At 71.9% G+C, this 57,671-nt stretch carries 46 protein-coding genes (1 of these 46 running past the window's edge); 28 read left to right on the forward strand and 18 right to left on the reverse strand.

Translation table 11 applies throughout. The features are described 5' to 3' along the window. Window positions 1–645: 645 nt before the first annotated feature. The gene (locus ACPXBU_RS24850; RefSeq protein ID WP_425760048.1) at window positions 646–834 is read right to left on the reverse strand and encodes a hypothetical protein; all 189 of its coding nucleotides are present in this window, start codon (window positions 832–834) and stop codon (window positions 646–648) included. Between the two features lie 19 nt (window positions 835–853). Between ACPXBU_RS24850 and ACPXBU_RS24855 the strand changes: the two genes are divergently transcribed. From ACPXBU_RS24855 to ACPXBU_RS24865, 3 genes are all read left to right on the forward strand, one after another. Continuing rightward, window positions 854–1,735 (forward strand): hypothetical protein, encoded by an 882-nt coding sequence (locus ACPXBU_RS24855; protein WP_425759868.1) that lies wholly within the window; start codon window positions 854–856, stop codon window positions 1,733–1,735. A gap of 37 nt (window positions 1,736–1,772) precedes the next feature. Continuing rightward, the gene (locus tag ACPXBU_RS24860) at window positions 1,773–2,162 is read left to right on the forward strand and encodes a hypothetical protein (protein WP_425759869.1); all 390 of its coding nucleotides are present in this window, start codon (window positions 1,773–1,775) and stop codon (window positions 2,160–2,162) included. 153 nt (window positions 2,163–2,315) lie between these two features. Beyond that, the gene (locus ACPXBU_RS24865) at window positions 2,316–2,957 is read left to right on the forward strand and encodes a hypothetical protein (protein ID WP_425759870.1); all 642 of its coding nucleotides are present in this window, start codon (window positions 2,316–2,318) and stop codon (window positions 2,955–2,957) included. Between the two features lie 27 nt (window positions 2,958–2,984). On the opposite strand, the gene ACPXBU_RS24870 is transcribed toward ACPXBU_RS24865, so the two are convergent. Then, window positions 2,985–3,374 (reverse strand): hypothetical protein, encoded by a 390-nt coding sequence (locus ACPXBU_RS24870; protein ID WP_425759871.1) that lies wholly within the window; start codon window positions 3,372–3,374, stop codon window positions 2,985–2,987. 37 nt (window positions 3,375–3,411) lie between these two features. On the opposite strand from ACPXBU_RS24870, the gene ACPXBU_RS24875 reads away from it, so the two are divergent. Beyond that, complete coding sequence (locus tag ACPXBU_RS24875; RefSeq protein WP_425759872.1) at window positions 3,412–3,720, forward strand: cellulose binding domain-containing protein; 309 nt, start codon at window positions 3,412–3,414, stop codon at window positions 3,718–3,720. Between the two features lie 110 nt (window positions 3,721–3,830). Then, the gene (gene pulA, locus ACPXBU_RS24880) at window positions 3,831–9,398 is read left to right on the forward strand and encodes a pullulanase-type alpha-1,6-glucosidase (RefSeq protein WP_425759873.1); all 5,568 of its coding nucleotides are present in this window, start codon (window positions 3,831–3,833) and stop codon (window positions 9,396–9,398) included. A gap of 82 nt (window positions 9,399–9,480) precedes the next feature. On the opposite strand, the gene ACPXBU_RS24885 is transcribed toward pulA, so the two are convergent. The 3 genes from ACPXBU_RS24885 to ACPXBU_RS24895 form a co-directional block, all read right to left on the reverse strand. Beyond that, on the reverse strand, window positions 9,481–11,133 hold the full coding sequence (locus ACPXBU_RS24885) for a hypothetical protein (protein ID WP_425759874.1): 1,653 nt from the start codon (window positions 11,131–11,133) through the stop codon (window positions 9,481–9,483). A gap of 301 nt (window positions 11,134–11,434) precedes the next feature. Next, the gene (locus ACPXBU_RS24890) at window positions 11,435–13,738 is read right to left on the reverse strand and encodes a right-handed parallel beta-helix repeat-containing protein (protein ID WP_425759875.1); all 2,304 of its coding nucleotides are present in this window, start codon (window positions 13,736–13,738) and stop codon (window positions 11,435–11,437) included. A 164-nt stretch (window positions 13,739–13,902) separates the two neighbouring features. Next, window positions 13,903–15,384 (reverse strand): aminopeptidase P family protein, encoded by a 1,482-nt coding sequence (locus tag ACPXBU_RS24895; protein ID WP_425759877.1) that lies wholly within the window; start codon window positions 15,382–15,384, stop codon window positions 13,903–13,905. A gap of 128 nt (window positions 15,385–15,512) precedes the next feature. Here ACPXBU_RS24895 and asnB point away from each other — a divergent pair, with 128 nt between their 5' ends. Then, complete coding sequence (gene asnB, locus ACPXBU_RS24900; RefSeq protein WP_387202573.1) at window positions 15,513–17,474, forward strand: asparagine synthase (glutamine-hydrolyzing); 1,962 nt, start codon at window positions 15,513–15,515, stop codon at window positions 17,472–17,474. Window positions 17,475–17,556: 82 nt separating this feature from the next. On the opposite strand, the gene ACPXBU_RS24905 is transcribed toward asnB, so the two are convergent. Next, the gene (locus ACPXBU_RS24905) at window positions 17,557–18,654 is read right to left on the reverse strand and encodes a lytic polysaccharide monooxygenase (protein ID WP_425760035.1); all 1,098 of its coding nucleotides are present in this window, start codon (window positions 18,652–18,654) and stop codon (window positions 17,557–17,559) included. Window positions 18,655–19,048: 394 nt separating this feature from the next. Between ACPXBU_RS24905 and ACPXBU_RS24910 the strand changes: the two genes are divergently transcribed. Together ACPXBU_RS24910 and ACPXBU_RS24915 are read left to right on the forward strand one after the other, a co-directional pair. Then, a complete protein-coding gene (locus ACPXBU_RS24910; protein WP_425759878.1) occupies window positions 19,049–20,200 on the forward strand; it encodes an XdhC family protein in 1,152 nt (383 codons plus the stop codon). Window positions 20,201–20,313: 113 nt separating this feature from the next. Continuing rightward, on the forward strand, window positions 20,314–21,249 hold the full coding sequence (locus ACPXBU_RS24915) for a carbohydrate kinase family protein (RefSeq protein ID WP_425759879.1): 936 nt from the start codon (window positions 20,314–20,316) through the stop codon (window positions 21,247–21,249). Here the strand turns inward: ACPXBU_RS24915 and ACPXBU_RS24920 are convergent. Both ACPXBU_RS24920 and ACPXBU_RS24925 read right to left on the reverse strand, forming a co-directional pair. Next, on the reverse strand, window positions 21,246–22,076 hold the full coding sequence (locus ACPXBU_RS24920) for an MBL fold metallo-hydrolase (protein WP_425759880.1): 831 nt from the start codon (window positions 22,074–22,076) through the stop codon (window positions 21,246–21,248). The genes ACPXBU_RS24915 and ACPXBU_RS24920 overlap by 4 nt on opposite strands. Continuing rightward, window positions 22,073–22,477 carry a thioesterase family protein gene (locus ACPXBU_RS24925; RefSeq protein ID WP_357803715.1) on the reverse strand — a complete coding sequence of 135 codons (405 nt, stop codon included), beginning with the start codon at window positions 22,475–22,477 and terminating at the stop codon, window positions 22,073–22,075. Before ACPXBU_RS24925 ends, ACPXBU_RS24920 begins: the two co-directional genes overlap by 4 nt. A gap of 128 nt (window positions 22,478–22,605) precedes the next feature. On the opposite strand from ACPXBU_RS24925, the gene ACPXBU_RS24930 reads away from it, so the two are divergent. After that, window positions 22,606–23,682 (forward strand): phosphatase PAP2 family protein, encoded by a 1,077-nt coding sequence (locus tag ACPXBU_RS24930; protein WP_393362819.1) that lies wholly within the window; start codon window positions 22,606–22,608, stop codon window positions 23,680–23,682. A 168-nt stretch (window positions 23,683–23,850) separates the two neighbouring features. Here the strand turns inward: ACPXBU_RS24930 and ACPXBU_RS24935 are convergent, their stop codons facing one another. From ACPXBU_RS24935 to ACPXBU_RS24945, 3 genes are all read right to left on the reverse strand, one after another. After that, window positions 23,851–25,047, reverse strand: coding sequence for a PH domain-containing protein (locus ACPXBU_RS24935; protein ID WP_425760036.1), 1,197 nt, complete (start codon window positions 25,045–25,047; stop codon window positions 23,851–23,853). Window positions 25,048–25,498: 451 nt separating this feature from the next. Further along, window positions 25,499–26,050, reverse strand: coding sequence for a PH domain-containing protein (locus ACPXBU_RS24940; protein ID WP_393362814.1), 552 nt, complete (start codon window positions 26,048–26,050; stop codon window positions 25,499–25,501). Next, window positions 26,047–26,277 (reverse strand): hypothetical protein, encoded by a 231-nt coding sequence (locus tag ACPXBU_RS24945; RefSeq protein ID WP_357248680.1) that lies wholly within the window; start codon window positions 26,275–26,277, stop codon window positions 26,047–26,049. Before ACPXBU_RS24945 ends, ACPXBU_RS24940 begins: the two co-directional genes overlap by 4 nt. Before the next feature lie 241 nt (window positions 26,278–26,518). On the opposite strand from ACPXBU_RS24945, the gene ACPXBU_RS24950 reads away from it, so the two are divergent. Genes ACPXBU_RS24950 through ACPXBU_RS24960 form a run of 3 tightly spaced genes read left to right on the forward strand, consistent with a single transcriptional unit; the run spans window position 26,519 to window position 29,549 of the window. Continuing rightward, window positions 26,519–27,625: an AAA family ATPase gene (locus ACPXBU_RS24950; RefSeq protein WP_393362811.1), complete on the forward strand. Its 1,107-nt coding sequence runs from the start codon at window positions 26,519–26,521 to the stop codon at window positions 27,623–27,625. After that, entirely contained in the window at window positions 27,604–28,602 is a 999-nt protein-coding gene (locus ACPXBU_RS24955; protein ID WP_425760037.1) for a DUF58 domain-containing protein, read from the forward strand. The genes ACPXBU_RS24950 and ACPXBU_RS24955 overlap by 22 nt, the downstream gene beginning before the upstream one ends. Next, window positions 28,599–29,549: a VWA domain-containing protein gene (locus ACPXBU_RS24960; RefSeq protein WP_393362808.1), complete on the forward strand. Its 951-nt coding sequence runs from the start codon at window positions 28,599–28,601 to the stop codon at window positions 29,547–29,549. Before ACPXBU_RS24955 ends, ACPXBU_RS24960 begins: the two co-directional genes overlap by 4 nt. Before the next feature lie 372 nt (window positions 29,550–29,921). On the opposite strand, the gene ACPXBU_RS24965 is transcribed toward ACPXBU_RS24960, so the two are convergent. The 4 genes from ACPXBU_RS24965 to ACPXBU_RS24980 all read right to left on the reverse strand — a co-directional run bounded on the left by ACPXBU_RS24965 (window position 29,922) and on the right by ACPXBU_RS24980 (window position 34,044). After that, complete coding sequence (locus ACPXBU_RS24965; RefSeq protein ID WP_425759881.1) at window positions 29,922–31,154, reverse strand: acyltransferase family protein; 1,233 nt, start codon at window positions 31,152–31,154, stop codon at window positions 29,922–29,924. Beyond that, entirely contained in the window at window positions 31,151–32,056 is a 906-nt protein-coding gene (locus tag ACPXBU_RS24970; protein ID WP_425759882.1) for an alpha/beta hydrolase, read from the reverse strand. Before ACPXBU_RS24970 ends, ACPXBU_RS24965 begins: the two co-directional genes overlap by 4 nt. Window positions 32,057–32,155: 99 nt before the next feature. Continuing rightward, the gene (locus ACPXBU_RS24975; RefSeq protein WP_357248668.1) at window positions 32,156–32,818 is read right to left on the reverse strand and encodes a response regulator transcription factor; all 663 of its coding nucleotides are present in this window, start codon (window positions 32,816–32,818) and stop codon (window positions 32,156–32,158) included. Continuing rightward, complete coding sequence (locus tag ACPXBU_RS24980) at window positions 32,815–34,044, reverse strand: sensor histidine kinase (RefSeq protein WP_393362799.1); 1,230 nt, start codon at window positions 34,042–34,044, stop codon at window positions 32,815–32,817. The genes ACPXBU_RS24975 and ACPXBU_RS24980 overlap by 4 nt, the downstream gene beginning before the upstream one ends. A gap of 155 nt (window positions 34,045–34,199) precedes the next feature. Between ACPXBU_RS24980 and fabG the strand changes: the two genes are divergently transcribed. The 4 genes from fabG (at window position 34,200) to ACPXBU_RS25000 (ending at window position 37,625) form a co-directional block, all read left to right on the forward strand. After that, window positions 34,200–34,904, forward strand: coding sequence for a 3-oxoacyl-ACP reductase FabG (gene fabG, locus ACPXBU_RS24985; RefSeq protein ID WP_393362796.1), 705 nt, complete (start codon window positions 34,200–34,202; stop codon window positions 34,902–34,904). A gap of 28 nt (window positions 34,905–34,932) precedes the next feature. Next, entirely contained in the window at window positions 34,933–35,700 is a 768-nt protein-coding gene (fabI, locus tag ACPXBU_RS24990; RefSeq protein WP_357377064.1) for an enoyl-ACP reductase FabI, read from the forward strand. 100 nt (window positions 35,701–35,800) lie between these two features. After that, complete coding sequence (locus ACPXBU_RS24995; protein WP_393362793.1) at window positions 35,801–36,853, forward strand: ferrochelatase; 1,053 nt, start codon at window positions 35,801–35,803, stop codon at window positions 36,851–36,853. Beyond that, the gene (locus ACPXBU_RS25000; protein ID WP_357558003.1) at window positions 36,846–37,625 is read left to right on the forward strand and encodes an HAD-IIA family hydrolase; all 780 of its coding nucleotides are present in this window, start codon (window positions 36,846–36,848) and stop codon (window positions 37,623–37,625) included. The genes ACPXBU_RS24995 and ACPXBU_RS25000 overlap by 8 nt, the downstream gene beginning before the upstream one ends. 871 nt (window positions 37,626–38,496) lie before the next feature. On the opposite strand, the gene ACPXBU_RS25005 is transcribed toward ACPXBU_RS25000, so the two are convergent. Further along, window positions 38,497–39,291 (reverse strand): hypothetical protein, encoded by a 795-nt coding sequence (locus ACPXBU_RS25005; RefSeq protein ID WP_393362790.1) that lies wholly within the window; start codon window positions 39,289–39,291, stop codon window positions 38,497–38,499. Window positions 39,292–39,596: 305 nt separating this feature from the next. On the opposite strand from ACPXBU_RS25005, the gene ACPXBU_RS25010 reads away from it, so the two are divergent. Continuing rightward, on the forward strand, window positions 39,597–40,409 hold the full coding sequence (locus tag ACPXBU_RS25010; RefSeq protein ID WP_393362787.1) for a DUF3097 domain-containing protein: 813 nt from the start codon (window positions 39,597–39,599) through the stop codon (window positions 40,407–40,409). A 93-nt stretch (window positions 40,410–40,502) separates the two neighbouring features. Here ACPXBU_RS25010 and ACPXBU_RS25015 read toward each other — a convergent pair whose 3' ends face one another. Then, window positions 40,503–41,804: a serine hydrolase domain-containing protein gene (locus tag ACPXBU_RS25015; protein ID WP_425759883.1), complete on the reverse strand. Its 1,302-nt coding sequence runs from the start codon at window positions 41,802–41,804 to the stop codon at window positions 40,503–40,505. 106 nt (window positions 41,805–41,910) lie between these two features. Here ACPXBU_RS25015 and ACPXBU_RS25020 point away from each other — a divergent pair, with 106 nt between their 5' ends. The 9 genes from ACPXBU_RS25020 to ACPXBU_RS25060 all read left to right on the forward strand — a co-directional run bounded on the left by ACPXBU_RS25020 (window position 41,911) and on the right by ACPXBU_RS25060 (window position 54,201). Then, window positions 41,911–42,384: an NfeD family protein gene (locus ACPXBU_RS25020; protein ID WP_393362781.1), complete on the forward strand. Its 474-nt coding sequence runs from the start codon at window positions 41,911–41,913 to the stop codon at window positions 42,382–42,384. Between the two features lie 5 nt (window positions 42,385–42,389). Next, the gene (locus ACPXBU_RS25025) at window positions 42,390–43,496 is read left to right on the forward strand and encodes an SPFH domain-containing protein (RefSeq protein WP_425759885.1); all 1,107 of its coding nucleotides are present in this window, start codon (window positions 42,390–42,392) and stop codon (window positions 43,494–43,496) included. A 184-nt stretch (window positions 43,497–43,680) separates the two neighbouring features. After that, on the forward strand, window positions 43,681–44,484 hold the full coding sequence (locus ACPXBU_RS25030; RefSeq protein WP_425759886.1) for a hypothetical protein: 804 nt from the start codon (window positions 43,681–43,683) through the stop codon (window positions 44,482–44,484). A 522-nt stretch (window positions 44,485–45,006) separates the two neighbouring features. Then, window positions 45,007–46,002, forward strand: coding sequence for a hypothetical protein (locus tag ACPXBU_RS25035; protein WP_425759887.1), 996 nt, complete (start codon window positions 45,007–45,009; stop codon window positions 46,000–46,002). A 221-nt stretch (window positions 46,003–46,223) separates the two neighbouring features. Further along, window positions 46,224–47,222, forward strand: a complete 999-nt coding sequence (locus ACPXBU_RS25040) for an L-histidine N(alpha)-methyltransferase (RefSeq protein ID WP_425759889.1) — start codon at window positions 46,224–46,226, stop codon at window positions 47,220–47,222. A 13-nt stretch (window positions 47,223–47,235) separates the two neighbouring features. Next, a complete protein-coding gene (locus ACPXBU_RS25045; RefSeq protein WP_425759890.1) occupies window positions 47,236–48,738 on the forward strand; it encodes a class I SAM-dependent methyltransferase in 1,503 nt (500 codons plus the stop codon). Between the two features lie 56 nt (window positions 48,739–48,794). Then, window positions 48,795–51,521 carry a prenyltransferase/squalene oxidase repeat-containing protein gene (locus ACPXBU_RS25050; protein ID WP_425759891.1) on the forward strand — a complete coding sequence of 909 codons (2,727 nt, stop codon included), beginning with the start codon at window positions 48,795–48,797 and terminating at the stop codon, window positions 51,519–51,521. Continuing rightward, window positions 51,518–51,907, forward strand: coding sequence for a hypothetical protein (locus ACPXBU_RS25055; protein WP_393362760.1), 390 nt, complete (start codon window positions 51,518–51,520; stop codon window positions 51,905–51,907). Before ACPXBU_RS25050 ends, ACPXBU_RS25055 begins: the two co-directional genes overlap by 4 nt. 26 nt (window positions 51,908–51,933) lie before the next feature. Further along, entirely contained in the window at window positions 51,934–54,201 is a 2,268-nt protein-coding gene (locus ACPXBU_RS25060; RefSeq protein WP_425760039.1) for a transglycosylase domain-containing protein, read from the forward strand. A 169-nt stretch (window positions 54,202–54,370) separates the two neighbouring features. Here the strand turns inward: ACPXBU_RS25060 and ACPXBU_RS25065 are convergent, their stop codons facing one another. Continuing rightward, window positions 54,371–56,218, reverse strand: a complete 1,848-nt coding sequence (locus tag ACPXBU_RS25065) for a thiamine pyrophosphate-requiring protein (RefSeq protein ID WP_425759892.1) — start codon at window positions 56,216–56,218, stop codon at window positions 54,371–54,373. 118 nt (window positions 56,219–56,336) lie between these two features. Here ACPXBU_RS25065 and ACPXBU_RS25070 point away from each other — a divergent pair, with 118 nt between their 5' ends. Both ACPXBU_RS25070 and argG read left to right on the forward strand, forming a co-directional pair. Continuing rightward, entirely contained in the window at window positions 56,337–57,146 is an 810-nt protein-coding gene (locus tag ACPXBU_RS25070) for a TrmH family RNA methyltransferase (protein WP_425759893.1), read from the forward strand. Window positions 57,147–57,195: 49 nt separating this feature from the next. Continuing rightward, on the forward strand, window positions 57,196–57,671 hold the beginning of the coding sequence (gene argG, locus ACPXBU_RS25075; RefSeq protein WP_425759894.1) for an argininosuccinate synthase. 976 nt of this gene lie beyond the right edge of the window; the window shows 476 of its 1,452 coding nt (coding positions 1–476); the start codon lies at window positions 57,196–57,198; the stop codon falls past the right edge of the window.

A 57,671-nucleotide genomic window follows, 5' to 3' on the forward strand; every position in this document is an offset into this window, starting at 1 on the left:
GCGGGGAAGTTCGTGCCCGGCAGCCCTGGAGGGGCCGGCGTCGGGCGGGGGTGTAACGGTGCGGGCTGGCGGGTCATGCCGCCTAGCCGGCGGCTCGGCTGTCAGGGGCCCTCGGCCGTCAGGGGTGCTCGGCTGTCAGGGGCCCTCGGCTGTCAGGGGTGCTCGGCCGTGTGGTGGTGTAACCGTCCGGACCGGCTGCGCATTCCGCCTTACCGGGGCCCGGCCGTTGTGGCACTTGGCGGTGCGGGGGATGTAACCGGGGCGGCCTGCCGGGTGTTCCCGGCCGAGGTCGCGCACTCGGGACTCGTCAGCGGTGGAGGCCGGGCACCAGGACTTGATGGTCGCCGTGGCGTGCCAGGTATAACGACCCCGCCCGGCCGACGATTCCGCCCCGGAGACGGCCCGACCGCCCGACACCCGCTGGTAAACCAGACAAACCAGACAGGGCACCACTTCGCCCGCTGAGCACCCTCCGATTCGGCAGCCTCTCCAGCTTGATCGACTCGGGTTTGGTGAAAGCGCGGTGTCCCGGCGCCGGAGACACCCCGACATCATGAAACGCGAGTGGATCATGCCCGAATGCGTGGTTTGCGCCGGGGATCCGCCGCTGGGGGCAGGTGGACCGTCCAGAGAGGGCGGAGGTGGTCAGGCGGGGTCGCGGCGCTCTGCCGCGTCGCCGGCCTGGGCGTGCCGTTCCCGCAGGCGCTGCCGGATCTCCTCCGGGGTGTACGCGCGCCGACGTCGTTCGGCCCGCGCGATGACCACGCCGGAGGCCGCCACGCCAGCGAGGCCGGCCAGCCCGAGGACCTTCCACCACCGCAATCCTTGCCGCATCGGCCTAGGCTAGTCCCTCATGAGCATCAGCCTGGATGAGGCCGTCGAGTTGACCCGTACCGGAGACGTGTGGGTGTTCCGGGGTCGCAGCGTGCCGGACCGGGCGATCCAGTCCCTTACCAACAGTCCGGTCAACCACGTCGGGATGGCGGTCGTGCTGGACGACATGCCCCCGTTGATGTGGCACGCGGAGCTGGGCAGGTCGTTGCCGGACCTGTGGTCGGGCACCCACCAGCGCGGCGTCCAACTGCACGACCTGCGGGACGCCGTCTGCGTCTGGGCGAACAGGTACGGCCAACGGGCCTGGCTGCGGCAGCTCGACCCGCCGGCCGACGCTGAGATGGAGCGGGCGGTGCTGCGGACGATCGCGCGGTTGGACGGCACGCCGTTCCCGTCGACGGCGCAGTTGGCGTGGCGCTGGGTACGTGGTCGGGTGCCGACGCTGCCGCTTCCCGGCCGCCTGTCCGCGCTGCCGCTTCCCGGCCGCCTGTCCGCGCTGCCGCTTCCCGGCCGCCTGTCCGCGCTGCCGCTCGCCGGTCGCCTGTCCGCGCTGGCGCGCCCCGCTCGGCCAACACCTGCGCCAACCCCGGGACCAACCCCGGCCACCCCCGGCAGCCCGGCCACCCCCGGCAGCCCGGCCGCCCCCGGGAGCCCGACCGCCCCCGGTAGCCCGGCCACCCCCGGGAGCACGGCCACCTCGGCGGGGGAGCGGGACCGGGCGTTGGAGACGGCGTACTGCGCCGAGGTGGTGGCGGTGACCTATGAAGCCATGGGGTTGCTGCCGGCGGGGCGGCGTCCGAACTGGTATGACCCGGGGCGGTTCTGGAGTGGGGACGACCTTGGCCTGGCCGCCGACGCCCGGTTGGGTTCGGAGATCGAGGTACGGGTGCCGCCGCGCTGAGGTTTGACCTGGGCGGTGACTGGCAACTGCTGTGACCGTGACCGCCTCCACGGATCTTGACACGTTGGCCGACTTCTTCGACAGGTACGGCGTGGCGTTGACCTCCGGCGACCTGCCGGCCATCGCTGGCTGTTACGCCCTGCCGGGGTTGGTGGTGGCCGACACCTACAGCTTCTCGTTCACGTCCGCGGCGGCGGTGGCGCTGTCCTTCGTGGGTGCCGCGCCCGACTACCAGGACCGGGAGTTGGTCGCGGCCCACGCCCGGATCGAGGACGTGCAGCCGCTGTCCGCGTCGTTGACGATGGTGGCCGTGGAGTGGGAGTTCCTGGACAGTCGCGGGCAGGCGGTGCCGGGGGAGCGGTACCGGTACCTGCTGCGGCTCGCGGATGGTGGACCACTGATCTGCACGGTTGTCCGGACGGGCTGACCGACCCGGGCCGGTTGGCCCGATCCGTACCCGCCGGGTTTCCGCTGGGTACGGTGCTGGCTACGCTGTCGCCTCGGTGGGACGAGGGGAGACCTGATGGCGGTGCGGCCGGACGGTGCGGCAGGGTCACGAGCTGCGCGATTGTTGGCGTCGATGCCGTGGGTCGTGGTGTTGCTCGGTGTGTGTGCGCTCGTGGTGCTCCTGGTGATCGCGCTGCTGTCGTTCCGGACCAGGGAGCGGGACGCCGCGCCGCGGGCCGCGCCTTCGGTGTTCCTGCCGACCGTGCCGGCCGCCGCGTCGGCCACCGGCGGGCCGACTCCGGCCGCCGTGGAGCGGCGCTCTGTGTCGCCGCGGCCGTCGCGCAGTAGTCGGGCGCCGTCGCCGCGGGCCACCGTGACCGGCGCACCGACTCCGGGACGGACGAGCGCGTCGGCGGTGCCGGTCGTGCCGACGGCGTCGGTCGTGCCGGCGGACGGCGCGGTGGGTGCCCGCTACCAGGTCGGTACGAACGGCTGGGACGGTGACGCCGCGGTGCTGTCGATCGTGAACGAGTCGAGTCGGTCGGTGGACTGGCTCGTGGAGCTGGCGTTCGACGACGACCTGTGGGCTCTGCGGATCACCGACGACTCGGGCATCTCGGTGCGGGGTCGGGGGGACGGCAGGTTCGTGGTGCGTGGCACGCGTTCGTTGGAGGCGGGTGACTCCCGGACGCTGCGGCTGCGCGTCGGCTGGGGTGAGTCGGCGCAACGGCCGCTCCGGTGCACGATCAACGGGGTCGACTGTCGACTCGGCTGAGCCGCTTCCGGCTCCGGCCGCCGATCGCTAGGCTGCCCGGACGGTGCGCTGAGGGAGGTACATGTCCGGCATGCGTCGTGCCCCGCGACTGTCGCACGGTCCGGCTGCGATCGTGTCGTCGCCCTGGATCGTGGTGGGCGCTGGTGTCCTCGTGATGGTGGTCCTGCTCTTCATGGCTCTGGGCGCGTACCGGGGGCGTAGTCCCGCGCCGGACGGCGCGCCGGTGCCGCCGGTGGTGCCGCTGCCCACGGGCGTGGGTGCGTCGAGCGCTCCCGGCCCGGCGTCGTCGTCGCCCCCGCCGGTGCGGCCGGGGTTGTCCGGGCGGGCGAGTGGATTGCCGCCGAGCACCCCGTCCGGGTCGCGGTCACCGTCGGTCGGCGCGTCTGCCGGCGCGACGGGGGGTGCGCCGGTGGTCACGCGGTCACCGAGTGGGGCGCCGCAGGGGCAGCCGGCGATGAGCGGGCGGTACCGGGTGGTGCAGAGCTTCGACGGCGGTTTCATCGGCGAGGTGGCGATGGTCAACGGGTCCGCCGTGAGTCGTGGTTGGACGGTCCGGTTGGAGTTCTCCGGTGGGCGGTTGGTGACCACCTGGGTGGAGGGTGTGCCGCAGGGGACGCTTCGTCAGTCCGGCGACGGTTTCACCTACGTCAGTGGGGTGGACGTGCGGCCCGGCGGTGCGGTGTCGTTGCGGTTCCACCTGGAGCGGACGTCCAGCACCCCGCGGGTCTGCACGGTCGACGGCGTGCGCTGTAGCGGATTCTGAGCGGCCCTTCCGCAAGGATGCTGCTGTGTTGCGACCGTGTTTGCAAGTGATTGCAGAATGTTTCGGCAAGGGTTAGCGTGCGGCGCATCAGCGACCAGAGGAAGGCGTCGATGAAACCCTCGCCGATACCGCGTTCCGCCCTGCTGGCTCTCGTCCCTCTGCTCACCCTCACGCTCGTCGGCACTCCGGTCGCCGCGCACCGGCCCGGCGCCGCCACGGACCCCCGGCCGTCCGGCACCGACACGTTGGCCGGCACCGACACGAAGGCCGGCACCGGAGCGGTGCAGTGGCGTACCGAACCCTCCACCGAGGCGCTGCTGAAGGCGGGCGGGAACTCGGCGCGGGCCGAGCAGTTCTACTTCGTGCTGCCGGACCGGTTCGCCAACGGCGACCCCCGCAACGACCGGGGCGGCCTGACCGGTGACCGGTTGCGGACCGGGCTCGACCCGACCGACAAGGGCTTCTACCACGGCGGTGACCTCAAGGGCGTCATCGACAAGCTGGACTACATCCAGGGGATGGGCACCACTGCCATCTGGCTCGCCCCGGTCTTCAAGAACCGGCCGGTGCAGGGCGCCGGCAACGACATCTCGGCCGGCTACCACGGCTACTGGATCACCGACTTCACCCAGGTGGACCCGCACTTCGGCACCAACGAGGACATGAAGCGGCTGGTCACACTCGCCCACCGGCGTGGCATCAAGATCTACCTCGATGTGATCGTCAACCACACCGCCGACGTGATCAAGTACGCCGAGAACTCCTACGCGTACGTGGACAAGGCGACCTCGCCGTACACCGACGCGCAGGGGCGGGCGTTCGAGGACCGCAACTACGCCGACGGCAGCCGCGCGTTCCCGCCGGTCGACAAGGAGTCCTTCCCGTACACCCCGGTTCTTCCCGAGCCGGGTGACGCGAGCGTCAAGGTACCGGCGTGGCTGAACGACGCGACCATGTACCACAACCGGGGGGACTCGACCTTCGCGGGCGAGAACAGCGAGTACGGCGACTTCTTCGGCCTCGACGACCTGTGGACCGAGCGCCCCGAGGTGGTGCGGGGGCTGACCAAGGCGTACGGGGACTGGATCGGCGCGATCGGCGTCGACGGGTTCCGGCTGGACACCGTGAAGCACGTCAACATGGAGTTCTGGCCGCAGTTCAGCCAGGGCATCCAGCGGGCCGCCGAGAAGGCCGGCAAGAAGGACTTCTTCATGTTCGGTGAGGTGTACAGCGCCGACCCGGAGATCAGCTCCCGCTACGTCCGTCAGGGTGGGTTGCCGGCCACCCTCGACTTCGCCTTCCAGGAGGCCGCGCGCGGTTACACCACAGGCGCCGGCTCGGCGCGGGCGCTCGCCGACGTGTACGCCCGCGACGACCTCTACGCCGCCCGGGACACCGACGCCGGCCGGCTGACCACCTTCCTCGGCAACCACGACATGGGCCGGATCGGCTCGTTCGTCGCCGGCGGTGGCACCGACCCGGCCAGTCACCTGCGCCGCGACCAGCTCGCGCACCAACTGATGTTCCTGACCCGCGGCCAACCGGTGATCTACTCCGGCGACGAGCAGGGCTTCACCGGGCCCGGCGGGGACAAGGACGCCCGGCAGGACATGTTCGCATCGTTGGTGCCCGACTACCTCGACGACGACCTGCTCGGCACCGACCGCACCCACGGCAGCGACCAGTTCGACACCGACCACCCGCTGTACCGGACCATCGCCGAGCTGGGCCGGCTGCGCCAGGAGCACCCTGCCCTGCGCGACGGCGTGCAGGTCACCCGGTACGCCGCCGACGGCCCGGGGGTGTTCGCCGCCTCCCGGATCGCCCCCGCCGACCGCACCGAGTACGTGGTGGCGGTCAACAACGCCGACACCGCGCAGACTGTCACCGTGGACACCTGGTCGGCCGGCGCCACCTTCACCGGCATCTACGGCAGCGCGAGCGGCGAACAGACTGGCAGCGCGAGCCGCGAACAGGCCGGCAGCGCGAGCGGCGAACAGACTGGCGCCGACGGCAGGCTGACCCTTACCGTGCCGCCGCTGTCGGCGGTGGTCTACCGGGCCGGCACCCCCGTCGCGCAGGCGGCCGGCAAGCCGACCGTCACCATCACCTCTCCCGCCCCGGACGCGCCGGTCGCCACCCGGGCGGCGGTCACCGCCCAGGTCACCGGTGACCCCCTCGCCACCGTCACCGTCGCCGCCCGGGTCGCGGGTGGGCGGTGGACGGTGCTGGGCAGCGCCGACCACGCGCCGTACACCGTGCAGCACGACCTGACCGGCCTGGCCGGCGGCACCCGGGTCGAGTACAAGGCGGTGGTCCGTGACGGCCGGGGTCGTACCGCGACCGCCCGGTCCACCGCCACCGTGGGTACGCCTCCGCAGGGCGCTTCCCGGGAGTGGGCGGTGGTGCACTACCAGCGCCCCGCGGGTGGGTACGACGACTGGGGGCTGTACGCCTGGGGGGACATCGACCCGGCGTACGTCACCGAGTGGCCGAAGGGGCAGCCGTTCGCCGGGGAGGACTCCTACGGCCGGTTCGCCTGGGTGAAACTGAAGCCGGGCGCGACGTCGGTGAACTTCCTCGTTGTCGACAAGGCCGGCACGAAGGACGTCGCCCAGGACCGCAGCATCGACGTCACCCGGACCGGCGAGGTCTGGCTGAAACAGGGCGACCCGGCCGTCTACCCGAGCCGGCAGGCGGCCACCGGTGAGCCGGACCCGCCGGTCGAGGAGGGCACCGCGGTCATCCACTACCGGCGGGCCGACAACACCTACGACGGCTGGGGTCTGCACGTGTGGGACGGCGCGGCCAACCCGACCGAGTGGTCGACGCCACTGAAGCCCACCGGGACCGACGCGTTCGGGGCGGTGTTCCGGGTGCCGCTGGCCGCCGGCGCGACCGGGCTGAACTACATCATCCACAACGGCGACACCAAGGACCTGCCCGACGATCAGCGACTCGACCTGGGCGGCGCCGGCCGGGAGGTGTGGCTGCTCGCCGCCACGCCGGGGCGGTTGCTGCCGAAGACGGCGACCACCGCGGGCGGGGACACCGACATCGGCAAGCAGAAGGCGCACTGGATCGACAGGTCCACGGTGGCGTGGCAGACACCGCCGACCGACGGCAGGACGTACGCGCTCGTCGCCGCGCCCACCGGCGGGGTCAGCGTGGTCGACGGGGAGCTGAGCGGGGCGTACACCACGTTGCCGTTGCGGGCGCAGCGCAACGGGCTCACCGAGGCGCAACGCGACAGATTCCCGCACCTGTGGTCGTACCGTAGCTTCGCCCTTGATCGACGCGACCTGGCGAAGGTCCCGGCGGCGCTGCGGGGGCAGGTGCTCGTCACCGAGCGCGACGCGAAGGGTGCCCTGCTCGCGGCGACGGGTGTGCAGATCCCCGGGGTGCTCGACGACGTGTACTCCCGGGCCACCGACGCCACCCTCGGCCCGACGTTCGACGGCCGGACGCCGAGCCTGGCGCTGTGGGCGCCGACCGCGCGGACCGTGCGGCTGCACCTGTTCGACTCGCCGAGCGCGTCGCCCAGGATCGTGCCGATGCGCCGCGACGACCGCACCGGTGTCTGGTCGGCGCGCGGCACCGCCGCCTGGGTGGGCAGGTACTACAGGTACGAGGTGCAGGCGTGGCAGCCCGCCGCGCAGAAGATGGTCACCGCCGTGGTGACCGACCCGTACTCGGTGGCCCTGGCGGCGGACTCCACGCACAGCCAGCTCGTCGACCTGAACGACCCGGCGCTGGCCCCGGCGGGCTGGGGGACGCTGCGCAAACCGGCCTCGGTGCCGGCGGCGAAGGCGCAGATCACCGAGCTGTCGGTGCGGGACTTCTCCATCGCCGACGAGACCGTGCCGGCCGAGCGGCGGGGCACGTTCCTCGCCTTCACCGACCCGAAGACCGCCGGCATGACCCACCTGAGGGCCCTCGGCGACGCCGGTGTCACCCACCTGCACCTGCTGCCGGCGTTCGACTTCGCGACGATCCCGGAGCGGCGGGCCGACCAGCGTCAGCCGGCCTGCGACCTGGCCGCGCTCCCGCCGGACTCCGCCGAACAGCAGACGTGCGTGGCGGCGGTCGCCGACACCGACGGCTACAACTGGGGGTACGACCCGCTGCACTACACCGTGCCGGAGGGCGGCTACGCCGTCGACCCGGCCGGCGCGGCGCGGACCACCGAGTTCCGGCGGATGGTCGCCGGGGCGAACGACGCCGGGCTGCGGGTGGTGATGGACGTGGTCTACAACCACACGGCCGCGGCCGGCACCGACCCGAAGTCGGTGCTCGACCAGGTGGTGCCCGGCTACTACCACCGGTTGGTGGAGGACGGCACGGTCGCCAACTCCACCTGCTGTGCCAACACCGCCCCCGAGCACGCCATGATGGGCAAGCTGGTCGTCGACTCGCTCGTCACCTGGGCGCGGCAGTACAGGGTGGACGGGTTCCGGTTCGACCTGATGGGTCACCACCCGAAGGCGAACATCCTGGCCGTACGCCGGGCGTTGGACCGGTTGACAGTCGCCCGCGACGGCGTGGACGGCCGGTCGATCCTGCTCTACGGCGAGGGCTGGAACTTCGGCGAGGTAGCCAACGACGCCCGGTTCGTGCAGGCCACCCAGGCCAACATGGCCGGCACCGGCATCGGCACCTTCAACGACCGGCTGCGGGATGCCGTGCGCGGCGGTGGGCCGTTCGACGCCAACCCGCGGGCGCAGGGCTTCGCGTCGGGGCTCTACACCGACCCGAACGGCGACGACGTCAACGGGTCACCGGCCGAGCAGAAGGCCCGCCTGCTGCACGCCCACGACCTGATCAAGGTGGGTCTGACCGGCAACCTGCGCGGCTACCGGTTCACCGACACCGCCGGGCGGCAGGTCACCGGGGCGCAGGTGGACTACAACGGCTCCCCGGCCGGGTACACCGCCGCGCCGGGGGAGGCCGTCACCTACGTCGACGCGCACGACAACGAGATCCTGTACGACGCGCTGGCGTACAAGCTGCCGCAGGCCACCTCGGCGGCCGACCGCTCCCGGATGCAGGTGCTGGCGCTGGGCACGGTGGTGCTGGGACAGGGCACCGGGTTCGTCACCGCCGGCACCGAACGGCTGCGGTCGAAGTCGCTGGACCGCAACTCGTACAACTCCGGCGACTGGTTCAACCAGATCCGCTGGGGATGCGAGCGGGGCAACGGGTTCGGCGCCGGCCTGCCGCCCGCGCCCGACAACGAGGACAAGTGGCCGTACGCGGTGCCCCTGCTGGCGGACCCGGCGCTGGTGCCGGACTGCGCGGCGATCGACACCACGAACGCCCGGTACGCCGAGCTGCTGCGCATTCGGGCGTCGTCGCCGGTGTTCGGGTTGGCCACCGCCGAGCAGGTGCAGCGGCGGGTGGCGTTCCCGCTGTCCGGTGAGCAGGAGACGCCGGCCGTGCTGACCATGACGCTTGACGCCCGCGGGCTGGGCGGGGCGTGGACGTCGGTGACTGTCGTCTTCAACGGCACCCCGTCGGCGGCCACCCAGACCGTCACCGGACTTCGCGGTGCGGACGTGGCACTGCACCCGGTGCTCGTCGAGTCGGCCGACGAGGTGCTGCGTACCGCCTCGTTCGACCGGGCGGCCGGCACGTTCACCGTACCGGCGCGCAGCGTGGCGGTGTTCGTGCAGAGGTGACGACGTGAACCGGCCCCCTTCCGCGTGGTGCGGAAGGGGGCCGGTCCGTTGTGCTTGTCACCCTTGGTGCTGTGCCGGTTGATCAGGCGAAGCAGTTCTCGATGGTGCCGCCCGGAATGGCCAGGCAGTTGGTCGGACGGTTCGCGGTGATGGCGGACTTGTCGTCCACGTTCACCTCTCCGAAGAAGCTGAAGACACCGCCCGGCTCGAAGGTGGAGAAGTTGTGGGCGACCTTCGTCTTCGACAGGTTGACCTCGCCGAAGATGTTGAAGATGCCGCCGCCGACCCCGATCGGGCCCACGGCCCGGTTGCCGACAACCTCGCTGTCGCGCAGCGTGGTGACGCTGTCGGCGTTGAAGAGCCCGCCGCCGAAGAAGCCGGCGGTGTTGTCCTTGATGTTGCTCTTCTCGAACGTGACCACGCTGTCGAAGGCGATGGCCACACCGCCACCGACGCCGGCGGTGCTGTTCTTCTCCACAGTGACGTTGTGCAGGTTCAGCTGGCTGTCCGCCGCGGCGATACCGCCACCAGCGAGCACCGCGGTGTTCGAGGCGAACTTGGTCTCGTACGCCGTGGTGTTGCCCTCGATGTCGAGGTAGCCACCACCGAAGCCGAGCGTCTCGTTGTCGGTGATCTCGGCCTTCTTGAGCTCGACCGTTCCGCCGTCCACGTCGTCGGTGAAGATCTCCGCGGCGCCGTTGGAGATACCGCCACCACCGATGACTGCGGTGTTGTCGGTGATCTTCGACTCCTCGACCTTGAGCAGGCCGGCGTTGAAGACGCCGCCACCGAAGAAGAAGGCGGTGTTACGGGTGACGGTGCTGTGCCAGATCTTCGTGGTGCCGAAGTTGGCCACACCACCGCCGTTGCCGCCCGACTGGTTCAGGACGACCTCGGACTCCAGGATCTCGGCGGTGCCGCCCGGCTGGACCAGGATTCCGGCGCCGTCGTTCTCCTCGGGCTCCTCGACGAGCGGCGTGACGACGCCCGGCGTGACCTTCTTGGTGACCTTCGGCGCGGCCTTCAGGCCCGCCTTCGGGTTGGCCTGCCGGACGGTGAGCGCCTGGGTCAACGGGGTGCCCGCCTTCACCTGCGCGGCGAGCGCCTCGGAGTCCGAGTAGGCGGCCCAGACGGCGTTCGGCTCGACACCGTTGAACAGTTCGAGGGTCTGGCCGCCCTTGATGGTCAGGCCCTTGATGGTGAGGTGACCACCGGCGCCGACGTTGAGGATGCGGAAGTAGTCGGCAGTTGCTTCCCGGGAGATCGTGGTGTGCTCACCCTTGAGGGTGATGTTCTCCGTGATCACCGGGAGGCCGTTGCCCTCGTAGTCGTTGCGGGTCAGGTTGTAGGTGCAGCCCTTGGCCAGCTCCAGCACACCGCCGTGCTTGTTGTTGGCGAACACGATGGCCTGAATCAGCTTGTCGGTGTCGCAGGGCACCTCCTTCCCGCGCTCGTGGTCCTTGTCCCGGTCCTTGTCCTTGTCCCGGTCCTTGTCCTTGTCCCGGTCCTTGTCCTTGTCCCAGTCGCGCCCCTCGTCACCCCGCTGGTCGCCGTCCTTGCTGACCTGCGCGGTGTTCCAGTTCAGGCCGACCGCTCCGGCGCTGCCCGCGACGCCCACCGCCGCGAGACTGATCACGCCCGTCAAACCGGCCACGCCACTGGCGAGCCAGAGCTTGCGACGGCGTTTGGCCGTCGCCCGCCCGGAGGCTTCGTTGTTCGTTAGGTAGTTGGACATCGGAGCTCTCTGCCCTCTCCTCGTACCAGACAGGGTCGCCGCCGTCAGACGGGTGTCCCCTGCTACAAATCGGTTGTAGCTCCCAAAACCACCGTATGAGAAGGTTCCTCGCCTCGCGGGCTTATCCGAGAGAACCCCACATTCGGTTCATATGCCGTCCACGGCGTCGTGGACGCCTCGGCCCGGCACACGAGCCCCAAGACCGACCGCAGGCCCCCTGAGCTGCCTAAACAGGCACGCCCCTCCGGACCGCAACCGGCCGGAGGGGCGTGCCCTCTCTATGTGGTTCAGCCCCACCCGATCAGGCGAAGCAGTCCGAAACGTTGAAGCAGTTGGTCGGGCGGTTGGCAGTGACCGCGGACTCGTCGTCGAGCGTCACGGTGCCGCCGATGCTGTTGAAGATGCCCCCCGGCTCCAGGGTGGAGAAGTTGTGCGCGACCGTCGTCCGGTGGAGCCTGACCTCGCTCCCCTCGTCGTTGACGATCCCGCCGCCGCGGGCGAACGGACCGACGGCCCGGTTGCCCACCACCTCGCTGTCGCGCAGCGTGGTGACGCCGTCTTCGTTGAAGAGGCCGCCGCCGCCGGAGCCCGCGGTGTTGTCCTTGATCCTGCTGTTCTCGATCGTCGCGACGCTGTCGGAGGTCACGAACACGCCGCCACCGTCGCGAGCCGCGCTGTTCTTGGCCACCGTGGCGTCCTTGAGGGTGAGCTGGCTGTCCGCCACCGCGACGCCACCACCCTCGATCACCGCGTTGTTGTCACTGACAGTCGTCTGGTGCAACGTCGTGGTGCCCTCGACATCCAGCACGCCGCCGCCGAAGCCGAGCGTCTCGTTGTCGGTGACCTCGCTCTTGTAGACCCAGACCGAACCGCCCACAACGCCCTCGCTGCGAATCGCCGGCGCGCCGTTGGAGATGCCACCGCCACCGATGATTGCGGTGTTGTCCTTGATCTTCGACTCGTCGACCTGGAGTACGCCGGCGTTGAAGATGCCGCCGCCGACGAAGAAGGCGGTGTTGTGCGCGACAGTCGTCTTGCTGAGCCTGGTGCTGCCGAAGTTGGCCAGCCCACCGCCGTTGCCGCCGGACTGGTTGTAGAGCAACTCGCTCTCCAGGATCTCCGCCCGTCCACCGGGCTGCACCAGCACCCCGGCCCCGTCGTTGAACCCGGGCTCCTCCACCAGCGGCACCACCGCAGCCCCGGCCGGCGCCGGCGTCGCCACCGCGGCTACCGGCGTGGCGGCCGTTACCGCGGCGTTGGCCTTGGCTGCTGCGGCCTCGGCTCCAGCGCCCTTGACCGCTGCGGCCTCGACCGCTGCGGCCTCGACCGCTGCGGCCTCGACCGCTGTGGCCTCGACCGCTGTGGCCTTGACCGCTGCGGCCTTGGCTTCTGTGGCCTTGGCTTCGGCTTCAGCGGCCTTGACCGCTGTGGCCTTGGCCTCAGTGGCCTTGACCGCTGCGGCTTCACTGGCCTTGACCGCTGCCGTCGAGGTCTTGGCACCCGTCGTGGGTGTGGCCGCGGTGGGCTTGGCGGCCGTTGTCCCCGCGGCCGTTGTCCCCGTGGGCTTTGCAGCCGTGGGCTTGGCGGCCGTTGTTGCCGCGCTGGGCTTGGCGGCCGTAGCCGCCGCCGGCTTGGCTGCCGCTGCCGCCTTTGCGGTGGACGCCGAGGCCGGCGTGCCGGCGGGCGCGGTGGTGACCGCAGGCTTGGGCGCCGTGCCGGCCGCGACGGACCGGGCCGAGTAGGGTGCCCAGACCGTGGCCGGGTCGGCGGTCACCGATTCCTGAAGGGTCTGGCCGCCCCTGATGCTCAGGCCCTTGAGGGTGAGGTGCCCGCCGGGGCCGACGTTGAGGATGCGGAAGTAGTCGGCGGTGGCCTCACGGCCGAGGGTGGTGTGCTCGCCCTTGAGGGTGATGTTCTCGGTGATCACCGGGAGGCCGTTGCCGTCCTGGTTGCGGGTCAGCGTGTAGGTGCAGCCCTTGGCCAGTTCCAGCACCCCGCCGTCCTCGTTGTTGGCGAAGGTGATCGCCTGGATCAGTCTGTCGCTGTCGCACGGGACCTGCCTGCCGCGGTCCTTCTCCTCGTGCGTGGCGTCCCGGCCCGACCGGTCGCCGTCGCCGCTCCAATCGTCGCCGCTCCAGTCGTCGTCCCGACCGCCGTCCTCGTGGGCGCCGTCTTTCTTGGCACCGTCGTCCTTCGTGCCAGCGGAGTCGCTGACGGTCTGCCGATTTGTCGACGGCTGCGTGTCGGACGCCCGGTTGGAGGCGGGCTTGTCGTCCCGAGCGGCCACGCCGCCGAGAGCCGCCAGGCCCACCACGCCGGTCAGCCCAGCCACGCCGGCGACCCAGAGCGCCCGCCGTCGTCGTGTCGGCGGAGCCGCCGAGGCCCCGCCGTCGGTACTCGTTACGTCGTTGGACATCAGAGCCTTCCGCCCTTTCCTGCTACCAGACGGGATCGCACCGCCCGAGGCGCCACGACCAGCTACAAATGGGTTGCAGCCTCTGATCCCCACCGTATGAGAACCATCTTCGCGATGCGGACTTATCCGAGATAACCCCGCATTCGGCGCAGGTTGGATGAGGTCGGGCAGGCAGGAGGGTTGATCCACTCGGGTTCAGGGATGACGCGGCGTCCGCGTGGTCGGGGCAGCGCGACGTCCGTGAAGCCGAGTGGATCTTGCCGAGAACGGCAGCGGCGTCGCCGGCGGCCGGTGGTCGGCCGGCGGCGACGCCGGTGCGGTGCGGGTTGGAGCCGGGTCAGGGCTCGTGCGGGTCAGCCGGGCAGGCGGGGGCCTGCCTCGCGCTGCTCGGCCAGCCAGGTCTCCACCTCGTCGGAGGTGCGCGGCAGCGCGGCCGACATGTTCACCGCGCCGGTCGAGGTGACAAGTACGTCGTCCTCGATCCGGATGCCGACGCCGCGCAGCTCGGCGGGGACCAGCTCGTCCTCCGGCTGGAAGTACAGACCGGGCTCGACGGTGAGCACGTAGCCCTCGCCCAGCGCGCCGTCGCGGTAGGTCTCCTTGCGCGCGTTGGAGCAGTCGTGCACGTCGAGGCCGAGCATGTGGCCGAAGCCGTGCAGCGTCCACCGCCGGTAGACGGTCGACTTCTCGTCCATCGCCTCGTCCACGCTCACCGGCAGCAGGCCCAGCTCGGACAGGCCCTCGGCGAGCACCCGCATGCAGGTCAGGTGGACGTCCTTGAACGCCACCCCGGGGCGGATGGCGTCGATTCCGGCCTGCTGCGAGGCGTACACGATGTCGTAGACCTGGCGTTGCAGGGCGGTGAACCGCCCGTTGACCGGCAGCACCCGGGTCACGTCGGCGGTGTAGAGGTTGCGGCCCTCGACGCCCATGTCCATCAGCAGCAGGTCACCCGGCCGGGTGGCGCCGTGGTTGTGTACCCAGTGCAGGATCGTGGCGTGCTCGCCGGCGCCGACGATCGAGCTGTATCCGACGTCGTTGCCGTCGTGGCGGGCCCGCAACGCGAAGACGCCCTCCAACAGCCGCTCGGAGACGGCGCGGTCGGCCGGCAGGATCCGGGCCACGTCCTCGAAGCCGCGTACGGTGGCGTCGATCGCATCCTGGAGTTGGCCGATCTCCCACTCGTCCTTGACCAGCTTCATCTCCGACAGGGCGATGGCCAGCTCCCGGTCGCGGGGCGGTTGGCCCTCGGCGCGCGGTCCGTCGTAGGCGCGGACGGCCGCGTCCACCTGGGCGTCGAACCCGCGCAACACCCGGGTACGCCCCGGCGCCAGGTCGGCGAGCGTCGCCTCCAGCCCGGTCAGGTCGGCGGTGGGCAGGCCCAGCTCGGTCGACTTCTCGCTGAGCGTGTGTCGCCGGCCCACCCACAGCTCGCCGTTGCGGCTGCGGAAGAACTCGTCGGTCTCCCGGGACGAGCGGGGCCGCATGTACAGCGTCGCGTCGTGCCCCGAGCCGTTGGGGCGCAGCACCAGCACGCTGTCGGCGTCGTGGTCGCCGGTCAGGTAGGCGAAGTCACTGCCCGGCCGGAACGGGTAGTCGGTGTCGTTGGCCCGGACCTTCTCGGTGCCGGTGGGGATGACGAGCGTCTCGCCCGGGAAGGCCGCGGAGAGCGCGGCACGCCGCTTGGCGTAGTTGGGCGTCTCCGGGCGGGGCGTCACGGGGAGCGCGGTGTCGCGCCAGCCCTGCCGCATGAAGGACAGGAACGCCTCCGGGAAGTCCGGATCGTGCGATTCCGTGCCGTCCGTCGGCGTACCGTCGGTTTGTCCCTCGGTCATTGCGCCGCTCCCTCCGCCTCGTTGCTGATCTCGACGGTACCGCGCGCCCGGTTCCCGGTGGCGACCCCGGGAGTCGGATCGACGGACGGCTGCGACGGGCCGACAGCGCGCGTGGAAAGATGACCACCATGTGCGGACTTCTGGCCTTCTTCAGCGCGAACGGTAACGCCGCCGCGCACCGCGACCACATCGCCGGAGCGTTGGAATGCCTGCACCACCGCGGCCCCGACGAGACCGGGGTCGAGGTGGTCGGCGACGCTTCCGGCCGGTACGCGGACGGCGTGTTCGCCCACAAGCGGCTGGCCATCATCGACGTCGCGTCGAGTCACGAGCCGCTGCCCTACGCGAACGGCCGTTACCTGCTCACCTTCAACGGTGAGATCTACAACTACATCGAGCTGCGCGAGGAGTTGATCAGAAACTTCGGCGCGCAGTTCGCCACGGCCGGTGACGGCGAGGTGATCGTGGCGGGCTACCACTTCTGGGGCGAGCAGGTGCTCACCCGGCTGCGGGGCATGTTCGCCTTCGTCATCTGGGACCGGCAGGAGCGGCGCGCGTTCGGCGCCCGCGACTACTTTGGCATCAAGCCGATGCACTACCTGGAGACCGCCGACGGGCTCTACCTGGCGTCGGAGAAGAAGGCGCTGTTGCCGTTCGCGCACAGCAGCTACCAGGGTGACGCGGGCGTCGACGGAGCCAGCCTCAGCCACTACCTGACCCTGCAGTACGTCCCGGAGCCGGGCACCCTGCACAAGGGCATCAGCCGGATCGGTTCGGGGGAGTACCTGAACTGGACCCCGGGTGGGCGCATCGACGTACGCCGGTGGTACCGGCCGGTGTTCCGGCCGGCGCCTGTCGACGACGAGCAGAAGCTCTACCACGAGATCCGGGAGACGCTGCGGGAGAGCGTGCGCATGCACATGCGCTCCGACGTGCCGGTCGGCTCGTTCCTGTCCAGCGGCATCGACTCGACGGCCGTGGTCGCGCTGGCCCGGGAGTTCAACCCGAACATCCTGACCTTCACCGTCGGCTACGACGTCCCGGGTTACTCGGAGATCGACGTCGCCCAGGAGTCGGCGCGGCACCTGGACGTCACCACCATCCCCACCAAGATCGGTCCGCAGGACATGATCGACGCGCTGCCGAAGATCGTCTGGCACCTGGACGACCCGGTGGCCGACCCGGCGCTGGTGCCGCTCTACTTCGTGGCCAAGAAGGCCGCCGAGCACGTCACGGTGGTGCTCTCCGGTGAGGGCGCGGACGAGTTCTTCGGCGGCTACACGATCTACCGGGAGCCGTTGTCGCTGGGCACCGTCAACGGTCTGCCCGGCGGGGTGCAGAAGGGCCTGCGCGCGGTCTCCAAGGCGATCCCGCAGGGGGTCAAGGGCAAGAGCTTCCTGGAGCGGGGCACCACCCCGATCGAGGAGCGCTACTACGGCAACGCGCGGATGTTCACCGAGGAGGAGAAGCAGCACCTGATGCGCCGCTACGACCCCTCGGTGCGCTACACCGACGTCACCGCCCCGATCTACGCCGAGTGCACCGAGCTGGACGACGTCACCAAGATGCAGTACGTCGACCTGTACACCTGGCTGCGCGGCGACATCCTGGTCAAGGCCGACCGGATCTCGATGTCGCACTCGCTGGAGGTGCGGGTGCCGTTCCTCGACCGCGAGGTGTTCGACGTCGCGGCGAAGATCCCGGTGGACCTGAAGCTGCCGCCGCGCTCCGACGCCACCAAGTACGCGATGCGTCAGGCGTTGCAGGGTGTCGTGCCGCCGGCCATCGTCAACCGCAAGAAGTTGGGCTTCCCGACCCCCACCCGGGTCTGGCTGCGCGGCGAGATGTACGAGTGGGCCCGGCACGTGCTGAGCACCTCGGGCGCGGGCGACCTGCTCGACCTGTCGTACGCGCTGCGGCTGCTCGACGAGCACAAGCGGGAGGAGGCCGACCACTCCCGCAAGGTGTGGACGGTGTTGATCTTCTGCATCTGGCACGCCATCTTCGTGGCCAAGACCCTCGACCCGGGCATCCAGCGCAACCAGTCCGCCCTGCTCACGAAGCCGGTGGTCGGTTCGATGGTCCGCTGACACCCTGTCGACCAAGAGGTTTGCGTCACCGGAGCAGTTCCGGTGACGCAAACCTCTTGGTCATTTCAGGTGGTGGTGGCGGCTACTTGCGGGCGCAGGTGACCGTCGGGAGTCCGTTCGTTCCTGTGCTGCTGGCCAGGAAGCCGAACGTGGTGGTGCTCTCCGGTGCGACGGTGCCGTTGTAGTTGACGTTCGTCGCCGTCACCGTCGAGCCGGACGTCGTCTGGGTGGCGCTCCAGATCTGACTTATCGACTGCCCGTTGGGCCAGGTCCAGCTCGCGGTCCAGCCGTTGAACGGCGTACTGCCGTGGTTCATGATCGTGACCTCGCCCTGGAAGCCACCCTGCCAGGTGCTGCTCACCTTGTAGACCGCCATGCAGTCACCGCCGCTCGGCGGCGGGGTGGTGGTCGGCGGCGGGGTGGTCGGGTCCGGCGGCGGGGTCGTCGGGTCCGGCGGCGGGGTGGTCGGGTCCGGCGGCGGGGTCGTCGGGTCGGGCGTCGGCGAACCGGTACCCGGGCCCACCCCGGTCACCTGACCGTTGCCGCCGTCGAAGGTCACGTCGGAGCAGCCGAAGAAGTTCTCCTGCGAGTCCGAGCGGACCCAGCGGGAGTAGATGATGTGCCGGCCGCTCTTACCCGACGGCAGGTTGCCGCTGAAGTAGTAGTGCCCGTCGTTGGTGCCGACCGCGCCGCGCTGCGGCGGGTTGGTCACCGTGAGGAACGGCTGCTCCAGGTCGCTCCAGGCCAGGGCCCGGGTCGGGCTCCAGCTGTCCTTGGTCACGTAGAAGTAGAACGTGCCCGGGTGGTGCGCCCAGTTGCTGTACTTGAAGTCCAGCCGGGACCCGGAGGTCAGGTGGGTCAGCGGCCAGTCGGTGCGGGGCAGGTCGTAGCCGCGGAAACCGGTGGCGCCGCCGCTGCACAGCTGCCCGTCCGGGATGAAGCCGGTGGTGCGGCCGCCAGCGTCGGAGCGCAGCACACTGAACCAGTTGTAGAGCGAGTTCGCCCCGCTCTGCGCCACCGCTGCGGAGCACGCGGGGTTGTTCGGCCGGATCTCACCGGTCTGGCTGCGGCCGTCCTGCCAGCACAGGTAGGTGCGGCTGCCCGGCGTCATCGCCGCGCCGTGCGCGGCGGCCGGCTGGGGACTGGACGCCAGGGCGACAGCGCCCAGCGCGAGGGTCATGGCCGCGGTGAGCAACGCGGCCGTACGGGAACGGTTCACGGGTTCTCCTGACTCGCGAGGCGTGCCGCCCGAGCCGTCCGCCCGCTTGTGGGTGGGACGTGGCCTGCTCGCCCCGCTGAAGTGAACGGTGCGACGATCACGGCGACGTGCCCCGGCGGAAGACCGGCCGGTGGACGCGCGCCATCAACGGTCCTGTCAGGGACCGGCGCCCTCGCGTGTGTCGAACCCGGCAACCGGTGGCGCGGCAGCCCTCGCACCGCCCGGTACCCGTCATCCCACCACGCCCCGCCGCGCCGCGCAATAGCTGTTCCTCGATGGATGGGTTGACCCACCGGCCGCCGTCGAACGCCATATCCTGCGGACGGGGACGACGGAGGCGGAGAGGCGGCGGCCGGTGCCGGACGTGTTCGACGAGGTGCACCGCAGGTGCCGCGCCGGTGAGTCGGTCGGCCTGGCCACCGTCGTGGCCACCTGGCGCTCCGCGCCGCAGCCGCCCGGCGCGACGATGGCGGTCGCGATCGACGGCACGGTCACCGGCAGCGTCTCCGGCGGCTGCGTCGAGGCGGACCTCTACGAACGGTCCCGCCGGGTGCTGGACACCGGCGCGGCCGAGCTGATCCGCTACGGCATCAGCGACGACGACGCGTACGCCGTGGGTCTGACCTGCGGTGGCATCCTCGACGTGTTCGTGGAGCGCGTCGACCCCGCTGCCCTGCCGGAGTTGGCGGCGGTCGCCGCCGCCCGCCGGGGCGGCCAACCGGCGGCGGTGGTCACCTGCGTGGCCGCCGACGCCGGTGATCCACCGGGCGCGGTGCCGACCGATCCGGCTCGGCGCTTGGGGCGGCGGCTGGTGCTGACCGGCCAGCGGTCGATCGGCTCGCTGGGTGACGACCGGCTCGACGACGCCGCGGCCGTCGACGCCGCCGGGCTGCTCGCCGCCGGGCACAGCGGGGTGCTCCGCTACGGCTACCACGGGCAGCGGCGCGGCAGCGGCGTCAGCCTCTTCGTGACCGCGTACGCCACCCCGCCTCGGATGATCGTCTTCGGGGCCATCGACTTCGCCGCCGCGGTCGCCCGGATCGGCGCGTTCCTCGGCTACCGGGTCACCGTCTGCGACGCCCGAGGAGTCTTCACCACCGCCCGGCGCTTCCCCGAGGCCGACGAGGTGGTGGTGCAGTGGCCGCACCGCTACCTGCGGACGGAGTTGGACGCGGGCCGGGCCGACGGGCGGACCGTGGTGTGCGTCCTCACCCACGATCCGAAGTTCGACGTGCCGGTGCTGGAACTGGCGTTGCGCCACCGGTTGGCGTACGTCGGCGCGATGGGTTCGCGGCGTACCCACGACGAGCGGCACAAGCTGCTACGCGAGGCGGGGCTCGACGCGGAGCAACTCGCCCGGCTCGCCTCCCCGATCGGGCTGGACCTCGGTGGTCGTACCCCGGAGGAGACCGCGGTGAGCGTGGCCGCGCAGATCGTCGCGGCCCGCTGGGGTGGCAGCGGTCGTCCCCTCGCGGCGCTCGACGGGCCGGTCCACCGGCCGGGGTAGCCCGTGCGCCGCTTCGGCGCCCGCCGAGCGGCCCGCTGTGCCAGCCTGGTGGCACGGCGACCGGCTCGGCGGGCGACGGCCGGCGGTGGGCTGGCCACGACGGGAGGATCGGCATGGGGTACGCGGTGGTGCTCGGCGAGGCGCTCGTCGACCTGCTCGACAGCGAGCGCGACGGGGAACGGGTCTACCGGCAGGCGATCGGCGGCGGGCCGCTCAACGTCGCCGTCGGGGTGGCCCGCCTCGGTGGTGCGGCACAGTTCGTCGGCTCCCTCGGCGACGACGTGCTGGGCGGCCGGATCCGCGCCTTCCTGACCGCCGCCGACGTCGGGGTGGCCGGTGCGGTGACGGTGCCGGCGCCGACCACGCTCGCGGTGGTCACGTACGCCGGTCCCGAACCCGACTTCCGCTTCTACGGCGAACCGGCGTCCTACGGACTGCTCGGCCCCGACGACCTGGACCTGGCGCTGCTGGAGGGCGCCGACGTGCTCTACTGCGGCTCGATCGTGCTGCTTCAACCCGACACGCTGGCCGCCGCCCGCCGTGCCTGGTCGCTCGCCGCCGGCCTGCGGGTCTTCGACCCGAACGTGCGCCCCCGGCTGCTGCACGGGCCGGAGGCCCTGGACGGGCTCCGCCAGGTGGTGGCCGAGTTCGCCGCCGGCGCGCACCTGGTCAAGCTGAGCGCCGCCGACGCCGCGCTGCTCTATCCCGGTGAACCGGTCGAGGGGGTGGCCGCGTACCTGCGCGAGTTGGGGGCGGCCACCGTCGTGGTGACGCTCGGCGCGGCCGGCGCGGTGCTGGCCGCCGCCGACGCCGACCCGGTCCGGGTGCCGGCCCCCAAGGTCGACGCGATCGACGCCACCGGCGCCGGCGACTCGGTAATGGCCGCGCTGATCGCCGACCTGCTCCTCGACGGCGAACCGGACTCCCCGGCGGGTTGGGTCGAGCGGGTCGCGTTCGCGGTGCGGGTGGCGGGCCTGGTCTGCGAAAAACCCGGTGGTGCCACCGCCATGCCCACCCGCGCCGACGTCGACCGTCGCTTTCCGGCCTAGACCTCGCCGTCCAGCTCCCGGTAGCCGCGGCGGGCGGCGACCAGGGCCGCGCGGGCGCCGAAGGGAGCCTCGGCGGCCACCCGCTCCGGCGGCGCGCTGCCGGTGTGCGCGGCCCGGATCAACCAGGCCAGCCGCACCAGGTCGGCATGCTGGGCGCGGACGAAGTCGACGTCCACCGGGTCGCCGTGACCCGGCACCACCACCGTGCGCGCGGTGGTCAGCCGCAGCAGGTCCGCGACCGCGTCCGGCCACCGCAGGGGGTACGCGTCCTCGAAGGCGGGCGGGCCGCTCTGCTCCACCAGGTCACCGGCGACGAGTACGTCGGCGTCCGGCACGTGCACCACCAGGTCCGCGTCGGTGTGCCCACGCCCCGGGTGGCGCAGCAGCACCCGCCGGCCACCCAGGTCGAGCGACGTCTCCGTGTGCACGGTGTGCGTCGGGGCGAGCAGTGGGGTGTCGGCAAGCTCGGCGGCGAGCGCCGGATGCTCCTCGCGCAACTCCTCGTACGCCTCCCGGCGCAGCCGCTCCGGGTCCTGGCGCAGGGCCGCGGCGGCCAGCTCGTGCGCGTACACCGGGCGGGGTGGGTCGCCGGCCAGGACGGCGTTGCCGAAGCAGTGGTCGTAGTGGTGGTGGGTGTTGACAAGCGTCAGCGGGCGGTCGGTGACCGCCCGGACGGCGGCGGCCAGCTCGGCGGCCTGCGCGGCCGAGGAGAGCGTGTCCACCAGGAGCGCCTCGTCGTCGCCGACGACAAGTGTGACGTTGACCCGCAGCAGTGGTTCGCGAAGGACGTGCACCCGGTCGGCGACCTCGACGAACCCGGCGGTCACGACGATCGTCCGGCGCGCTCGACGAAGCGTTGCCGGTCCACCAGGATCCGATCCACCCGGCCCCGGGCCACCGTCTGGTCCCCGTCGCTGACCGTGACCTCGAACGACAGTCGACGGCCGTCGACCGTCGCCAGCAGGGCCTGCGCCCGGACCGTGCGGCCGACAACCGTCGGCGCCAGGTGCTCCAGCTCGACGCGCGTCCCCACGGTCGTCGACCCCGCCGGCATCCCGGTCGCCGTCGCCGCGACGGTGGCGGCCTCGGCGAGGGCGAGCACCCGGGGAGTGCCCAGCACCGGTACGTCCCCGGAACCGACAGCCTGGGCGGTGTCCGCGTCGGTGACCGTCAACTCGACCTGGGCGGTCAGACCCGGCGCGAAGGCCGGCTCGGGCTGCTCCTGCATGGTCGTCAGCCTAGGTGCTCGGTGCAGGCGTCGGGCACGCGCCCGGCGATCCGCTCGCACCCCACCCCGGACGACCGACGGGTGGTCCCCGTCTGTCGATGCCGTACCCGTCGTTAACCTTGACGACGATGGCCGTCGTGACTGACCCCCAGCCCCCCGCCCGGACCGACCCGCCCGCGTCCGGCGACGGGGGTCGTCGACGTGTCGTCGCCATGAGCGTGTGGGCCGTCGCCTTCGTCGCCGCGTGGCTGGCGATCGGACTGCCGACCGACCCCACGTACGCCTTCGTCTGGATCTGGGCGGCGACGATCGCCTGGAACAGCGACCGGCCGTGGCGTAGTCACCTGCGCTTCGCCCGGGACTGGGTGCCGGTGGTGCTGCTGTTCGTCGTCTACAACCTCTCGCGGGGGTTCGCCGACAACGGGTCCACCCCGCACGCGATGGAGCTGGTCGTCGCCGACCGGTTCATGTTCGGCTGGGCCACCGGCGGTGAGGTGCCCACCGTCTGGTTGCAGCAGCACCTCTACCGTCCGCAGGTGCACTGGTGGGACATCGCCGCGAGCTGGGTGTACTTCTCCCACTTCGTGGTCGCGTTGACCGCCGCCGCGGTGCTCTGGCTGCGCGACCGGCACCGCTGGGCGGCGTACATGCGGCGCTGGGGTTTCCTCTGCGCCGCCGGCCTGGTGACCTACTTCATCTACCCGGCCGCCCCGCCCTGGTGGGCGGCGCAGAACGGCCTGCTCACCGAGGTCGCCCGGATCTCCACCCGGGGTTGGAAGGCGTTCGGCATGCACGGTGCCGGCAACGTGCTCAACGCCGGTCAGATCGCGTCCAACCCGGTCGCCGCGATGCCGTCGCTGCACACCGCGTGGGCGCTGTTCGTGGTGCTGTTCTTCCTGACCACCACCCGCCGCCGCTGGTGGCCGCTGCTGCTCGCGTACCCGCTGGCGATGACCTTCACCCTGGTCTACTCGGGTGAGCACTACGTGATCGACGTGCTGGTCGGCTGGGCGTACGTGGGGCTGACCTTCCTGGCGGTCGGCCTGGCGGAGCGCGGTTGGGCGGCCTGGCGGGCCCGCCACCCGAGCGCCAAGGCGCCACGGCCCACCGACCCCACCAACCCCCCGCCCGACCAACCCGAGCCCCCACCCACACGCGGCCCAGACACCCCCAGAACCCACCCCCCAGTCCCGGCCGACCACTAACCCCACCCCACCCCACCCCCGGGCCTCCGGGCTCCCGGCCCCCGGCGCTTTCCCCGTTGATCATGAGGTTATTGCCCTCCCACACGGCGTGTCAGGGCAATAACCTCATGATCAACGCGGGGGAGGGGGAGGGGGAGGGCGCGGGGCCGGGTGTGGGGTGGGGGTCGGTTAGGTCTGGGTTTGGGCTTGGTGGGACCTTGTGGTCAGTTCGGCTGCTATCGCCCACGCTTCGGCCAGGTCGCGGTCCTGGGCGGTGGCACCGGAACCGCCAGCGGTGTCCGCGTGCACGGTGGCCAGCCCCAGGCGGCGCTGCACCGGCCCCTGCACCACGCGCACGCTCTGGATGCGGGCGTACGGCAGGATCACCAACTGCCGGGTGAGCCGCCCGGACCGGGTGGCGAACACCTCGTCGAACAGACCCGCGCCGAACGCGCGACGGCCCAGTGGGTGCAGCCAGCGGGTGCGGGTCGGTGGAGGGGTCAGCGGCAGGGTGTCGAGGCGTACCCCGGGCAGCACCTCGGCGACGATCATCGTCGCCGTCGGGAGGTCACCGACCGGCAGGAGCCGGTCGGGCCGGTTGCGGTCGTCTGCGTCGGCGAGGGAATACCCGGCCACCTCCAGGCGCAGCCGCAGCCAGCCCTTCATCCGCCAGAGCAGCGGCCAGGTGGCCCGTACGGTCTGTACCCGCGCCAGCGGCACGGCCTGCGCCCGCGTCTCCAGCAGGCCGTTGTGCACCCGCAGCGTGCCACCGTCGCGGGCCAGTCGGAAGTTCCAGTCGTCGAGGACCCGGCGGACCGGTTGCAGCAGCACGCCCGCCATCGCGGTCAGCGTGCTCGCCACCGCGACGAACGACCACGACCCCGCGGTGACGAACTGCACCACGACGAAGGCCACCCCGAACGGGAGCAGGAACGCCTGCGGGGTGAGCAGTTGGCTGACCAGCAGGTCCTGGTTGCGTACCGCGTGCAGTTTCCGGCCCGGCGCGGCCAGCACCGGCGGCGCCGCCGACCCCGGGACCACCGCGGGCGCCGCGTCGCCCCGCCCGCTCGGTTGCGTCACCCGCCCGGCCAGCGCCAGCAGCCGCTCGCGCAGCCGGGCCGCGTCGGCCACCCCGAGGTACGCCAGTGGCGCCTCGGTCTTGCCGCCGCCGACGACCTCCAGACGCAGCTCGGCCAGACCGCTGAGCTGGGCCAGCAGTGGCCGGACCACCTCGACGGCCTGTAGTCGCTCCAACGGGATGGCCCGGGTACGCCGCCAGAGCAGCCCCTCGTACACCCGCAGCTCGCGGCCCACCACGTGGTAGCCGGTGTTGTACCAGCTGATCACCGACAGCACCGTCGCGCCGAGCGCCAGCACCGCCACCATGGCGGCGAACCAGCCGAAACCCACCCGGGACAGCGTCGACCACGACAACCCGGCGATGACCACGGCCAGGGACTTGGCGCCGTGCAGGAGTGGGCTGAGCGGATGCAGTCGCTGCCGGGGCTCGCCCTCGCCATCAACCGCCGGTGCCGGCCACGCGACGGACTCCGCCGACGGCACCGGCCCGTGCGGTGCCGCGTCCACCGACGAAGTCGGCCCGGGTGGGGCCGCGTCCGCCGACGGCACCGGCCCGTACGGTGCCGCGTCGACAGATGGCACCGGGGCCGTGTCGGCGGGTGGCGTCGGCCCGTGCGGTGCCGTGTCGGCGGGTGGCGCGGTGCTCGGCTCGGCGGGACGGTCGCTCATCGGGCCGGCCCCCGGCCCGGTCGGTGCTCCCCGCCGGACGTGCCGGGTCGGTCGCGGTACGGCCCGCGACGCCACCCCGTCGCAGCGCTCACAACCCCTCCGCCCGGTCCTCGCCGAGCGCGGTGAGCCGGTCGCGGAGCCGGGACGCCTCCGCCGGGCGCAGCCCGGGAACCCGGGCGTCGCTGGCCGCCGCGGCCGTGTGCAACTGCACGGTGGCAAGGTCGAAGGCGCGCTCCAGCGGCCCGGCGCTGACGTCGACGAACTGCATCCGCGAATAGGGGACGATGGAGAGCCGGCGGACCAGCAGCCCGTGGCGGACCAGCAGGTCGGTGTCCCTTTCGGCGTACCCCCAGGCCCGGACCGCGCGGACGATCGCCACCGCCCGCCACGCGCCGAGCAGCACCACGACGGCGACGGCGAGCCCGAGCGACCAGTGCCCGCTCAACGCCCAGCCGACCCCGGTCGCGGCCAGCCCGATGGCGACCACGATCGCCAACCGGATCAGCTCCACCCAGATCAGGTCGGTGGAGATCGGCTGCCAGTGGACCGTGTCGGGCCAGGGCTCCAGCGGCCCTGGGCCCGCCGGTGCGGCCGTCGGGGCGTCGGATCCGGGGGGCGGTGGGGCGCCGGGGGTGCTCACGTGTCGAGCGTAGGCGATCCGGGCACCGCGGTGACGGCACGCAGGAAGCCGCGAGCGTCCAGGAAGTCACCGAGGCTGGTCCGGTGGTCGGCACAGGCCAGCCAGGTCTTGCGCCGATCGGCGTCGTGCAGCCGGGGATTGTTCCACTCCAGGGCCCAGACAGCGGCGGCCCGACAGCCGCGGGCCGAGCAGACGAGGGCGTCGTCGGCGGTGGAGGGGATGCTCATCCGGGCCAGTCTAGGGTGGCCGGACGGAAAGTTTGATCGCCGGGCGACCACGGGGGGAGCCGCCCGGCGACGGGGTGAATCGTACACGCGGCAGGCCGGTCCTTGTACACCCTCGTCGGGCGATTCTGCTGCTGGGGACGGCGCGGCGAAAATCGGCTTCTCCCCACCTCGACACTCAGCAAGGCATGCGAGTCTTGATACCGCACGAGCCGCGACGACCGACAAACGCTGTGGAGGACCGGTGGCCCAGCCGACCATGCCCGACGCCCCGACGCCGAACGGGGCGGCACCGCAGACACCCGCGGCGGTGACCACACCCGCGCAGGACGCCACCCTGTTGGAGCGGGCGATGTTCGAGATCAAACGTGTGATCGTCGGGCAGGACCGGATGGTGGAGCGGATGTTCGTCGCGCTGCTCGCTCGCGGCCACTGCCTGCTCGAAGGGGTGCCCGGGGTCGCCAAGACCCTGGCGGTGGAGACCCTCGCGAAGGTCGTCGGCGGGTCCTTCGCCCGGGTGCAGTTCACCCCGGACCTGGTGCCCGCCGACATCATGGGCACCCGCATCTACCGGCAGTCCAGCGAGAAGTTCGACGTGGAGCTGGGCCCGGTCTTCGTCAACTTCCTGCTCGCCGACGAGATCAACCGGGCGCCGGCGAAGGTGCAGTCCGCGCTGCTGGAGGTGATGAGCGAGCGGCAGGTGTCCATCGGCGGGGAGAGCCACCGGGTGCCCGACCCGTTCCTGGTGATGGCCACCCAGAACCCGATCGAGCAGGAGGGCGTCTACCCGCTGCCGGAGGCGCAGCGGGACCGGTTCCTCATGAAGATCGTGGTGGGCTACCCGACCGACGCGGAGGAACGCGAGATCGTCTACCGGATGGGCGTGTCCGCGCCCGAGCCGACCGCGGTCTTCGACACACCCGAGTTGATCGCCCTGCAACGCAAGGCCGACCAGGTCTTCGTGCACAACGCCCTGGTCGACTACGCGGTCCGGTTGGTGCTGGCCACCCGCGCCCCCGCCGAGCACGGCATGCCCGACGTCGCCCAACTGATCCAGTACGGGGCCAGCCCTCGCGCCTCGCTGGGCCTGGTCCGGGCGACGCGTGCGCTGGCGCTGCTGCGCGGACGCGACTACGCCCTGCCGCAGGACGTGCAGGACATCGCGCCGGACATCCTGCGGCACCGGTTGGTGCTCAGCTACGACGCGCTCGCCGACGACGTGCCCGCCGACCACATCGTGCACCGGGTGATGTCGACGATCCCCCTGCCGGCGGTCGCGCCCCGGCAGCAGGCCACCCCGTCGACGATCGCGCCGCCGCCGGGCGCTGGCTGGCCCGGGCAGCGGCCGTGACCTCACCCACCCCTCGTCCCGTCCCCGATCGCAGCGAGGCCGTGCTGTCCCGGCTGCAACTGCTCGTCACCCGCAAACTCGACGGTCTGCTTCAGGGCGACTACGCCGGTCTGCTGCCCGGGCCGGGCAGCGAGGCGGGCGAATCCCGGGAGTACCGCCCGGGCGACGACGTGCGCCGGATGGACTGGCCGGTCACCGCACGGACCACCACACCCCACGTGCGGCGTACGGTCGCCGACCGGGAACTGGAGACCTGGCTGGCGGTGGATCTGTCCGCCAGTCTGGACTTCGGCACCGGGCAGTGGCTCAAACGCGAGGTGGTGGTGGCCGCCGCGGCAGCCATCACCCACCTGACCGTGCGCGGCGGCAACCGGATCGGCGCGGTGGTCGGCACCGGCGGCGGCGTGTCCGCACCGGCCCGCCGCTGGCGTGGCAGACCACCACCGCCGGCCGGACCGGGGGTGTTCACCCGGTTGCCGGCCCGCTCCGGCCGCAAGGAGGCGCAGGGCCTGCTGCGTACCCTCGCCGGCACCGCCATCCAGCCGGGCCGTGGTGACCTGGGCGCCCTGATCGAGATGCTCAACCGTCCGCCCCGCCGGCGCGGGGTGGTCGTGGTGATCTCGGACTTCCTCGCGCCGGTCGAGCAGTGGGCCCGGCCGATGCGCAAGCTGCGGGTCCGCCACGACGTGCTCGCCATCGAGGTGATCGACCCGCGCGAGCTGGAGTTGCCCGACGTGGGTGTGTTGCCGGTGGTCGACCCGGAGAGCGGCGAGTTGCACGAGGTGCAGACCGCCGATCCACGGCTGCGGCAGCGCTACGCCGAGGCCGCGACCGCCCAACGGGCCACGATCGCCGCCGCCCTGCGCGGCGCCGGCGCGGCCCACCTGCGTCTGCGTACGGACCGAGACTGGCTGCTGGACATGGTGCGATTCGTGGCCGCGCAGCGGCACGCGCGTACCCGGGGGACGACACGATGATCCGTTTCATGCAACCGTGGTGGTTGTTGGCCGTGCTGCCGGTGCTCGCCCTCGCGGCGTTCTACGTCTGGCGGCAGCTGCACCGTCGGGCGTTCGCGATGCGGTTCACGAACGTGGACCTGCTGCGTACGGTGGCGCCGAAGGGGCTCGGTTGGCGTCGGCACGTCCCGGCGACGGCGTTCCTGCTCTGCCTGCTGGTGCTGGCCACCGCGCTGGCCCGGCCGGCGGTGGACACCCGGGAGCCCCTGGAACGGGCCACGGTGATGCTCGCCATCGACGTGTCGCTGTCGATGCAGGCCGACGACGTGGCGCCGAACCGGCTGGAGGCGGCCCAGGAGGCGGCCAAGCAGTTCGTCGGTGAGCTGCCGGAGAGCTACAACCTGGGTCTCGTGTCGTTCGCCAAGGCGGCGAACGTGCTGGTGCCGCCGGGCAAGGACCGGGACGCGGTGACAGGTGCCATCGACGGTCTGGTGCTGGCCGAGGCGACCGCGACCGGCGAGGCGGTGTTCACCTGTCTGGAGGCGATCCGGTCGGTGCCGGCCGACGGCGCGGCGGGCATCCCGCCGGCACGGATCGTGCTGCTGTCCGACGGCTTCCGCACCTCCGGGCGGGCGGTGGAGGAGGCGGCGGCGGCCGCGCAGGCGGCGAACGTCCCGGTCTCCACGATCGCGTTCGGCACCGACACCGGCCAGGTCGACATCGGCGGGCAGTTGCAGCGGGTGCCGGTGGACCGGTTGGCCCTGGCCGAGCTTGCCGAGACCACCGAGGGCTACTTCTACGAGGCGGCCTCGGTGAGCGAGCTGAAGCAGGTCTACCAGGACATGGGCAGCTCGATCGGCTTCCGGACCGAGCCGCGGGAGGTGACCCAGTGGTACGCCGGGTTGGCGCTGCTGCTGGCGCTGTGCGCCGGGGCGCTCAGCCTGCTGTGGTCGTCGCGGATGATCTGAAGCGGTGGACCGGCGGCGGTCACCGACCGCCGCCGGTCAGCGCCACCTCAGTGGCCGCCATCAGCACCTCGGTGGCCGCCGCCGGCCATCAGCACCTCAGTGGCCGCCGCCGGCCAGCACGAAGACGATGGCCACCCAGACGGCGGCGAGGGTGAAGCCCAGCGGGGCGACGTAGCGGCTCATGGACGGCTCCGGGTGGCGGCTGGACGGTCCGCGTGCGGGGGCGGACCGCAGGGGGTGGGGACGCGCACACGAAGTCGTGACCGGGCGGCTCCCGGCGACCGTCGGCGAACCGGACGGCGCGACACACCTCGGCGTGTGCCGAGGGGTGGGGGAGCGGAGCGGGGTCAGCTCACCAGACTGAGTCGTGGCTCAGCGGGGCTGACCATCGGCCCGGCCACGACTGGGAGGATCGCTATCTCGCACAGCGATCACCTCCTGCAAGTCGGGCGGGCCGGAACGTCGATGATCGTACACCTGCGACGCCGCCGAGACGCACTCGGCCGACCGGTCGGCGACCCCTGGGCCGGCCGGTCGGCGTCGCGGCTGCGGCCGGCCGGTTCGTACCACCGTGACCAGCAGCGCGGCCAGCACCGGCAGCCAGCAGAAGCGCGCCAGCACCCAGCCCGCGTCGTCCGGCACGGTGTGCAACCCGGGCAGCGCCAGCCCGCCGCGGGCGGTGAGCGCGGTCACCCCCACGAGTATCGGCTGGTGGCACAGATAGATCCGGAACGCGCACCTGTTCACCTCGGTCACCGCCCGGCCCGGCAACGGCCGGGCCAGCAGCCGTTCCAGCGCCGGCCGGGCGAGCAGCCCCAGCCCGACCTGGGTCACCGCCAGCGCCACGGCCAGCAGCGACGGCGGGTTCAGGTTGGACACCCCGGCCCCGGGCACGCCGACAGCGCTCACCGGGTAACCCAGGGCCAGCAACGCGGCAAGCGCGGCCACCCCGCCGGCCGCGAGCGTGCCCGCCGCCCGGGGGCCGGCCAACCGCCCGTCGGCGTGCGCCACGCCCAACAGGTACGGCACCGACCAGGCCGCCACCACACTCACCGGTGGCAGGTGTCCGCCGGCCGGCAGCAGCCGCACCGCCAGGTCCGCCGCGGCGACCACGACCACCGCCGGTACGACGCAACGACCCCACCCCCACCGGCGTACGGCGGTGCGCAGCGGCCCGGTCACCGCGATCAGGAACACCAGCGGCGCCAGGAACCACAACGGACTGATCGCCAGCCGCAGCGCGACGGTGAGCGTGTCGTCCGGGGTGCCGGCGACGGTGGCGGCGAGCAGCACGGCGGCACCCACCCCCAGCAGCGCCACCATCGGCAGCAGCAACCGGCGCAGCCGACCGGCCACCCAGCCACCCGGACCGCCCCGGTGGCCGGCCAGCGACCGGGCCGACCCGAAGCCGGCGGTGAAGAAGAACAGCCCGAGCGTCTGCAACACCCAGGTCACCGCGGCCAGCCCGGGCAACGCGGTGAGCGGGCTGGCCTGGTGCAGCCCACCGTCGCCGGTCAGCACCAGCCCGGTGACCAGCCAGTGCCCCAGCACCACCCCGCCGATGGCGTACGCCCGCAGCGCGTCGACGGTGCGGTCCCGGCTCATCGCGCGTCCCCGATCCGGTCGGCGTCGACACCGTCGAGCACGACCGCCGCCACCGCGACAAGCGTGGCGCTGCCGGGAGTGAGGTAGCCGTCGTGCCCGCTCACCCCGCCCACCGGCAGGCTGCGGGCGCCGAACGACGGGTCGCCGGGGCGGCGGCCGAAACCGAGACCGGGCAGTCGTACCGACGGAACCCGCCGGATCCAGTCGGTGGCGGCCTCGGCCGCCCAGAACCGCCGCCCGCCGGGCAACTCGTCGGCGCGCTGCACCCCCGCGCCGACGCCGCCGAGGCTCACCACATCGGTGACCTGGGCCGGGGCGTCCGCCGCCGCCAGGGCCACCACGAGCGCCCCGTAGCTGTGCCCGACCAGCGTGATCGTCGCCGCCGGACGGCGCGCGGCCAGTTCCCGCAGCAGCCCGGCCAGCCCGGCAGCGCCGCGTCGGGCGCTGAGGCCACCGGCGGCCGTCCACACCCCGTCGGGCGGGTCGTAGCCGAGCCAGGCCAGCACCGCGACCCGCGCCGACGGCTCGCTCGCCCGCACCTGCCGGTAGAGCTGCCCGGCCTGCACGGCCGGCGCCCGGTGGGCCACCCCGCCCAACCCCCTGTCGAAGTCGGCCAGGGTGCTGCCCACCCCCGGCACCAGCACCGCGATCCGGTCCGCGCCGGCCAGGTCGCCGAGCACCTCGACCGCGCGGCCGTCGCCACGCGAGTCGAACGACAGAAACCGACGCCCGCCGGCCGCCCAGTCCGCGTACGGCGGGCCGGCCGCGCGCATCGCCGCAGCCGTGACCGGGTACGCCTCCACGAACCCCGTCGCCGCGACCGGCTCGGGTCGGGTCGGCAGGACCAGGTTCACGCCGAGCAGCGTGGCCAGCACCACCCGGCCGGCACCTCGTCGTCGCATCTCGTTCTCCCTCCGGAATGTCGTCCGGAGGCACAGTGCGCGGGTGGGCGGTGCGGGGTCATCGTCCCGCGGAGCCGTCCCCGGGGTGGCTCTCCGGGACTACTCGCCGGCGGCCACCAGACCCGTCTCGTACGCCAGCACCACGGCCTGGGCCCGGTCGCGCAGCCCCAGCTTCGCCAGGATCCGCCCGACGTGCGTCTTCACGGTCTGCTCGGCGACCACCAGGTCACCGGCGATCTCCGCGTTGTTGCGACCCCGGGCGATCAACCGCAGCACCTCGGTCTCCCGGGGGGTCAGCCCGGCCAGGTCGGTGGGGCGGGGCCGGCGGCGGTCCGGGCGGGCCGCGAACTCGGCGATCAACCGGCGGGTGACCGCCGGGGCGAGCAGCGCGTCCCCGGCCGCCACCACCCGCACCGCCTGCACCAGATCGGCCGCCGGTGCGTCCTTGAGCAGGAAACCGCTGGCCCCGGCGCGCAGCGCCTCGTACACGTAGTCGTCGAGGTCGAAGGTGGTGAGGATGAGCACCCGGGGGCGCTGCGCCGACCGGTCGCCGAGCAGCTTGCGGGTGGCCTCCAGCCCGTCCATGACCGGCATCCGCACGTCCATCAGCACCACGTCCGGGTCGAGCCGGCGGGTGGCGGCGACGGCCTGCGCGCCGTCGGCGGCGTCACCCACCACCAGCAGGTCCGGTTGGGCGGCGAGCAGCGCGCCGAAGCCCTGCCGGACCATCGCCTGGTCGTCGGCGATCAAAACCTTGATCACGCGTCCCCGCCCTCCGCGTCGTACGGCAACTCGGCCGCCACCGCGTAACCCCCGTCGGGCAGCGGCCCGGCGCTGAACGTACCGCCGAGCGAGGTGGCCCGCTCCCGCATGCCGGTCAGGCCGTGCCCGGAGCCGCCGTCGGCGGTCGGTCGGACGTCGGCCGGGGAGTTTTCGACGCGTACCCCCAGCCCGGACGGACCGGTGCGGACGGTGACGCGCACCGCGGCCCCGACCGCGTGCCGGGCCGCGTTGGCCAGGCCCTCCTGCACGATGCGGTACGCGGCAAGCCCGACCGGCGCGGGCACCCGGTCGTCGTCGATCGGCTCGGCGTCCAGGGAGACGGGCAGCCCGGCCCGGCGCGCCGCGTCCACCATCGCGCCCAGGTCGGTCAGGTCCGGCTGCGGTGCGGTCTGCGGACCGGTCGCCTCGCTGCGCAGCACCCCCAACAGTCGCCGCATGTCGGTGAGCGCGTCGCGAGCCGAGGCGGCGATCGCCACGAACTCGGCGGCTGCCGGCGCCGGCACGTCGGTCAGCCGGTACGGGGCGGTCTCCGCCTGCACCGCGATCAGCGACATGTGGTGCGCCACCACGTCGTGCATCTCGCGCGCGATCCGGGTGCGTTCCTCCAACACCGCGCGGCGCTCCTGCTCCCGTTCGCTCAGCTCGGTCTGCGCGGCCAGCGCCCGCCGGGACAGCCGGTTGCGCCGGATCAGGTCGCCGACGATGGCCAACGCGCCGAGCAGCGCCAGCACGGCGGCCCGGTTCTCCGGGTGCACCAGGGTGAGCACCGGCACCGCGGTGATCGCCACCACCCAGGCCAGCACCGGCCGGTCGACCCGTGCGAGGACCACCGCGACCACCGCTACCGACCCGAGCGCCAGCGGCGGCGTCCACGGGCCGGGCAGCCCGGCCGGGGCGTTGAACGTGCAGATCAGCAGGGCCAGCACCGTCAGCCGCCAGGCCAGCAGCGGACGCCGGGGCAGCGCCAGCAGCGGCGCCACGGTCATCGCCGCGAACAGCACCGCGATCGGAGGCGGCAGACCCCAGTCGCTCTCCACGACAAACGTGATCCAGAAGAGGCCGAGCACGGCGAGCAGCCCGACCGGGGCGGCGGGTCGGGCCAGCCGGGGCCAGCGGGCCAGCAGCGGTCGACCGGGCGGGGCGTCCGGGCCCCACAGGGTCTGTCGCAGCGCCCGCAGGGCCGTGGCGATCGGATGCCGGTTCACCATCCGGAGGCTACGGGCCGACCCCGTCACGAGGCGTGCCACCAGGGGTTGATCCCGGTGTCGTACCACGGTGTGACGCGACTCCCGTTAGCGCTTACCTACCGGTAACCCCTAGGCTCCGACGCGTCCGTGCTGACCATTCGCAAGGGGGAACAGTGGCCCGTACCGTGCTGGTGACCGGGGGTAACCGGGGGATCGGCCTGGCCATCGCGCAGGCCTTCGCCAAGCAGGGCGACCGGGTGGCGGTCACCCACCGCAGTGGCGACGCGCCCGAGGGGCTGTTCGGCGTACGCGCCGACGTCACCGACGCGGCCTCGATCGACGCCGCGTTCACCGCCGTCGAGGCCGAGCTGGGTCCGGTCGAGGTGCTCGTCGCGAACGCCGGCATGACGGCCGACACGCTGCTGCTGCGCATGACCGAGGAACAGTTCACGGGTGTGGTGGACACCAACCTCACGGGTGCGTTCCGGGTCGCGAAGCGGGCCTCCGGAAAGATGCTCCGCGCCAAGTGGGGTCGCATGATCTTCATCTCCTCGGTGGTCGGCCTCGCCGGCGGCGCCGGGCAGGTCAACTACGCCGCCAGCAAGGCCGGTCTGGTCGGCGTTGCCCGCTCGATCACCCGGGAGTTGGGCAGCCGCAACATCACGGCCAACGTGGTGGCGCCCGGCTTCATCGACACCGACATGACGGCCGGCCTGCCCGAGGACCGCAAGGCGGAGATCCGCAAGTCGATCCCGGCCGGCCGGATGGCCAGCCCGGACGAGGTCGCCGGGGTGGTCACCTGGCTGGCCTCCGACAGCGCCGGGTACGTCTCCGGCGCCGTGATCCCGGTCGACGGCGGCCTCGGCATGGGCCACTAACCCTTTTTGAGTACGGAGGAAATCAGCGATGTCCGGACTGCTCGCCGGTAAGCGGCTGCTCGTCACCGGTGTCATCACCGACGCCTCGATCGCCTTCTCGGTGGCGAAGCTCGCCCAGGAGAACGGCGCGCAGGTCGTGCTCACCGGCTACGGCCGGCTCTCCCTGGTCGAGCGGATCGCCAAGCGGCTGCCCGAGCCCGCCCCGGTCATCGAGGTGGACGTCACCAACACCGAGCACCTGGCCGGCCTCGCCGACCGCGTACGCGAGCACGTCGACGGCCTCGACGGTGTCGTGCACTCGATCGGCTTCGCCCCGCAGAGCTGCCTCGGCGGCGGCTTCCTCGACGCACCCTGGGAGGACGTGGCGACCGCCCTGCACGTCTCCACCTTCTCGTACAAGTCGCTGGCCATGGCGGCGCTGCCGCTGATGTCGCCCGGCGGCGCGGTGGTCGGCCTGACCTTCGACGCGACGAAGGCGTGGCCGGTCTACGACTGGATGGGCGTGGCCAAGGCCGGCCTGGAGTCCGCATCCCGCTACCTCGCCATGCACCTGGGCAAGCAGGGCATCCGCAGCAACCTGGTGGCCGCCGGGCCGCTGCGCACCATCGCCGCGAAGTCGATCCCCGGCTTCGACCAGTTCGAGGAGGTCTGGGCCGAGCGGGCCCCGCTGGGCTGGAACCTCACCGACCAGGAGCCCGCCGCGCGGGCCTGCCTGGCGCTGCTCTCCGACTGGTTCCCGGCCACCACCGGCGAGATCGTCCACGTCGACGGCGGCTACCACGCCATCGGCTCCTGACGTTCCCCCGACGACGCCCCCGACCGCCGCCGACGTGACCCACGCGGCCGGAGCAGGGGGCGTCGCCGGGTGCTCCCGGCCGACCGGCAAGAATGACCCCATGTCGTACGACGCGGTGGTGCTGGTGTCCTTCGGCGGGCCCGAGCGGCCCGAGGACGTGATGCCCTTCCTGCAGAACGTCACCCGGGGTCGAGGCGTGCCGCCCGAGCGGCTGGCCGAGGTCGCCGAGCACTACCAGCACTTCGGCGGAGTCTCCCCGATCAACCAACAGAACCGCGAGTTGCTGGCCGCGATCCGCGCCGACCTCGCCGCGCACGGCGTCGACCTGCCCGTCTACTGGGGCAACCGCAACTGGGACCCGATGCTCGCCGACACCGTGACCCAGATGCGCGACGACGGCGTCACCCGGGCCCTGGCCTTCGTCACCAGCGCGTACGGCGGCTACTCGTCCTGCCGGCAGTACCAGGAGGACATCGCCGCCGCGCGGGCCGCGGTCGGCCCGGACGCCCCGGTGATCGAGAAGCTGCGCCAGTTCTGGGACCACCCCGGCTTCGTCGACCCACACGCCGACGCGGTCCGGGCGGCGCTGAGCCAACTCGACCCGGCGCGGCGGGACACCACCCGGCTGGTCTTCACCGCCCACTCCATCCCCACCTCCATGGCGGCGAACGCCGGCCCGCACGGCGGCCGGTACGAGGCGCAACTGCACGAGACCGCCCGGCTCGTGGCCGCGGCCGCCGCCCCCGACCTCGCGTACGACCTGGTCTGGCAGAGCCGCTCCGGCCCACCACAGATGCCGTGGCTGGAGCCGGACATCAACGACCACCTGACCGCCCTCGCGCAGGGCGGCACCACAGCGGTCGTGGTCAGCCCGATCGGGTTCGTCTCCGATCACCTCGAGGTCGTCTGGGACCTGGACACCGAGGCGCTGGAGACGGCCAAGCAGCTCGGGCTGGACTTCGTCCGGGCCGCCACCCCCGGCACCGACCCGCGCTTCGTCACAATGGTGCGGGAGCTGATCACCGAGCGGACCGACCCGGACGGCGCGCAGCTCCGCCGTCGCCTGGGCGAGCTGCCGATGTGGGACAGCTGCCCGACCGTCTGCTGCGTACCGACCCGCCGTCCGACACCTGCTGGGGGCACCGATGCATGACCGCAAGCCCGTGCAGAGTTGGCTGACCGACATGGACGGCGTGCTGGTGCACGAGGGCCAGCCGGTGCCCGGGGCACCGGAGTTCATCAACCGGATGCGCTCCTCCGGCAAGCCGTTCCTGGTGTTGACCAACAACTCGATCTACACCCCGCGCGACCTGACGGCCCGCCTCAGCCGGATGGGGCTGGACGTGCCGGAGGAGTCGATCTGGTCGTCCGCGCTGGCCACCGGCCAGTTCCTCGCCGACCAGCGGCCGGGCGGCACCGCGTACGTCATCGGTGAGGCCGGGCTGACCACCGCGCTGCACGCGGTCGGCTACGTGCTCACCGACTTCGCCCCGGACTACGTGGTGCTCGGTGAGACCCGCACCTACAGCTTCGAGGCGATCACCAAGGCGGTCCGCCTGATCAACGACGGGGCCCGATTCATCTGCACCAACCCCGACGTGACCGGCCCGTCCGTGGAGGGCGCGCTGCCGGCCGCCGGCTCCGTCGCCGCGATGATCTCCAAGGCGACCGGTGTGGAGCCGTACTTCGTCGGCAAGCCCAACCCGATGATGATGCGCTCGGCGCTCAACACGATAAACGCGCACTCGGAGAGCACCGCGATGATCGGCGACCGGATGGACACCGACATCCTCTGCGGCTTGGAGGCCGGGTTGGAGACCATCCTGGTGCTCACCGGAATCAGCAGCCGCACCGAGGCGGAGCGCTACCCGTACCGCCCGTCCCGGATCATCAACTCGGTCGCGGACCTGCTCGACGAGATCTGACCGCCGAGTCCAGCGGCGCGTCCCAGGGGTCGCTTCGTCGTGGAGTCGCTTCGTCGTGACGTCGCGTGGCGTGGCGTGGGCGGTGCTGGCGGTCGTCGCGCCGATCTTGCATTTTCGGCTGTCGATATAGGTGATATGCCCCTTGTGTCGGGACAGAAAGTGCAAGATCGCGGAGCGGGGGCAGTCCGGGCCCGGCAATCACCTCGTCCTGGTGCAGGGCTTGGGGGCTTATAGGCGCTCTGTGCAGGCCACAACTTTGTGATCGGCGAGGCAGCGCGGTTGACGAGCAGCGGTTCCGCCTACAGCAACGGTGTTGTCCTGGATCTCAACGTGGTTACGGCGGCGCTGCGCTGGCCAGGCACGACCTCGATCACCAACCGCCCCTCGGGCAAGGTGCACGAGCCGCCCGTCCTTTGCTCTGCACCCCAATATGCGCCGGTCGCAGACCGTAGCCGTCGCACCCGCGGGTGCAGAGCAAAGGACCCCCGACCACCCCCCGGACACGCAGAGCCTGCCCCGTCGACCGGCACCCCGCGCACCCCTGGCCGATCAACCCGGGTCGAAGAACAAGACCACCCGGCACAAAAGCATGATCGGCGGGACAGTGCCCATTGACGAACAACCGCTCGCCATAACACAACGGCGCTGACCAGGATGTAGTGGTCCTCCGCCCACGGGAGGGCATCCTGGTTCGAGCACGATCATGGCCGGCGTGGCGTGGCGTGGGGCCGTGCCCGGCCTGGTGTGGCCTGCCCGGCGGGTGTGGCGTGCCTGGCGTGGGGCCGTGCCGGGCGGGTGTGGCGTGCCTGGCGTGGGGCCGTGCCGGGCGGGTGTGGCGTGCCCGGCGTGGCGTGAGCGGGGCGGGGCTCCGTCAGGGGCGCAGGGGGGCGTTGCAGGCGGCCACGAGTGCCTGGCGACAGGCCGTGGTGAGGGGGCGCAGAGCGGCGTCGCGCTGCTGGGCCTCGTAGTTGTTGATCGCGCCGCCGGGCGCGGCGTGTCCGGCCAACGCGAGCACCCGGTCGAGCACCGCGGCGCGGGCGAAGAGTCGGCGGGCTCGGGGGTCGAAGCCCGGCGGCAGGTCGGTGGTGCCGTCCGGGCGGCGCAGGGCGGCCAGCGCACCGGCCAACTCGGGCCGCCACTGGGCCACGTCGAGTCGGGTCAGCGCGGCGGTCGTCTCGGCCAGCGCGGCGGCCAACTCGGCCTCCGCCTCGGCGGCGCCGGGCAGCGAGAGTGAGGCGGCGGGCGCGTTTGCCGGCAACGGGTAGACCCGCCAGAGCACCGTCTCGAAACAGTCCCCAGAACCAGAGGTGTGCGTGCGCACCTGGGGGATCAGACCGAGCCCTCCGGCGACCACCGCCTCGCCCGTGACCAACGCCGCGCCGGCGAAGTCGCCCGGACCGGGCAGCCCCCGCGGGTCGCCCGGAGCGGGCAGCACCAGACGGATGTCGTCCGGGGAGAGTTTGGCCAGGGTGGGCAGCGCGGCGCCCAGCGGGACGTCGGTCCAGGTGCCGGGGGCGTCCGCGACGAGATGTTCCTCGTCGCCGGCGATGGCGTCAGCGACCTCGTCGTACGGCACCAACCCGGCGCGCCACGCGCGCACCCAGGCAACGAACCGGCTCGACCGGCGCGGCGTGAGTGTGGCCGCGCCCGTTGCGGGGGTGGACATGCCGAAAGGGTACGTGGTCCTGACCGGCCCTGTCTCGACTGCCGCTCCGACCGCCCGGCCTGCCCCGAACTGCCCCGTTAGCCCGAATCCCCGCCCACCCCACCCGCCCTCCTGTCCGCCTCCCGCCACCCCACTCGCGCTCCCGCCACCCCACTCGCGCTCCCGCCACCCCACTCGCGGCGATGCCGGCGCGGCGCGGGCGGACTTGTGAGCCGGCGAGTTCGCGGGTTGGGCGGGCGGGTGTGGGGCGAGGTGGGGTGTGTCGGGGGGTTCGGGCGGAGGTCGGGGGGTTAACGTGATCCACCATGGCGGGGCGATACGGCGAGGACGTGTTGGCGGGGGACTGGCGGCGGCGGAAGGTCACCCCCGAGGTGGACGCCGAACCGGATCTCGTGGTCGAGGACGCCGACTCCGGGTTCTGCGGGGCGGTGGTGGGCTTCGAGGCCGGCGCGGTCGTGCTGGAGGACCGGCATGGCCGACGGCGCAACTTTCCGTTGCTGCCGGCGGCGTTCCTGCTCGACGGCAGCCCGGTGACATTGCGCCGCCCCGCCCGCGCGCCGGTGCCGGCGGCCCGTCGACGGACCGCGTCCGGTTCGGTGGCGGTCGACAACGTCCGCGCCCAGGTCGCCAAGGCGAGCCGGATCTGGGTGGAGGGCATCCACGACGCGGCGCTGGTCGAGCGGATCTGGGGCGACGACCTGCGGATCGAGGGCGTCGTCGTGGAGCCGCTGGACGGCATCGACGCCCTCGACGCCGAGGTACGCGATTTCGGCCCCGGCCCGACCCGACGGCTCGGGGTCCTCGTCGACCACCTCGTGCCGGGCAGCAAGGAGAGCCGGATCGTGGCCCGGGTCAACTCGCCGTACGTGCTGGTGACCGGCCATCCGTACGTGGACGTGTGGCAGGCGGTCAAACCGGCGGCGCTGGGTATCGCCGCGTGGCCGGTCGTGCCGCCGGGGCGACCGTGGAAGGAGGGCGTCTGCGCGGCCCTCGGGGTCGCCGAGCCGGCCGACATGTGGCGGCACATCCTGTCCCGGGTCAACAGCTTCGCCGACGTCGAGACGCCCCTGATCAACGCCATGGAACGCCTCATCGACTTCGTCACCGAAGCCCCCTGACCGCCGGATCCGTGGCTCCCTGACTGTCGGATCCGAAGCCCCCTGACCACCGGATCCGTGGCTCCCTGACCGCCGGATCCTTCCGGTGGTGGGTCAGGGGACCTCGTCGGGGCTGCGCGTGAAGACGAACGTGGCGATGTCGACTGCGACCGCCCGTCCGCTCTCGTCGCGCAGCACCGACAGGATCTCGCCGTTCTCCGGGCCGGATCGTCCCCGCCAGCGGTCCGTCCCCTCGGCGCCGAACCGGCTCACCCGCTCACCGCGTACGTGGGCCACCAGCTCACCGGCGTCCCAGCTCAGGTCCAGCGAGGTGCCCATCCACCACCAGCGGCCGGTCAGCTCGGCCAGTTCGGGGGCGGGCGCGGCGGTGGCCGGCAGCCACGGCTGCGGGAGCGCCGGCTCGGCGTCCAGCACTGTGGTCAGCAGCCGACGGCCGAGCCCGGTGATGGGGAAGCCGTAGGAGTTGGCGAAGCCGACCACGGCGGTACGGGTGGGGCGGTGCACCATCAGGGTCGCCACGTACCCGGGCATCGAGCCGCCGTGCCCGACGTACACGCGCTCGCCGTCCCGGTAGAGCTCCAGCCCCAGGCCGTGCCCGCCGGTCCAGGAGTCGGGGTCGGTGATCGCCACGGGCGCGCACATCTCGGTGATCGTCCCGGCGGCCAGCACCGACGGGTCGGGGTCGGCCAGGAACGCCGCCCACCGGCCCAACTCCTCGACCGTCGACCAGAGCTGCCCGGCGGGGGCCATCGCGCCGGTGTCGGTACGCGGCTCCTCGCGCAGGGTGCCGTGCCAGGGGTGGACGACGTAGCCCCGGGCGAACGGCTCGGTGGCCGCGTAGGTGGTGCGGCGCAGGCCCAGCGGGCCGAGGATCCGCTCGTGGAGCAGGTCGACCCAGGGCTTCCCGGTGAGTCGTTCGAGCACCCCGCCGAGCAGCCCGTACGCCAGGTTCGAGTAGTGGTACGCGGTGTGCGGCGGGTAGGCGATCTTGTCAGCGCTCACGCCAGCGAGCAGCGTGGCCAGGTCGGCGCCCGCGGCCCGTTCCCACCAGTCGCCCTCGGGTTCGCGCTGCATGCCGCTGGCGTGCCCGAGCATCTGGCGCAGGGTGAGCTGACCGACGCCGGTGCCCGGCAGGTGTTCTTCCAGCTCGTCGTCGACGGCGAGGCGGCCGGCGTCGCGCAGTTGCATGATCAGGGTCGCGGTCATCGTCTTGCTGATCGAGCCCAACCGGTACTGGAGGTCGGCGTCCGGGCGGGGGTGTTCGCCGGCGCTGGCCAGGTGGACCAGCGCGCCGTCGCGGACCACGCCCAGCACCAGTGCCGGGGTACGACAGTCGAGCTGCGCCTGGGCGACCTGGGCGTCGATCCGGCGGGTGGTCTCGGGCAGCAGGGTCAACGGGACCTCCTCGGTCGGGCCCGGATCTTTGTCGAAAACGGGCCGCGTCGAGCCTACTGATCTTCCTGGGGAGGCCGCGCGTGCATATACGTGTCACGATCGTGGTGTGGACGCGGTGGTGTGGATCGTATTGGGTGTGCTGCTGGCCGTCGCCGAGATCTTCACGACGACGCTATTTCTGATCATGTTCGCGGCTGGCGCGTTCGCCGCCGGCGGCGCCGCCGCCCTGGGCGCGCCGGTAGCGGTGCAGGCGCTTGTCTTCGCGGTGGTGTCGGCGCTGAGTCTGTTGGTTGCCCGGCCGGCCCTCCGACGGCACCAGCGGTCGTCGCTGGAGAGCGGCGAGCAGCCGTTCGGCCTGGAGGCGATCGAGGGTTCCACGGCGCTGGTGCTGGAGCGGGTGGACGCGGACCAGGGCCTCGTCAAGATCGACGGTGAGCTGTGGAGTGCCCGCTCGTACGACACGACGCAGACGTTCGACCCCGGTCAACGGGTGCGGGTGATCAAAGTCCGGGGCGCGACAGCCCTGGTGTGGCAGGACGATATTTCTTCCGCCGGCGAGCTGCCGGAAGCGAGAGGGTGAACGGGATGACCTTAATCGGGGTGCTGGTGATCGCGGTGGCGTTGATCGCCGTGATAACGCTGGCGAAGGCGGTGCGGATCGTGCCGCAGCAGCGCCAGGACGTGGTGGAACGGCTCGGCAAGTACAAGCGCACCCTCAGCCCCGGCCTCAACCTGCTGGTGCCGTTCATCGACGCGGTGCGTACGAAGGTCGACATGCGGGAGCAGGTGGTCAGCTTCCCGCCGCAGCCGGTGATCACCTCGGACAACCTGGTGGTCTCGATCGACACGGTGCTCTACTTCAAGGTGGTCGACTCGGTCCGGGCGACCTACGAGATCTCCAGCTTCCTCCAGGCCATCGAGCAGCTGACCGTCACCACGCTGCGTAACGTGATCGGCTCGTTGGACCTGGAGCGCGCGCTGACCAGCCGGGACGAGATCAACCGGCACCTCTCCGGGGTGCTGGACGAGACCACCGGCCGGTGGGGCATCAAGGTGACCCGGGTGGAGATCAAGGCGATCGAGCCGCCGGCGAGCATCCGTGACTCGATGGAGAAGCAGATGCGCGCCGAGCGGGACCGTCGCGCGGCGATCCTCACCGCCGAGGGCCACAAGCAGTCGGTGATCCTCACCGCCGAGGGTGACAAGCAGTCGGCGGTGCTGCGGGCCGACGGTGACCGGCAGGCCCGGATCCTGCAGGCCGAGGGTCAGGCGAAGGCGATCCGGACGGTCTTCGACGCGATCCACCAGGCGAACCCGAGCCAGAAGGTGCTCGCCTACCAATACCTGCAGGCCCTGCCGCAGATCGCCCAGGGCAGCGCCAACAAGGTCTGGATCATCCCGGCCGAGCTGACCAAGGCGCTGGAGGGCATGGGCGGCGCGCTCGGCGGGTTGAGCCAGATGGTGGGGGATCTTCCCGCGCCGGAGGCGGCCGAACACGCGAGCCGGGTCGAGCAGGAGGCCGCGGAGGCGGCGCAGGCCGCGGCGGACGCCGCCCAGCAGATCCACGACGAGGTACGCGTCGCCGAGGCGCAGGCCACCGGCGGCAACAAGCCGCAGGGGCTGCCCGCGCCGGAGCCGGTGTCTCCGGCCAGCCTGACCGAGGACCCGGCCGACCAGCGCGAGCGCGGCTGACCGGTACGCCGGCACGACAGGGTGTGTCGACGCCTCGACCGAGGCGTCGACTCCCGGCCTTAATGCGAGAAAGACTCATGGGGCGCTCCGAGGCCTGCCACGATCGGTCCTAGGACGGGTGGTGACCAGGCAATCGGGGCGCCCCGGCGCGTTCCGCACCACTCGCGGACGAGCGAGGTGACGCATGAAGGATCCGGCGAATCGGATGTGGTCCTCGGCCCCGGTGCCCGGCGCGCACGACCCGGTCGCCCCGCTGGGCTCCCGCAGCACCGGTGGCGGGTTCGGCGTACTGCCGTTCGTCGACGAGCCAACCCCGGGCGGCCCGGCCACGAACGCCAGTTGGGCCTGGTCGGTACGCCGGTTCGCGCGGGCGGCCGTGTGGCTGCTGCCCGCGTACGCCATCCTCTACGGCGTGGTGGCGATGGCCAGTGACGGCGGGGTGGGCAACGACCCCTATCCGGCCGACGGCCGGGCGGTGTACCTGCTCGGTTGGGTGGCCGCGGTCTGGCTCGGCCTGCTCGCGCTGCTGGCCCTCACCGGGCTGCTGGCGGCGACCCGCAGCCGCCGGGTGGCCGCCGCCGGGCTGCTGGTCAGCATCGCCGGCACCGTGCTGATGCTGCCCTTCGCCGGGCTCGCCGAGCAGACGCCGGTCTTCGGGACCACCGCGCGGGCGCTCGTGCTGCTCGGCGCGACGTTCTACAGCGTGGGTTGGTTCCTCACCGGGTGGGCGGTGGCCCGTTCGGGCACCTTCAGCCTCGGCGACGGCGTCATGCTGATCATCGCCGCGCCCCTTCTCGGCCTGGGCGGCGCGCTCATCGGTTCGCTCCAGACGTTCGGGGCGATCTTCGTGCTGATCGCCGGCATCGGCATCGGCTATCGCTCCGGCCGCCTGATGCCCCGGGAAACCGCCCGCGACGCGGCCAGCGCCAGCCTCTCCACCCCGGCCCCGCCGCCCGCCGCCCCGGGCGGGCCTATTTCCGCCGCCTGATTGGCGCCGCGAAACTCCGCCCCACGGCGGGCGACGGCTGGCGCATAAGCCGGAACTACTTTGTTCGCAGCCCGATAGCGGAGAATGGCGTTCTTCGAACTGTCGGATCCTTGACGCCTGGCTGTTGCCGGCGCGGGCCATGCCAGCCATTGTCGACGCCGCTGTCGTCAATCCTCGACAGCGGCGAGGTGGCTGGCGCGTTCGCCGCGGACGACAATTCAGTCGACGTGCGGTGGGGCGTCGTCGCTGGTGGGGGCAGGGCTGGGCGGACCGGATCGCGCCGTGGCGGCGGCCGAGCGCCGGTCCGTTCGTCGTGCCGCCGACTCCGCCGGGCGGGGATCCACCCAGGGCCCGGGCGTGTGGCTCCGGAAAGCACACAGCCCATGCCGCCCCGTCCCAACGGCGTGGTACGGGTCCGTTTGGTCATTGTCGAAGGACGCAACGTGGAGGTGACCCAGTCGATGAGCCGTGCCACCATTGGTGCTCAATTCACGGCGATGTCGACATTCCTGGAGCAATATCGTGGCTGCGTTTCCCCGATTGACCGTGCTGCTCTGCGATAGTGACGACGCCGCCGCCGGGCGGCTCTACCAGGAACTGACCTCGAGCACTCTGGTGGAGCGGGTGGTGGCGGTCGGAAGTCTGGCCGACGCCGTTCGTGAGGCGGGCACGGGCTCATTCGACGTGATCGTCGTCGATCCACTCAGCACCGATCTGGTGCAGGCCGGCAGGTTCGCGCTGTCCCGGTCGGGCGAGGGGGCGGCCGTGGTGCTCTACGTCGACCTGGCGCGCGTGGAGGAGCAGGCGGCGGCGTTCTACCACGGCGACCGGAGCCGCCTCCGGGATGCCTTCACGCTCGACAAGCGAACTCCATCCGACATGCTGGCGGACGAGGCCGACGCCGTCCTGACCAACTGCCAGGCGTTCCGGCTGCTCGCCACCAGCAAATCCAACGCGGACCGGCTCATCGGCGAGGTGCGCGACCGGGCGACCAGCAGCGGCGACGACGAATTGGGTCGGCTTGTCGACGACGTGGATCAGGCACGGATCCTGGAACACGTCCGACCCGACCCGGGCCTGGTACGGCCGAAGGTCGCCAGCAACAGCGTTTTCCTGTCGTACCGGTTCAAGGAGGAGGACGGGTACGTCCGCGGCCTCAGCGGATTGTTGGAGGACAACGGTTTTACCGTGATCACCGGTCGGGCCGCGGACGGGTACGTGGGAATGGCGGTGCTCAACCGGATTCGGGAGTGCGAGTTCTTCGTCTCGTTGATGACCCGGTCCCGGCAATTCGCCGAGCCCGGAGAGAAGTTCGCGACCAGCGCCTGGTTGATCGAGGAGAAAGGCGCAGCCCTCGCCTTCAGCAAGTACATGGTGCTGCTGGTGGAGGAGGGGGTGGACGACATCGGTGGGCTGCACGGCGACTGGCAACGGCACCAGTTCACCGCGCCGACGTTCACCACGGCGGCCCGCGCCGCCGTCCAGCAGTTGCGCAACCGCAGCGGCCGGTCGGACTGAGCCGGCCCGCGACGATTTCACACGCCGGTGACCGAGGTGGCCGTTCGGTCGGATAATGCAGTCTGATGGCCAGTGTTAGTGGGTCTTTATGTCTGCTAGTTCTGCCGGAAGAGGTGCTGTGCTTACAGATCGCGAAAGTACTCGACGGTAATAAAGCCATTGTTCTACGTCATTGCCCTACCATCAGGTCGACGGCAGCTCTGACTTCGTCGGAGGACGTTGTGACAGAGACGATCGGCGAGGCGGGCACGGGTGCCAACCTACGAGCGCAATCAGGTCCGACGGGTGACGCGACTCGCTGCCGGTCACCACACTTCGAGTGTGAGCGGCACCGCCGCGCCGCGCTGGCGGCCATCCACGCCGGCCGGCTGCCCCTCAAGTTCGCGTACGCCGGGAGCGCCGCACACACCCACGACGCCTACGCCCGCACCGACGACTACCTGAGCATGCTCGCCTCCGCCCGCCACGAAGCCGAAGCGCTGCTGGCCGCGCAGACGCTGACGGCCGGCGCGCTGGCCGTCGCCGAGATCGGCCCGGGCAACGGCAAGCGCAGCAGCGCCTTCCTCAACCGGCTGACAAGTCTCGGCCACCCCTGCCGGCGCTACCTCGCGTTGGACTTCAGCGCCACCCTGCTCGCCATCGCCTGTCACCGGTTGGCCCACTTCGCGGGTGGCCAGATGAGCGTTGACTCCCACGTGTGGGACATCGAGTCCGGCGCCTCCCAGGGTGTCGAGCGGTGGCGGCCGGGGCCTGAGCCGGTGGTCGCCTGCCTGCTCGGGCACACCCTCGGCAACCTGGAATGCCCCACCACGGCCCTGGCCAACATCCGTGCCTCCCTGCGCCCCCGCGACGTGCTGGTGCTGAGCGTGGTGGTGGGCCGGCCGGACGAGCCGGCGGAGACGGTGCTGGCGCCGTACCGCTGCCCGGAGTTCCGCAGCGCGGCCCTGGAGCCGCTGCTCGCCGCCGGCCTGCCCGAGGTCGACCTGGATTTCGTGCTGCGCTGGCGGGACGGGGCGGTGACCGGCGAGGCGGTGCTGCGACGGCCGGGTGTCCTGGACGGCACACCGCTGCCGGCGGGTCACCGCATCCGCTGCTTCCAGTCCCGCAGGTTCAGCTATCCCGACGTCATTGCCGCCGTTCGGGACGCAGGTTGGCGCATCCGGCACGCCGCGTTGGCGTCGGGGAGCCACCATTTGGTGATCACGGCGTCGCGAGGGTGAGGGAGTGGCGGACATGACCGAGCGAAAGGGGGCGCCTGACCGGGTTTCGCCCGTCGACCTGATCGACCGGGCGCGTCGGGCCAGCCTCTTCTATCGGGCCTCCTACGAGGGGACCGACCCGAACTGTGTCCGGCTGCCCGACGCGGCGATGGACGAGTTGGTGCAGGGGCTGGTCGCCGGGGTGCACGACGAGCTGTGTCAGATCGTCCCGTACACCACTGCTGGTCGTCCCGCCGATCCGTTCTCCCGGGCGCTGTTCCGTCAGTTGGCGCGGCGCGTGACGGTGCGCCGCATGTACCTCGTGCCGGGGGAGGACGTGGGCACGGGGGAGATCGACGAACAGTTGGCAGAGGACCGTGAGCACGATCTGGACGCGGTGATGGTGCCCATCTTCATCGCCGGCGACCTCCCGTTGGTGCCGATGACCGACATGTGGCTGATCGATGGCCAGGTGGTGGTCCGGCAGGAGGTGGGCGGGGACGGTCTGGCGTCCTGGGTGGTCAGTGGCCACTCCGAGGAGGTGACCCGGGCCCGCCTGCTCTGGGATCGTCTGATGAGCAGGTCCTGCCTCCCCGACCGGGGCCGGCCGCGCGAGCCCGGCCCCGAGCTCACCCGCTGGCTGCTCCAGTCGGCGAACATGGTGTACGCGATGGCGCCGATGTCCTGCGGGCCGTCCCACCTGGACCAGAGCAACTGCTCCTGGTACCACCAGTCGTGGCAGTACCTGCGCCTGTTCGACATGGTCAGCAGCCCGCAGTGGCACGCGGAGTTCTACGCCCGTCAACTGGCCGAGGCGGTCCGCCGGGGCGCGCGCCGGGTGCTGATCAGCGGCACCGCCGACTACACGATCCTCGCCTTCCTCCTGGAGGCGGTGCGGTCGGCGATCGGGGGCATTCCCCCCGACCTGGACGTGCACGTGCTCGACATGTGTCAGACACCACTACTGGCCTGCGGCTGGTACGCCAAGCAGATCGGCGCCCGGGTCGAGGTGCACCAGGCCGACGTGACCTGCCCCGACGCGGTAGCCCGGATCGTCGAGGGCGGCCGGTTCGACCTGGTGTTGGCCGACGCGTTCCTGACCCGGTTCAACCGCGCCTCCGCGGACGCGGTGATCGGCAGTTGGTCCGCGTTGCTGAATCCGGGCGGCTCGGTGATCACCACCGTCCGGCTGCACCCGGGCAACGAGTGGCCGAAGGATGACGAGGAGCAGGACGGCCGCCACCGGGTGTCGGATCTCGTCGACGACTTCGAGCTGCGGTTCCGCGAGCGGGCCGCCGGTTGGCGTGGGCTGCTCTCCGTGGAGCTCGACGAGCTCGCCGGCGCCGCCCGCCGGTACGCGACACGGATGGCCAGCCACGACCTTGGTGACGCCGACGAGGTGCGGGCCGCGTTCGACCGCGGCGGTTTCCGAGTGTCCGCTTCGGACGTAAAATCCGTCAACGGGGAGTTGGTCCGGACCCAGTACCTCCAACTGCGCGTGGACCTGCCCTGCGACAGCGGGAGGACTGGCGGTTAGCATCAACATGTCGTGGTGTCCTGGTTGACCCACGGTGATCGCCGAAGGGGGGGTCGGTGCCCGACTATTCGCCCTGGTTGGCCGTCAACGCTCTCGGTTCCGACCCGGGCGCGTACGAGTTGCTCACCGCGGCCCACAAGGACCTCACCACCCAGACGGCCCTGCTCGACGAGCGGCCCGCCGCGTTGCGGGTGCTCAGCGCGACGACGGAGTTCCGTGACGGCGTGGGGCACGAGCTTGTCGTGCGGGTGGAGGCGATGGGCCAACCCACCGAGGTGCGGATCGCCGAGAAGATCGTCCGGGCCACGACCACCGGCGACGGCGCGCACGGTGTCACGCCGTTGGTGCTTGTGGCGTACGCCCTGCAGAAGGATCCGTTCGGCTCCGGCTGGCGGCCCCGGCGGGTCGGGCACGCCGAGCCGCCCTCGGTCGAGGCGATGGAATACTACGCCCGACTGGACCGGCTGACCGACAGCTCCACACAGGTGGAACGGCAGCTCGAGGCCGGTCGGGACGTGGTGGTGATCGGCGAGCACGGCTGCGGCAAGTCCGCATTGGTGGCCAACATCGCCGACAAGCGGCGCGCCGACGACGGCGTCGTGTGGCTCAACCTCGCCGATCCGGCGGACGGTCCGGAGTCGATCGTGCTGGCCCTGCTGGAGCAGGAGCGCAGCCGTACCGGCCGTTACCTTGTCGTCCTGGAAAACCTGCACGCGAACCCGCTGGTGCTCAACGAGCTGTTCGACTGTGTGACCCGGCTGCGCTCGGACTTCGGGCTCGAGGTGCAGGTGCTCGCGACGAGCTACAAGGTGGCGGGCCCCAACCTCGCCGGTGGCGAACCCACCCGCGAGCTGCGTCAGGTCCTCGCCGAGGGCCGGCCGTTGGTCGGCCAACTGCTCGTCGACAGCGGCATCGACGAGGCGCACTGGCCGACGATCCGGCGTCTGGCGCAGGACGACGTGCACCTCGCGTTGACAGCCATCGACCTCTACGGACAGCGCGGCGCGGTGCCCACCGAGGCGGACCTGGAGGCGTACTACACCCGGCAGGTGACGAGCGACGACCAGCGCGAGGTGCTCTACCGCGTGGCCTGCCTGGGCGTGCTGGAGTTGCAGATGGCCGCCCGGGAGGCGGGCCCGTTGCGGCAGGCGCTCGAGCGGTTGCGCGACGACGGCCTCATCTACCAGGTCGACGGCGCCTACCTGATCGGCTCCCGCCGCCGGGCGCAACTGGTGATGAACCATGCCCGCCGGCACTGGAACGCCGACAGCCGGTGGAAAAGCCCTCAGCACAACGTGTGGCTGCACCTGCAGCGCGGCGGGGAGCGCCTGATGAAGGCGACGCTGAGCCGGCTCGACCAGTTGGTCTCACCGGACGCGGCGCGGACCGACACGCTGCACCTGCTGAGCACCTGGGAAACGCTGATCCGGCTCGGCCGTACGATGCGCAAACGCAGCACCGTGGACCCGTCCTGGGGCGACAATTCCGGCGCCGCCGTCTTCGCGGCGAGCGCGCTCAACCAGCTCAACCACGTCGACTCCTGGTGGACGATCGCCGGTGTGGTGCGGGCCCGCTGGAGCTACGAGGCGCCTGACCACGGGTTGCCCGAGCCCACCGGCGACGTCACCGCCGACTACCAGGACTTCGTGAAGATCCAGCAGTCGATGGCGAAGGAGGACGCGATCCTCGGCGCGGCGCCGCACCTGGCCGGCATGCGCGCCGACGACCTGGACACCGGGCTGATGTACCGCAACTGGGTGCTCGGTCTCCTGCTGGGTTTCGAGGGCTCCGCTCCGGCCGTCCACCAGGATCAGGAACGCATCGACCGCCTGATCGAGGTGGCCCGCGAGGCCCAGGACGAGGACGGCTACTTCTACCCGGCACGGGTGCCGTGGGTGACCGCGCGGGTGATCCTCGGTCTGTGTCAGGCGAACCTGCGCATGGACCACCCGGTGGTCCGGGATGCCTGTAACTGGCTTCTGCGGCAGGTGTCCGAGGGCGGGTCGTTCGACAACTGGTGGCGCAGCGGCACCGGCACGTGGAACCGCGACGAGGCCACCACCGCCATGTGCCTCAGCGCCCTGCTGCGCGCCGGGGTGCCGATGCGACCGGAGATGGAGACCGCGCACGCCTGGCTGATGGGGCGGGAGGGGGAGTGGACCACCCGGGGGCGGGAGATCGACATGGCGCAGGCGTTGGAGTCGACACTGCTCTGCACCGGAGCCGCCAACGGCACCCGGGAACACCTCAAGACGCTCTTCCAGCGGATCGTCACCGAGCAGCGGAGCCCGACGCTGCTGTCCACCGCGCCCGAGGAGCGGTTGCGCATCCCGTTCGTGGCAGCCCAACTCGCCGACATCGTGTGGCGGATCGTGCAGTTGGAGAGCCTGAAACTGTTCGGCGACGTCATCAACCAGGGTCGGCTGGAGCCGTCCGAGCCAACGGAGGTTCCCGTGGTGCCGCACACTGTCGCGTCGTCCTCCGCCGGGGCGACGCTGTCCGGGCCTCAACTGCGTGCGTGGCAGCGCGGGTGCGAGCAGATCGAGGGGACCATCCGCGAACGGCTCGCCAAGCGCGACGGGCCGATGCGGACGCCGGCGGTGGAGAAGGTGCTCACGGAGCAGCGGGCCTACCGGGCTCAGGTCAATGAGCTGACCAGCCGGCTCGACGAGCACGCCGACCGAGAGCTGTTGGAGCAGATCGACGCGCTCGGTCGCCTGGTCTGCGGCGTCGCCTGGCCGGACCTGCCGTGGCCGGACGCGGGATCGGACCCGACCTCGTGAGCATCGCGGTGCCCGCGCCGTCCACGCTGAACTTCCTGGCCGGGCTCTTCGCCGGAGCCGGGATCAACATGCTCACGTCCGTCTCCACCGGCCCCGCGGGCACGGACGTCTCCACCGGCAAGATCGCGCTGGATTCGGCGCTCTGGGTGGTCGCGGCCGGCTTCCTGACCTGGGCGGCGCACCTGTTCCAGGCGGCCGAACGCGACGCCGACCTCTACATCGACCGTGACTTCAGCGAGCCCGAGAAGCAGGAGATCCGGCAGGAGTACCTGCGGCGGGCGTTGCGGCGGGCACGGCTGCCGTTGGCGATGACGGTTCTGGCGCTTGTGTGCGCCGTGCTCCTGTTGCCCGGTTTCATCCGCTGGAGCGGCGTACTGGGTGGTTGACGGTCGGGTCGCCGCCGCAGTTGTCGGTGAATTGCCTGACAATTGCCGCCCAGGCTGGCCGATTTCCGAATGTCGTGGCAATCCTGGGGAGCATGGCCGCCTCCCGCTCGCCGCTGTCGCGGCTGTTCACCGTGCTGCTCGCCGGCGTGTTGGCAGGGCTTGCCCTGGCCGTCGCCGCGCTACCGGGCAACCTGCTGCTCGGGCTCGGCGCCCGCTCCGCGCTCGGCTCGTACGCCGCGTTGCCGGCCTCGCTGAAGACCCCGGCCACCCCGCAGCGCTCGTACCTGTACGCCAACGACGGTAAGACGCTGATCACCACGTTCTACGACGTGAACCGCACCGACGTCCCGTTGTCGGAGATCGCCCCGGTGATGCGGCAGGCGATCGTGGCGGCCGAGGACCGGCGTTTCTACGACCACGGTGGGGCGGACCTGCGGGGCCTCGCCCGCGCGCTCGTCGCGAACGTCAAGGGCGGCGGCACCGAGCAGGGCGGCTCGACGCTGACCATGCAGTACGTCCGCAACGTCCTGAAGACCGACCCCACCCGCACCGCCGAGGAGCGGGCCGCCGCCACCGACCCGACCGTCGGGCGCAAGATCCAGGAGATCCGGTACGCGAGCGCGCTGGACAAGAGCCTCGGCAAGGACGAGATCCTCGACCGGTACCTGAACATCGCCTACTTCGGCTCCGGCGCGTACGGAGTCGCGGCGGCCAGCCAGCGGTACTTCGGCAAGCCACCGGCGCAGCTGACCCTCGCCGAGTCGGCCCTGCTCGCCGGCCTGGTGCAGTCCCCGGACGCGTACAGCCCGATCAGCGGCGACAAGGACGAGGCGCTGACCCGCCGGTCGTACGTGCTCGACTCGATGGTCGCCACCAACGCGATCACCGCCGCGCAGGCCGCCCAGGCCAAGGCCGAGCCGCTGGCCCTGCACGCCACCGCCCAGCCCAACGGCTGCACCGCCGTGTCCCAGGGGCACGACGACTGGGGCTTCTTCTGCGACTACCTGCGCCAGTGGTGGCTGACCCAGCCAGCGTTCGGGGCCACCGTCGCGGAGCGCGAGCAGGCCCTGCGCTCCGGGGGCTACACCGTGGTCACCTCGCTGGACCCGAAGATCCAGGCCACCGCGCAGAAGCAGGCCACAAAGGTCTACTCGTACGACAACAAGCGCGCACTGCCGATCGCGGCGGTCCAGCCGGGCACCGGGCAGGTGTTGGCGATGGCGGTCAACAGGCACTACAGCCTGGCCGACAACCCGGCCGGTCAGGCGAACTACCCGAACACCGTCAACCCGCTGATCTCCGGCGGGGCCAGCGTCGACGGGTACCAGGCGGGTTCGACGTTCAAGCTCTTCACCATGCTCGCCGCGCTGGAGTCGGGCCGTACCCTCTCCACCGGCTTCGACGCGCCCGCCAAGCTACCCACCCGGTACGCCGCCGAGGGGCCGGGTAGCTGCGACGGCCACTGGTGCCCGGCGAACGCCAACCCGGACTGGATGGACGGGTACCGGATGATGTGGGACGGCTTCGGCCGCTCGGTGAACACCTACTTCGTCTGGTTGGCCGAGCAGGTCGGCCAGGCCAAGGTGGTCGAGATGGCGCAGCGGCTCGGCATCACGTTCCGCGCCGACTCGGACGCCGCCTTCGCGAAGAACAACGCCGCGAACTGGGGTTCGTTCACCCTCGGCGTGGCCGCCACCACCCCGCTTGACCTGGCCAACGCGTACGCCACGGTGGCCGCTGAGGGCACCTACTGCACGCCGGTGCCGGTGGTCTCGGTGACTGCGGCGAACGGCGAGAAGGTGCCGGTCGGGCAGCCGTCCTGCAAGCGCGTCCTCGACCCCGACGTCGCCCGTGCCGCGACCGACGCCGCTCGCTGTCCGGTGGGCCAGCAGTCGGCGTTCGGGCAGTGCAACGGCGGCACCGCCACCGGGGTGAACGACATCCTCGACGGCCGGCCGGTGGCCGGTAAGACGGGCAGCTCGGAGGAGAACTCCACGGAGACGTTCGTCGGTTTCACCCCGCAGGTCGCGGTGGCCGGCATCGCCGCCAACCCGGACGACCCGGCCGACTCGGTGGGCTCGGCCGTGCAGGGCAAGGTGATCGACGCGGTGGCCCGGGTCATCGCCACGGCCGTGCAGGGACAGCCGGAGAAGGCGTTCGTGGCGCCCAGCCACGAGTTGGCCGGTGACGCGCACCGCCCGGTGCAGCGCCCCGCGGTCCCGGATCGTCCACAGCCGCCCGCCACCGAGGAGCCCCGCTCGCCCCTGCAACGCTGGCTCGACCGCCGGGGCTGACCCGGCACCGTGCCGGGGCTGACCCCGCCCGCCCCCGCCCGCCCCCCGCGATCTTGCACTTTCTGTTGCCGATTAGCGCACTAGTGCGGCATTTGTCGCAGCAGAAAGTGCAAGATCGCGGGAGGGGGCGCGGGGCGCGGGAGGGGGGCGCGGGACGGGGTGGGGGCGGTTAGCGGTCTCGGCGGCGGGGGCGGTAGCTCGCGAGCGTCGACGGGATGCCGCGGCGGATGATGCCGGCCCAGTCGGTGTCGCCGCGCAGCACCGCCGCCGCGGTCTTGCGGGCCTGCTCGACGGTGAAGTGCGGCGGCAGCATCAGCTCGGCCGGGTCGACCAGGGCGTTGATGACCACCGGCCGGTCGGCGGCGAGTGCCCGCTCCCAGACCGCGGGCACCTGCTCCGGTGAGTCGACAAGCTCACCGTGCAGCCCGAGCACCTCTGCCCACTTGTGGTAGGCGATGTCCGGCAACTGCTGGCTGTCCGGGAACATCGGTGTCCCCTCCGTGGAACGCTGCTCCCAGCTCACGAACGCGAGGTCCCGGTTGTTGAGCACCAGCACCACGAATCGTGGGTCGGCCCAACCGCGCCAGTACTTCGCCACGGTGATCAGCTCGTTGACGCCGTTCATCTGCATGGCGCCGTCACCGATGAGCGCGACGAGCGGCCGGTCCGGGTGGGCGAACTTGGCGCTCAGCGCGTACGGCATGGCGCCGCCCATGGACAGCAGGGTGCCGGACAGGCTGGCCAGCATCCCGGGGCGGACCTGGAGGTGGCGGGCGTACCAGGCGGTAGTGGTGCCGCAGTCGACGGCGAGCAGCACGTCGTCGGGCAGCCGCTCGTTGAGGGTGTGGAAGAGCAGTTGCGGGTTGACCGGGTCGGCGCTCTGCTCGGCCAGGTCGCTCTGCACGCGACGCCACGCCGAGGTGGCCTCGGCGATCTCCGCCCGCCAGGCGGTCGGCCCGGGTCCGGGGCCCAGCTCGTCGAGCAGCGCCCGCAACGTGGGGCGGGCGTCGCCGGTCAGGTTCACCTCGGTCGGGTACCGCAGCCCGAGTTGGGTGCCGTCCAGGTCGATCTGCACCGCGCGGGCCTGTCCGGGTGGCGGGTAGAACTCCGAGTACGGCATGTTGCTGCCCACGATCAGCAGCCGGTCGCAGCCGGTCATCAACTGCCAGCTCGGTCGGGTGCCGAGCAACCCGATCGCCCCGGTGACCCACGGCTCGCGGTGGTCGACGACTGTGAAACCGAGCAGGGCGGTGGCCACCCCGGCGCCGAGTCGATGGGCGATCTCGCGGACCTCCTCCTGCGCGCCCAGGGCGCCCTGCCCGACCAGCATGGCCACCCGCTGCCCGCCGGCGAGCACCTCGGCGGCCCGGCGCAGGTCGGCCTTCGGCGGCACGGTGGGAGTGCTGCTCGGCACGTTGCTGGTCTGGTAGTAGCCGTGCGCGTGGGGTGGGTCCGGGATGGCCGGCTCGTCCTGGATGTCCAGGGGGAGGATCAGGGCGGTGACGGTACGCCTGGCCAACGCGGTGCGGCACGCCCGGTCGACCAGGTGGCGTACCTGCGCCGGGTGGTCGAGCTGGGCGAGGAACGCCGCCGCCACGTCCTTGTAGAGGGCGAGCAGGTCGACCTCCTGGTAGTAGCCGCCGCCCTCGGCGGTGGTCGCGGTGTGCCCGACCAGGGCCACCACCGGTTGGTGGTCGAGCTTGGCGTCGTACAGGCCGTTGAGCAGGTGGATGGCGCCCGGCCCGCTCGTCACCAGGGCGCAGCCCAGGGGCCCGCCGCCGTACTTGACGTGTGCCGACGCGGCGAAGCCGGCGGTCTCCTCGTGGCGGACCTGGATGAACTGGGTGCGACCCTGGGTGCGTTGTAGCGCGGACGTGAGGCCGTTGATGCCGTCGCCGGGGTAGCCGAAATAGCGGTGTACGCCCCAGCTGAACAGGCGCGACACGATGTGGTCCGCGACGGTGGGGTGCCGGGGCAGAGCGCCGGCTTCGCCCGGTCCGGTGTGCTCTGTGCTCACCTGGCTGGTCCTTCCCGTCGGGTCCGCTACTTCCCCGGTCGTTCCCCTTCTCCACCGGACAAAACACCCCACGGGTGGGCATCGGTGGGGGAGGTGTGCCGTCCGGCAGAATCGTCGGGTGCCCGTCCACCAGATCACCGACCCTGACGACGACCGCATCGCCGACTACCGTGCGCTCACCGACGTCGAACTGCGCACCCGCTGGGAGCCGCCGCACGGCCTGTTCATCGCCGAGGGGGAGCTGGTGCTGCGGCGGGCGTTGCGGGCCGGCTACCCGGCCCGGTCGTACCTGGTCGACGCCAAGCGCGTCGACCAGCTCGCCGACCTGGACACCGGCGACGCGCCGGTCTACGCCGCGACGCCTGACGTGCTGGAACGGGCCACCGGGTTCCACGTACACCGGGGGGTGCTGGCGTCGTTCCACCGCCGGCCGCTGCCGACGGCGGCCGAGGTGCTCGCCGCCGCACGCCGGGTGGTCATCCTGGAGGACATCAACAACCACACAAACCTGGGTGCGATCTTCCGGGGCGCCGCCGCGCTCGGCATCGACGGGGTGTTGTTGTCGCCGACCTGCGCCGATCCGCTCTACCGGCGCAGCGTCCGGGTCAGCATGGGCGAGGTCTTCGCGGTGCCGTACGCGAAGATCGAGCGCTGGCCCGACGGCCTGGACCAGGTACGGGAGGCGGGCTTCTCCGTTCTCGCCATGACGTTGGCCCCGGACGCCGTACCCATCCAGCTGTTGGCGCCGGCGCAGCGCGAGCGGCCGGCGCTGCTGCTCGGCGCCGAGGGGCCCGGCCTCACCGCGGCGGCCCAGGCCGCCAGCGACGTCCGGGTGGTCGTTCCGATGCGCCGGGGCGTCGATTCGCTGAATGTCGCCGCGGCGGCGGCTGTCGCCTTCTGGGAGTTGAGCCGAGAGGACCCTGTCTGACGGCCCCTTCAACTTGCATGGCCATGCGTTCTATTGCATAATTTTCCCCGTGTCCAAGGTTCTCACCTCCCTGCCCTCCGGCGAACGTGTCGGCATCGCCTTCTCCGGCGGCCTCGACACCTCGGTCGCGGTCGCGTGGATGCGCGACAAGGGCGCCGTCCCCTGCGCCTACACCGCCGACATCGGCCAGTACGACGAGCCCGACATCGACTCGGTGCCCGGCCGCGCCCTCAGCTACGGCGCCGAGGTCGCCCGGCTCGTCGACTGCCGCGCCGCTCTCGTCGAGGAGGGCCTGGCGGCGTTGACCTGCGGGGCCTTCCACATCCGCTCGGGCGGACGGGCGTACTTCAACACCACCCCGCTCGGCCGGGCCGTGACCGGGACCCTGCTGGTGCGGGCGATGATCTCCGACGACGTCCAGATCTGGGGCGACGGCTCGACGTTCAAGGGCAACGACATCGAGCGCTTCTACAGGTACGGCCTGCTGGCCAACCCGATGCTGCGCATCTACAAGCCGTGGCTCGA

Origin of the sequence: Micromonospora sp. DT231, assembly GCF_049847025.1 — a bacterium.
In the GTDB taxonomy this organism is placed as follows: Bacteria; Actinomycetota; Actinomycetes; order Mycobacteriales; family Micromonosporaceae; genus Micromonospora.

Excerpts from the sequence above, each read along its gene's own strand:
- ACPXBU_RS24850 (WP_425760048.1), bottom strand. The coding sequence starts at position 834 with ATGCGGCAAGGATTGCGGTGGTGGAAGGTCCTCGGGCTGGCCGGCCTC.
- ACPXBU_RS24855 (WP_425759868.1), top strand. The coding sequence starts at position 854 with ATGAGCATCAGCCTGGATGAGGCCGTCGAGTTGACCCGTACCGGAGAC.
- ACPXBU_RS24865 (WP_425759870.1), top strand. The coding sequence starts at position 2,316 with ATGCCGTGGGTCGTGGTGTTGCTCGGTGTGTGTGCGCTCGTGGTGCTC.
- ACPXBU_RS24875 (WP_425759872.1), top strand. The coding sequence starts at position 3,412 with ATGAGCGGGCGGTACCGGGTGGTGCAGAGCTTCGACGGCGGTTTCATC.
- pulA (WP_425759873.1), top strand. The coding sequence starts at position 3,831 with ATGAAACCCTCGCCGATACCGCGTTCCGCCCTGCTGGCTCTCGTCCCT.
- ACPXBU_RS24885 (WP_425759874.1), bottom strand. The coding sequence starts at position 11,133 with ATGTCCAACTACCTAACGAACAACGAAGCCTCCGGGCGGGCGACGGCC.
- ACPXBU_RS24895 (WP_425759877.1), bottom strand. The coding sequence starts at position 15,384 with ATGACCGAGGGACAAACCGACGGTACGCCGACGGACGGCACGGAATCG.
- asnB (WP_387202573.1), top strand. The coding sequence starts at position 15,513 with ATGTGCGGACTTCTGGCCTTCTTCAGCGCGAACGGTAACGCCGCCGCG.
- ACPXBU_RS24905 (WP_425760035.1), bottom strand. The coding sequence starts at position 18,654 with ATGACCCTCGCGCTGGGCGCTGTCGCCCTGGCGTCCAGTCCCCAGCCG.
- ACPXBU_RS24915 (WP_425759879.1), top strand. The coding sequence starts at position 20,314 with ATGGGGTACGCGGTGGTGCTCGGCGAGGCGCTCGTCGACCTGCTCGAC.
- ACPXBU_RS24925 (WP_357803715.1), bottom strand. The coding sequence starts at position 22,477 with ATGCAGGAGCAGCCCGAGCCGGCCTTCGCGCCGGGTCTGACCGCCCAG.
- ACPXBU_RS24930 (WP_393362819.1), top strand. The coding sequence starts at position 22,606 with ATGGCCGTCGTGACTGACCCCCAGCCCCCCGCCCGGACCGACCCGCCC.
- ACPXBU_RS24935 (WP_425760036.1), bottom strand. The coding sequence starts at position 25,047 with ATGGTGGCGGTGCTGGCGCTCGGCGCGACGGTGCTGTCGGTGATCAGC.
- ACPXBU_RS24945 (WP_357248680.1), bottom strand. The coding sequence starts at position 26,277 with ATGAGCATCCCCTCCACCGCCGACGACGCCCTCGTCTGCTCGGCCCGC.
- ACPXBU_RS24960 (WP_393362808.1), top strand. The coding sequence starts at position 28,599 with ATGATCCGTTTCATGCAACCGTGGTGGTTGTTGGCCGTGCTGCCGGTG.
- ACPXBU_RS24965 (WP_425759881.1), bottom strand. The coding sequence starts at position 31,154 with ATGAGCCGGGACCGCACCGTCGACGCGCTGCGGGCGTACGCCATCGGC.
- ACPXBU_RS24970 (WP_425759882.1), bottom strand. The coding sequence starts at position 32,056 with ATGCGACGACGAGGTGCCGGCCGGGTGGTGCTGGCCACGCTGCTCGGC.
- fabI (WP_357377064.1), top strand. The coding sequence starts at position 34,933 with ATGTCCGGACTGCTCGCCGGTAAGCGGCTGCTCGTCACCGGTGTCATC.
- ACPXBU_RS24995 (WP_393362793.1), top strand. The coding sequence starts at position 35,801 with ATGTCGTACGACGCGGTGGTGCTGGTGTCCTTCGGCGGGCCCGAGCGG.
- ACPXBU_RS25000 (WP_357558003.1), top strand. The coding sequence starts at position 36,846 with ATGCATGACCGCAAGCCCGTGCAGAGTTGGCTGACCGACATGGACGGC.
- ACPXBU_RS25005 (WP_393362790.1), bottom strand. The coding sequence starts at position 39,291 with ATGTCCACCCCCGCAACGGGCGCGGCCACACTCACGCCGCGCCGGTCG.
- ACPXBU_RS25010 (WP_393362787.1), top strand. The coding sequence starts at position 39,597 with ATGGCGGGGCGATACGGCGAGGACGTGTTGGCGGGGGACTGGCGGCGG.
- ACPXBU_RS25025 (WP_425759885.1), top strand. The coding sequence starts at position 42,390 with ATGACCTTAATCGGGGTGCTGGTGATCGCGGTGGCGTTGATCGCCGTG.
- ACPXBU_RS25030 (WP_425759886.1), top strand. The coding sequence starts at position 43,681 with ATGAAGGATCCGGCGAATCGGATGTGGTCCTCGGCCCCGGTGCCCGGC.
- ACPXBU_RS25045 (WP_425759890.1), top strand. The coding sequence starts at position 47,236 with ATGACCGAGCGAAAGGGGGCGCCTGACCGGGTTTCGCCCGTCGACCTG.